Source organism: Micromonospora sp. NPDC050695, from assembly GCF_040654415.1.
Classification (GTDB): Bacteria; Actinomycetota; Actinomycetes; order Mycobacteriales; family Micromonosporaceae; genus Micromonospora.
In genome coordinates this window covers 1-42455 of record NZ_JBFAHZ010000048.1, presented here as the reverse complement: position 1 = coordinate 42455, position 42455 = coordinate 1, and the positions used below count along the sequence as shown (strand labels likewise).

The window sequence follows — 42455 nt, the reverse complement described above, 5'->3', positions numbered from 1 at the left end:
CAAACACATGATCAACGGGCGGCTGCGTCCATGTCGGACGCCGCCCCCACCACATCCCAGCAGGTCAGACTGCTAATGGCGGCTGCCGTACTAGGCTGGTGTTTCCTGAACAGGAACGGGCGATAACTACAACGCAGCTCGGCTCGTCGGGGTTCAGTAACTGATCGGTCTTACGGCGCGGACCGGGTCCACCGGAAGCTGCGCCTTGACGGCATCCGGGTGGGCCGTAAGAGCGACCGGCAATAGGCGTCACGTGAGGGTGGACGGGGTCGACCGGCAGGCGCACTCCCCGTCGGGGGCGTTGCCCGGGCCACGCGATGATGGGCGCGTGCAGGACACCGTCGCCGTCGCGCTGATCACCGCACTGTCCACGTTGGCCGCCGCGGCCCTGACCGGGCTGGTCGGTGCCCTCAGCACCCGCCGGCAACTGGCCCATCAGCTCACCGTCGCCGGCCAGGAGAGCGCCGAGCGGCGGGCGACCCGCCGCGACGAGCTGCGGCGGGAGGCGTACGTCGGGTTCCTGAGCGCCTGCGACCGGGCGTACCGGCAGTTGGACCGGCGCTGGCTGGAGGCTGCCAAGAGCGAGCCGACGTCCGGCTACGACGAGGCGTACACGGCGATGCGCGCCGTCGACGAGGCGTACAACCTGGTGTTGCTGGAGGGTCCGGCGGACGTCGCGGCGGCGGCCCGGTCGGTGCTGGCCAGTCTCACGACTGAGTACGCCGACCAGCGCCGGCTCGGCGACGAGCCGGGCGACGCGGCAGCGCCGCTGCGGGACCGGCATCGCGACCGTTGGCTCGCCGCGATCGAGGTACGGACGAATCGCCGCATTGTGTTCGTCGACGTCGTTCGTCCGGTGTTGGATCGGGACGGGTGACGCCGACGAGCGGGAGGCCGGGTGAGCTACGCCGAGGTCAACGGGCTGCGGCTCTGGCACGAGTCGGACGGCGACGGCCGGCCGTTGGTGTTGCTGCACGGCGGCTACGGGTCGGGGGAGATGTTCGCCCCGATCGTCCCGGCGTTGCGCGGTCGACGTCGGGTGATCACCGTCGACCTGCAGGGCCACGGGCGCACCGCGGACGTCGACCGCCCGCTGCGCTACGAGACGATGGCCGACGATGTCGCCGCGCTCCTCGGCCTCCTCGGGCTGGCCAGGGCCGACGTGCTGGGCTACTCACTGGGCGGCGGTGTCGCGTTGCGAACCGCCATCCAGCATCCGGCGCTGGTGCGGCGGCTGGTGCTGGTGTCCACGCCGTGCCGGCGCGCCGGGTGGTATCCGCAGGCCCTGGCCGCCATGGCCGGCCAGGACGAGCGGGTCGGCGAACAGATGCGCGGCACGCCACCGCACCTGCTCTACGAGCGCGTCGCCCCGCGACTGCAGGACTGGCCGCGACTGTGGGCCAAGAGCGGTGACCTGCTGCGTCGGGACTACGACTGGTCGGGCGAGGTGGCCCGGCTGAGCACGCCGACGTTGCTGGTCTTCGCCGACGCCGACGCGATCCCGATCAGCCACGTGGCCGAGTTCTACGGGCTGCTCGGCGGCGGGCACCGCGACGCCGGAGGGGACGGCACCGACCGTCCCGCCGCCCGACTGGCCGTGCTGCCCGGCCATACGCACGCCGACATCGTCGGCGCGCCAACCCTGCCGGCCGTCGTGCTGCCGTTCCTCACCCACCCGGTCGGCGCCCCCACCTGACCCACCGACCGCCGAGGTCCGAGATCGGCTCAACGGGGCACCGCCCTATGCTCTGGTCGTGGATCTGTCCGGCATCGACGCGGTGCTCTTCGACATGGACGGCACCCTGGTCGACTCCGACGCCGCCGTCGAGCGGGCCTGGGAGCGATGGGCCGCCGAATACGACACCGACCCGGTGGCGGCGCTGGCCATCGCGCACGGCAGTCCCGCCGACCGCACCGTGCGCCGGTTGCTGCCCGGGCTGGACGATTCGGCGGTCGCCGCCGCCTCGGCCCGTCAGTTGGCGTTGCAGTACGACGACCTGTCCGACGTGACGCCCACCCCCGGTGCCCACGAGCTGCTGCGGACGCTGGCCCGGCTGGGGTTGCCCTGGGCGGTGGTGACCAGCGCCGACGCCCGGCTGGCCACGGCCCGGCTCGGTGCCGCCGGCATCGACCCTCCCGTGCTGGTCACGGTCGAGGACGTCCGCGCGGGCAAGCCGGACCCGGAGGGTTACCTGCGGGCCGCCGCGCTGCTCGACGTGTCGCCGGCGCGCTGCCTGGTCGTCGAGGACGCCGAGGTGGGGCTGGAGGCGGGGCGGGCGTCCGGCGCGGTGACCGCCGCGTTGAAGGGCCTCGACGGCGACGTCCGTCTCGACGACCTGACGCAGTTGGCGCACCGGCTGGAGTCGGCACCGGCGTCCTCCTGACACCGGGCCGCGACCGCCGCCGCAGCTGACCGACCGGGCCGGTGCCGGCCCGCGGCAGGCCCAGCGGGTCAGGCCAGGCGCTGGGCCAGCCAGGGGAGCAGGGCGTCGGCCTGGGCCTGCTGGAACGCGCGGACGGTGGGGATGCCCTGCGGCGGCGGGCGCCGGGCGCTGTCGGCGAAGAACCCGGCCAGCCCGGCGTGCACGCCGGTGAGCGCGCAGGCCCTCACCTCCAGGGCGTTGCGCACGCGGTTCAGTTCGTCGGCCCGCCACGGCGTGGCCGGGTGTCGACCCTCCACATCGGAGAAGACCAGGGCCACCCACTCGCCGTCGTCGACGCAGCCCAGCAGCCGGGGCGTCCCGCCCGACCCAACAACCCCATTCCCCAACCCCTCCCTCGGGGTGATCATGAGGTTGGCGGGCATTGTTGAGATCAGATCGTCCGTCAACCTCGTGATCACGAAAGGGAGGGGTCGGTGACACTTCACCTGACACCGATGACCGGGCAGGAGTTGGACCGGTTGTTGGGGCCGCTGGAGCGGGCGTACGCCGAGGATCTGGCCGCGCACCGCGGGTTCACCCCGCAGGCCGCCCTGGAGCACTCCGCGCTCCAGCTTCGGCAGCTGCTGCCGGCGGGCGCGGTCACCGAGGGCGCGCTGCTGCGGGTGGCCCGGGTCGGCGACACCGAGGTCGGCTGGATCTGGGTGACGCTGCCCGGAGCGGCCGGAGCGACCGACAAGCGCCGGGCCTGGATCCACAACATCGAGGTGGATTCCGCGCACCGGGGACGCGGGTACGCACGGCGGATGATCCAGCTCATGGAGGCCGAACTGGCCCAACTCGGCGTACCCGAGCTGGGACTGAACGTCTTCGGCTCGAACACCGTGGCGGTCGGGCTGTACCGCAGCCTGGGCTTCGAGGTCACCGCCCAGCAGATGGCCAAACGGATCGAACCGGTCGACTGAGCCGGCCCCGGGGCGGTCTCCCCGGCAGGACTGTTCACCTGCCCAGCGGGAAACCCGCGCAGACCGCACCTGGGGAGGAGCGACGGATGACGCACGGCGCCGGACTGACCATCGGTGTGCTCGGCTCGTACGGTGGCCGGAACCTCGGCGACGAGGCGATCCTCACCGGTCTGCTGACCGACCTGCGCACGCAGGAACCGAATGCCCGGATCATCGTTTTCTCTCGCAACCCGGAACACACCCGGGCCGCCCATCCGGACGTCGAGGCGGTGCCCTGGGAGGGCGTCAGCCGCACCGACTCCGCTCTCGTGCTGGCCCAGCTCGACCTGCTCATCCTGGGCGGCGGCGGGATCCTCTACGACCGGGAGGCCCGCCGCTACCTGCGGGTCGTCCGGGTCGCCCAGGAGCGCGGCCTGCCCCTGATCACGTACGCGGTGGGGGTCGGGCCGCTCAGTGACGCGGTGGACACCGGCATGGTCCGGGAGACGTTGGCCAGCGCCACCCAGGTGACGGTCCGGGACCAGGAGTCCCGGATGGTGCTGGAGGAGGCCGGACTGCTCAACCCGATCACGGTCACCGCCGACCCGGCGTTCCTCCTGGAACCGGCCGACTTCCCGGCCCACCTGCTGGCCGAGGAGGGTGTGCCGGCCGGCAAATGCCTGGTCGGCATCAGCGTGCGGGAGCCGGGACGGGCCGCCGAGCGCCTCGACGTGGACGGCTACCACCGGTTGCTGGCCCAGATCGGTGACTTCCTGGTGCACCGGATCGACGCGTACGTGCTGTTCGTGCCGATGGAACGCGACGACATCCGACACTCGCACGGGGTGCTGTCCCACATGGTCGCCGCCGAGCGGGGGCGGATCCTGCACGGCACGTACTCGCCGGAGCAGATCCTCGGGCTGATGCGCCACTTCGACCTGGCCGTCGGGATGCGCCTGCACTTCCTGATCTTCGCGGCGATGGTCGGCACACCGTTCCTGCCGCTGCCGTACGCCGGCAAGGTCTTCGACCTGGCCCAACGTCTCGGTGTGCCGGCGCTGCGCGGCGTGGAACGGGAGGTCGAGGGCCCGCTACTGGCCGAGGTGGACCGGCTGTGGGACGAGCGGGAGCAGCGCGCCGACGCCACCGCCCGACGGGTCGCGGAGGTGTGCGAGCAGGCCCGGGGCACCTCCGAGGTCACCCGCGGCGTGCTCGACAGCCTGCGCAACCAGACCCTGACCCGGGTCTGAGCCGGCGGGTCACATCGCCGGGCCGGTCCACCGGTAGCGCCACTCGCGGGACTCCTCACGGGCGTTTTCCAGCTCGTAGATCTGCGCCTGGGCCAGGCCGCCGGACCCGAGGTGGTGGTGGGTCAGCGGCGGGCGGCCATTGGTGTCCAACTCGACGGTGACGGTCTGCCCGTCCGCCGTGCCGCCGACGAGGAGGATCTGCACGGATGAAGCCATGCGCCCATCCTGCCCGTCGTGTCGGCCGCCCGCAGCGGTTAGCGGGGCAGCGCTGGAGCTGTTCCGTCGCTAGGGTCGGTGGATGGATCAGAGGATCGATCCGACGCTCGGCCCGGTCTGGCCCGCCGGCCCCGGTGGGCTGGGGCGGGGGTCCGCGCCGAGGGTGTCCACCACCCGTACCCGCAGGCCAACCGCCGTGGCGGCGAGCGCCACCCCGGCGCCGGTGTTGCCGATCCGCAGCTCGATCGGCTCGACGGTGTGCGAATCAGCGGCCGGTAACGGCAGCGCCGGCACCCGCACCCGCACGTCGACCCCAAGTCCGCCAACAACGACCAGGTCAACCATGCCCCCGACGCTAACCCGTCGTAACCCCCACCTCCACCCCACGCAATCTTGCACTTTTTGTCGCGGCGAAAGGTGCCTTTCACGCACAACGTCGACACAAAGTCCAAGATCGCGTAGGTGGGGTGCGGAAGCTCGTCCACGAGGCCGCCTATCCTGGGCGCGGGCGGCGACGAGGGGGAGCAGGTGCTGGTCATCCACGGGCTGTGGTTGCCCGGCGACGGCTCGGCCGGCGGCCTCGCCGTCTGGGGCGAGGACAGCGGCGCCGCTCCCGCTCCGACCCGCTCCGGCCGGCCGCCCCGGGAACGCCCGCACCCCTTCGCCGCCGGGCACGCCGACCTGGTCGCCGCCCTCGCCGACGCCGCCGAGCCGGCCCGTCCGGACACCGCGCTGGTCACCCTGCCCACCCGGGCGGGCGCGCCGACCGACTCACCCGAGCTGATCCGGACCGCCGTCGCACCCCCGGCCCGCGGCCGGCTCACCCTGGCCGGGTGGCGGGTGCCCATCCTGGTGTACGCCCCGGACGACGCGCTGCCGCTGCTGCGTGCCCTGGACGACGTCCCGGTGGTGCCCGGCGCGACCCTGCGCCACCTCGCCGAGCTGGCCGACTTCGCCACCGACCTGGTGGCCCGGGGCCGCGTCCTCCCGGGCGTCAGCACGACGGGTCCTGACACTGAGGCGACCGCGCGGGTGGCTGGACCGCTGCTGGCCGGGGATGGGGCCGAGGTGACCGCGCGGGCGGCCGGACCGCTGTCGGCCGGGGACGGCGCTGTGGTGACCGCACGGGCGGTGTGGCGTCCACTGCTGACCGGCACCGACGCCGGCTGGGCGCGGTCGCTGGCGTTGGCCCTGCCGCCCGCCGCCCGGGCCACGGCTGGCCCCGACGGCACCGAACTGGCGGCCGAGGCGCTGGTCGCGGACGCGTTGGACGCGTTGACCGACGCCGCCGCGCGGGCCGCCCTCGCGACCACCACGCTGGCCCGCGGGGTGCGCCCGGGCGGCCCGGCACCGGCCTGGCTGGCCGCGCTCGCCGGCCCGCACCGCGAGTTCACCGTCGATCCGGCGGCGCTGGACACGTTGCGCGGCGAGCTGGACACCTGGCAGCGCGACGCCGCAGGCGGCCCGGTGCGGGCCAGCTTCCGCCTGGTGGAACCGGCCCCCGACGAGGTGACCGAACCGATCCTGGCCACCCGCCCGGCCGCCACGGTGCCGACGGCGGCCGACTCCGTGCCGACGGCGGCCGACTCCGTGCCGACGGCGGCCGACTCCGTGCCGACGGCGGTGAACGCCGTGCCGACGGCGGTGGACACCGTGCCGACGGCGGCCGACTCCGTGCCGACGGCGGTGGACACCGTGCCGACGGCGGTGGACACCGTGCCGACGGCGGCCGACTCCGTGCCGACGGCGGCGGACACCGTGCCGACGGCGGTCCACACCGTGCCGTCGCTGGTGGACGCCGCCGGTGCCGGGCGGTGGCGGCTGGAGTTCGGGTTGCAGCCGGCCGACGAGCCGGGCCTGCACGTCGACGCCGGGCAGGTCTGGCGGGCACCGCAGACCCTCGCCGGCCTCGCCGGCCGTACGGCGAGCCCGCAGGAGACGCTGCTCGCCGAGCTGGGCCGGGCCAGCCGGCTCTGGCCGGACCTGGACTCCGCGCTGCGCACCGCCGCCCCCGAGGCGATGGAGCTGGACGTCGAGGGCGCCCACCGCTTCCTCAGCGAGGGTGCCCCGGTGCTGCACGCCGCCGGGTTCGGGGTGCTGCTGCCGTCCTGGTGGCAGCGCCGGTCGGCACGACTCGGGGCCCGACTGCGCGCCCGCAGCCGCACCGCGCCCGGCACGGTGGCCAGTGTGGACGCCGGCGTCGGACTGGACGCCCTGGTCGACTACCGCTGGGAGGTGGCGCTCGGCGACCAGCCGCTGACCGCCGACGAGTTGGCGGCGCTGGCTGAGCTGAAGACCCCGCTGGTGCGGCTGCGCGGCCGGTGGGTGGAGCTGGACCCGAGCCGGCTCGCCGCGGGCCTGCGCCTGCTCCGCTCGGCGGGGGAGCTGACCGTCGCCGACCTGCTCCGCCTCGGGCTGACCGACGGCGACGACACCGGGGCGCTGCCGGTGCTGGAGGTGACCGCCGACGGGGCGCTGGGCGATCTGCTCGCCGGTGCCGTCGAACGGCGGCTCACCCCACTGGACCCGCCGCCCGGCTTCCGGGGCACGCTGCGGCCGTACCAGCAGCGGGGGTTGGCGTGGCTGGCCTTCCTGCGGTCGCTCGGCCTGGGCGGTGTGCTCGCCGACGACATGGGACTGGGCAAGACCGTGCAACTGCTCGCGCTGCTGGCCGGGGATCCACCGGACGCCGGGCCGACACTGCTGGTCTGTCCGATGTCACTGGTCGGCAACTGGCAGCGGGAGGCGGGCCGATTCACCCCGGAGCTGCGTGTGCACGTACACCATGGTGCGGAGCGGGCGCGGGGGGCGGAGTTCACCGCGGCCGCACACGGCGCGGACCTGGTCCTCACCACCTACTCGGTGGCCGCCCGCGACGCCGCCGACCTGGCCGGCATCGACTGGCACCGGGTGGTGGTGGACGAGGCGCAGGCGATCAAGAACGCGTCCACCCGGCAGGCCGAGGCGGTCCGCGCGCTGCCCGCCCGGCAGCGGGTGGCGGTGACCGGCACACCGGTGGAGAACCGGCTCGCCGACCTCTGGTCGATCATGCAGTTCGCCAACCCGGGCCTGCTCGGGCCGGCCGCGACGTTCCGCAAGCGGTTCGCCGAGCCGATCGAGCGGCACGGCGACGCCGAGGCGGCCGAGCGGCTGCGCCGGATCACCGGCCCATTCGTGCTGCGCCGGCTCAAGACCGACTCGTCGATCATCTCCGATCTGCCGGAAAAGCTGGAGATGGAGGTGCTCTGCAACCTCACCGCCGAGCAGGCCGCCCTGTACCGGGTGGTGGTCGACGACATGCTCGCCCGGATCGAGACCAGCGACGGCATCGAACGACGCGGGCTGGTGCTGGCCACCATGACCCGCCTCAAGCAGGTCTGCAACCATCCCGCCCAGCTGCTGCGCGACGGCTCACCGTTGGAGGGCCGCTCCGGCAAGCTGGCCCGGCTGACCGAGATCCTGGAGGAGGTCCTGGCGGCGGGGGAGCGGGCGCTGCTGTTCACCCAGTACGCCGAGTTCGGCGCGATGCTGCGCGGCCACCTGTCGGCGCGCTTCGGCCGGGAGGTGCTGTTCCTGCACGGCGGCCTCGGCAAGGCCGAACGGGACGCCATGGTCGAGCGTTTCCAGTCGGCGGACGGCCCGCCGCTGTTCGTCCTCTCCCTCAAGGCCGGCGGCACCGGGCTCACCCTGACCGCCGCGAACCACGTGGTGCACGTGGACCGCTGGTGGAACCCAGCGGTGGAGGACCAGGCCACCGACCGGGCGTTCCGGATCGGGCAGCGTCGGCGGGTGCAGGTCCGCAAGTTCGTCTGCGCCGGCACGGTGGAGGAGAAGGTGGCCGCGCTGATCGCCGACAAGCGCAACCTCGCCGAGCGGGTGGTCGGCACCGGCGAGCAGTGGATCACCGAGCTGTCCACCGGGCAGCTGCGTGACCTGTTCAGCCTGGAGGCCGGAGCGGTGGTGGAGTGATGAGCACCGACCGCTTCGCCGACTACGGCCGTCCCCGCCGGGTCGACGGTGGACTGCGGGCGCGCAGCGCCCGAGGGGCGATCGGCCGGTCCTGGTGGTCGCGGCGCTTCCTGGAGGTGCTCGAGTCGTTCGCGCTCGGCACCCGGCTGACGCGGGGCCGGTCGTACGCGCGGGCCGGTCAGGTGCTCCGCCTCGACATCGCGCCGGGGCGGGTCAGCGCCGAGGTGCAGGGCTCCCGACCGCGGCCGTACGAGGTCTCCATCGCGCTGTCACCGTTCCCGGCCGCGCTCTGGACCCGGATCGAGGAGGAGTTGGCCGGACAGGCGTTCTTCAGCGCCCGGTTGCTCGCCGGGGACCTGCCCGACGAGCTGGAGGAGCTGTTCGTCGCCGCCGGCGCGCCGCTGTTCCCGGCCGGGGTGGACGAGTTGACCCAGCGGTGCAACTGCCCCGACTTCGCCGTGCCGTGCAAGCACCTCGCGGCCACGTTCTATCTCCTGGCCGAGGCGTTCGACGCCGATCCGTTCGAGCTGCTGCACTGGCGCGGCCGATCCCGGGCCCAGCTGCTCGACGCGCTCCGCGCCCGCCGCGCCGAGGCCACCGGCACGCCGGCGCCACCCGGACCATCCACCCTGGACATCGAACCGTCCCTGGTGGACACGACACCGGCCGGTACGGCCCGCGCCCTCACCGGCCTCTCGGCGACCCCGATGACACAGGCCCTGGACCGGTTCTGGTCACCGCCCGTGCCGCTGCCCGACCGGCCGCCCCGACTGGCGACCGGCCCCGACCTGCTGCTGCGTCAGCTCGGCCCACCGGCGCCGAGCATCGGCGGGCCGGGGCTGCTCGAACGGCTGCGCCGCGCGTACCGGGCGTTCGGCCCGGCCGACCGCTGAGCCGTCACGTGCACCGGCTGAGCCGTCACGTCCACCGGCGACGGAATCGCCACATGATCGCGGCGTTCGCCACCAGCACCACCGCGCAGATCGCCCCGGCGAGCCGGCCGGCGAACACGGTCATCGCCGGCAGCGACGCCCACAGCACGATCGTCAACAACATCAGATAACGGCCCCGTCGGGCCCGGACCCGATGGTCCAGCCGGGCGAAGAAGGCCGGGTCACTCTCGCGGAGCTGACGGGTGATCTGGTCGAACCTGCGCTGATCCTCTTTGCTGAGCATGGCGCTGCCTTCCCCTCACGCGTTCAGCGGTCCGGCGGCATACCCGCTGCGGTGGCCGCTCACGCTCACCCGCTGCTGGTACTTTTCCCTCGCGCGAGAGCACTTCACGTCTGGCTTATCCGAACCTTAAGTTTGCCTGTGGTGCCGAACCGCGCGGAAAGTGCCGCGTACGACCGCGCGGTCCGATCCGTGCCCGGCTGCCGCACGTACGCCCTGCTGAGAAGGTGCGCGGCCCGCCTCGGCGCGCGGCCCGGCGCGGATGTCGTACTGAGGGCTGTCTTAAGTGCCCGCACGAGGGCGTTCGGGCTGCCTTGAAGGCACCTGAGCGCTTGGTTACCTTGCCGTAGCAACCCCCTCAGGCAACAGTCGCCGCACCTGCCGCACCTGCCCGGTCGCAGCTTCCGGCGCTCATCAGAAATCGGGATTGGTACATGGCCGACCAGAATGTGCCACCACGCCGACCGCGGGACGACCGCGGTTGGGACGGACGCCAGCACCACACCGCGGACGGGTACGCCGAGCACCACCCGTCCGCGTCGTACGGGTACGACACGCCCCACCCCTATCAGGGCGGCTACCCGGCGCAGGCCGACCCGCGCGAGCAGTACGGCGACGGCTACGCACAGCCCGCCCCCGCCCCGCGTGGGCCGCAGTGGGTCGGCCCGGAGGGCCTCGGCCGCCCGGCCCCCGCCCGCACCGCCGGCACCGGACTGCCCACCCTGGACGATGACGATGAGCCGGGCCGCAAGGTCGGCCGGCGCAGGGCCATGGTCGCGATCGGTGGCACCGCCGCCGTCGTGGCCGGTGGCGCGGCCCTCGCCATGACCCCGCAGATCCGCAGCCTCTTCGGTGACGAGGCGGCCGGTGACGCGACCGGCAGCACGGTGACCGACGGCACCGCGGCGCGGCCCAGCGGCCAGCAGCCCAGCACGGTGCGCACCTACACCGAGCAGAACGAGAGCTACATGGGCTCCCGCGCCGGCGAGGCGCTGAAGAAGAACGCGCCCACCGGCGGCCGGACCTTCTCCGGCCCCGCCGCCGCGGCGGCGGAGACCCAGGTGACCGTCAAGACGGTGCTGGCCAAGGACCCGATCCTGCACCTGGCCCGCCGGACCACCTTCGGCGCGACGCCGGCCGTGGTCGCCGACATCAAGAAGCTGGGCATCGACGGCTGGATCCGCGCCCAGATGGAACCGGACAAGCTGGAGCCGAGCAAGGCCGAGTTGAAGCTCGCCGAGCTGCCCACCCAGAAGCTCGACGTGCAGCAGTTGCGCGCCCAGCGGGACCAGCTCAACGAGCAGGGCGCCCAGCCGGAGCGGGAAATGGTCGACGCCACCATCGCCCGGCAGATCTGGTCCAAGCGCCAGCTGTTCGAGGTCATGGTCGACTTCTGGAACGACTTCCTGCACGTGGCCGCCGACTTCGACGGCGGCGAGGTGTACCGCAACTCGTTCGACAAGGACGTCGTGCGCAAGCACGCCCTGGGCAGCTACCCGGAGATGCTGGTCGCCGCGAACAAGCACCCCGCGCTGCTGATCTACCTGAACCAGAAGGACTCCCGCAAGGACGCCATCAACGAGAACCTCGCCCGGGAGAACCTGGAGCTGTACTCGGTCGGCGTCGACGGCGGCTACAAGGAGCCGGACGTCCGGCAGGCGGCCATGCTGCAGACCGGCCGCGGTGTCGACGACAAGGGCAAGTACGTCTTCCGGCCCGAGCAGCACTATGTCGGCAAGGTGAAGATCCTCGGCTTCACCCACGCCAACAACTCGTCGGACCCGAAGAAGGCCGAAGCGGCCATCGACGCGTACATCACCTACATCGCGATGCACCCGTCGACCGCGAAGTACGTGGCGCAGAGCCTGGCCACCCGGTTCGTGTCGGACACCCCGCCGAAGTCCCTGGTGGACCGGCTGGCGAAGACGTACACCACCAACAAGGGCATGATCAAGCCCGTGCTGATGACGCTGTTCAGCTCCTCGGAGTTCTGGGCCGCCGTCGGTCAGAAGGTGCGCCGGCCGATGGAGTACCTGGTCGCCACGTACCGCACCCTGGGTGTGTCGCCGGACGCGTCGCCGAAGCACAACAACGGTGACAACAAGCGCACCCCGTACGCCCGGGGCCTGCGGCAGATCCACGACAAGATGCGCGAGCTGGGCCACTTCCCGATGGGCCAGCCCACCCCCGACGGGTACCCGGACGTCTACGTCGCGTGGACGTCGGCCGGCACCATGCTCAACGGCTGGAACGAGGCCGGTGAGATCGTCGCCGGTTACCGGACCACCTTCACGTTCACGGCGCCGGAGAAGTTGGTCGCCAAGCCGCCGGCGACGGCCGGCGCGTACGTGGACGCGCTCGCCCAGCGCCTGGTGAACCAGAAGCTGAGCACCCGGGAGAAGAACCTGATCCTGGGCGTGGCCGGTGTTTCGGCGACCGCCAAGGTCGACGCCACGTTCAACGGGGCCATCACCGCCGTCGCGCGGGCGATCCTCGCTTCCCCCCAGCACCACCTCCGGTGAGGCACCCGATGGAGACGACTGTGTACAACTCATTCCCCCTGCACCCCGAATGCCCCGACCTGCGGCGGCTGGCGGACAACCCGACCGAGGCCCTGCTGCGCGCCGAGGCCGACCTGGTCGCCGCCGAGAACGCGGCCGAGGCCGATCGTTACCGCACCCTGGAGGACCTGGAGGAGGCCCAGCAGGACGGTCGCGGCGTCACCCGGCGTACCTTCGTCGCCGGTGCGGCGGCCACCGCCACCGCGCTGGCCACCGCCCAGTTCGTCACCACCTCGGCGTCGTTCGCGGCGACCAAGACCGGCACCCTGATCCACGTCTTCCTCTACGGCGGGCTGGACGGGCTGAGCCTGATCGCGCCGGACAACGACCCGGTGCTCGCCAAGGCCCGCCCCGACCTGCTGCTCGGCAACGACTCGCTGGCCCTGGGCCGCGGCTTCAAGCTGACCAGCGCGTTCAAGCCGCTGGAGAAGTGGCTCACGGCCGGCCAGTTGGGCTTCATCCCGGCCGTGTCCGACGAGCGGCTGTCGCGCAGCCACTTCCAGGCCGCGGACGCCTGCAACCTGGGCGGGCTGCCCAACGAGACCGGCGGCCGGGGTTGGCTCGACGGACTGGTCGACAACCTCGGCAAGGGCACCGCGTTCCGCAGCGTCGGCATCGGCAGCACGCTGCCCCGCTCGCTGGTCGGCAACAACGGCGCGATCTCGCTGAACAACGTCGGCTCCCTGCGGCTCAACGGTGACGATCGGTTCCGGGCCGCCACCGAGAAGGCCATCAAGGGGCTCTTCACCGGGATCAACCACCCGGTCGAGGAGGCCGTGCAGGAGGGCATGGGGGCGCTGGCCACCGCGCAGAAGCTCGCCGCCAAGCCGTACCAGCCCGTCGAGGGCGTCAAGTACGAGGGCGTCGGCAACGCGTTCCAGCAGCTCGCGCAGCTCATCAAGGGTGGCGCCAACGTGCGGGTCGCCACGGTCGGGATGGGTGGCTACGACACCCACGAGAACCAGGGCACCCGTGAGGGTGGTCAACTGCACCGCCGGTTGAACGAGCTGGCCAGCGCGATGGCCGCGTTCTTCACCGACCTCGGCCCGCAGGCCGCCGACGTGACGATCATGGTGTCCAGCGAGTTCGGCCGCCGGGTCGGCTCCAACGGCGGCGGCACCGACCACGGGCACGGCGGCGTGGTCACCATCCTGTCCGGCAAGAAGCTGGCCGGCTCGCTGCTGGGCACCTGGAACGGTCTGGACAAGCTGGACTCCGGTGACGTGCCGGAGTACAACAACATGTTCAACGTCTACGGCGCGGTCGCGCAGGGCCGGTTCGGGCTCACCAACGCGGAGGTCGACAAGGTCTTCCCCCGCCAGAAGTACGCCCCGATGAAGCTGTACGCGTGACGCATTCGCACACCCACGCCGCCGGCCGCCGCACCGGGACCTCGTCCCGGCACGGCGGCCGGTCGGCGGTACCCGTACCCCCGCAGATCCCGGCCCGGCGCGGACCCGGCGGCCGGCGGCTGCTGGCCGCGCTGCTCCTGGTCGGGTTGCTCGCCAGCGTGCTGCCCTGGTGGCTGGGCACCCCCGCCGGTTCGCTGAAGTCCACCGCGGCCACCCTCAGCGCGGCAGGTCGGATCACCGGCCTGGTCGCCGGCTACCTGCTGCTCGTGCAGGTGCTGATGATGAGCCGGCTGTCGGTGCTGGAGCGCTGGATCGGCGGCGAACACCTGAGCCGCTGGCACCGCGATGTCGGTGCCACCCTGCTGGTCGCGGTGCTGGCGCACCTGTCGCTGATCCTCGCCGGGTACTCCGAACTGCGTAAGCAGTCGATCCTCGCCGAGGTGGGCACGCTCCTCGGCGAATACGAGGACATGGTCTCGGCGTTCGTCGCCGCCGGCATCATGATGCTGATCGGGTTCAGCAGCATCCGGGTGATCCGGCGCGCGCTGCCCTACGAGATGTGGCACCTGCTGCACCGGTCCAGCTATCTGGTGCTGCTGCTCGGGTTCGGGCACCAGTTCACCCACGGCGCGCAGCTCTACCGGCCCGGTCCGGTACGCACCGGCTGGATCGCGATGTACGTGCTGGTGGTCGCCGCCCTGCTCTGGGGTCGGGTGATCGCGCCGCTGGCGTTCAACCTGCGTCACCAGCTGCGGGTCGCCGACGTGGTCGCGGAGAGCCCGGACACCGTCTCCATCTACCTCACCGGCGAGCGACTCGACCGGCTGGCGATGCTCGGCGGTCAGCACTTCCGCTGGCGGTTCCTCACCCGCGGCTGCTGGTGGCAGTCGCACCCGTTCTCCGTCTCCGCCGCGGCCAACGGCCGTTGGCTGCGGCTCACCGTCAAGGTGGTCGGCACGCACACGGCGGACCTGCGCGACCTGGACCAGGGCACCCGGGTCTGGGCGCAGGGCCCCTCGGGCACCTTCACCGCCGCGCACCGGGTCCGCGAACGGGCGCTGCTGATCGCCGGCGGCAGCGGCATCACGCCGATCCGGGCCATGCTGGAGGAGCTGCCGCCGGGCGCCGCGCTCATCTACCGGGCCCGCACACCGGCCGACGTGCTGCTCAGCCGGGAGCTGGACTGGCTGGCCCAGGAACGCGACACCTCCCTCTGGTACGTCATCGGCTCCCGCGACGACCCCGGCCCCCGCCAGCTGATGAGCCCCGACGGGTTGCGTCAACTGGTGCCCGACGTGGCCCGACGCGACGTCTACCTTTGCGGGCCGCCCGGGCTGGTGGAACAGTCGGTGCGCGCCCTGCGCCGGGCCGGCGTCCCCCGCCGGCAGATCCACCTGGCCACCTTCGAGTTGTAGGAGGGCATCGCATGCGTCGCGCGTTCCTCGCGATCACCGGCCTGGCCGCCAGCACCACCGCGCTGGTGGTGCTCAAGGGTTCACCGGAGGCCACCCAGGTCGCCCAGAACCTGCCGAGCGGGCAACCGGTCAACCCCGCCGGACCGGGCGCCGACCCGAGCGCCGAACCCGCCGCCGATCCGGCGGCGGCCGCCTCGACGCCGTCGGCGGCCCCCGGCGCGCCCTCGTCGCCCACACCCACCAAGACCACCACCGCCCGCCCGTCCGGCACCAAGACGACCACGAAGGCCCCCAGCGCCCCACGGACCACCACCAAGGCGCCGCAGTCGACCACCCGCCGGGTCACCGGAGCCGGCTTCGACGCCAAGGACGGCAGCGAGACGTACGGGTACGTCCAGGTCCAGATCGTCGTCTCCGGCAACCGGATCGTCGACGCCGTGGCGCTGTCCCTGCCCAGCGGGGGTGAGTCCGACATCCACAGCGGCGACGTCCGCAGCAGCTACGACGGCAGCGGCGGCGAGGTGGTGCGGAAGCAGAACGCCAACCTCAACACCGTCTCCGGTGCCACCGCGACCAGCAACGCCTACAAGCAGTCCCTGCGGGCCGCCATCGAGCAGGCGTTCTGACGTGCCGGCGGCGCTGATCCGTCCGGGGTTGTGCCGGGTCGAGCAGATCATGGGTACGACGATCACGCTCGACCTCGCCGACGACCTGCCACCGGCGACCCTGCGCGAGCTGGCGGACGACGTCTTCGCCTGGATGCGGGAGGTGGACGGCCGGTTCAGCACGTACAAGCCGGACAGCGAGGTGTGCCGCTTCGACCGGGGTGAGGTGCTGCTCTCTGAAGCGTCGGCGGACCTGCGGTTCGTGCTGGAGGCGTGCGCCGACCTGTGGGGCGCCACCGACGGGTTCTTCGACGCCTACGCCACCGGCCGGCTCGACCCGTCCGGGTTCGTGAAGGGTTGGGCCGCGCAGGTCGCCTCCGACCGGCTGCTCGCCGCCGGGGCCGGCAACCACTGCCTGAACGCCGGCGGCGACGTGCGGGTGCGGGGCCTGTCCCCGTCGGGGGAGCCGTGGCGAATCGGCATCCGGCACCCGTGGGAGGCCATGGCGACCTGCCTGGTGCTCACCGGGACGGACCTGGCCGTGGCCACCTCCGGCGTGTACGAGCGGGGACGGCACGTGCTGGATCCGCGCCGGGGCGTGCCGGCCGGTGGGCTACGGTCGGTGACGGTGGTCGGCACCGACCTGGGCGTGGCCGACGCGTACGCCACCGCCGCCCTGGCCATGGGCGTCACCGGGATCGGCTGGCTGGACCGCCTCGACGACCACACCCACGCCGTCGTCACCGACGACGCCCGGCAGTACCACTCGGTCAGCCTCCCGCTGACCGACTAGCGGAGCGGGCGGTGCGTGCCGGCGGGACGGGAACCGGTGGGGCGGGGGCGACCGGGGCGCGAGCCGGACGGCCGGGTGCCGGCCCAGCGGTGTCCTGGGTGGCTGCGCCGGGGCGGCTCGGTGCCGCCGGGATGAGGCGCTCTGTCGTCGGTGGACATCGTTCCCCCGTTCGTGGCGCTCGTCCGCGCCGTCCCCCTGTCAACGAGGACCGGCGCCCCGGCGACGCTGTCGGGCACCGGATGGATCGGCCGCCGGTCGTGGTGTCACATGCCCCGCCGGGGCAGTGGCAGGTGACCGGGGAGCAGGTCGGGTGCGAGCGTCACACCGTTGGCACGCAGCGCCTCGATCAGCGTGTTCTGCACGAGGTACGAGTCGGGGAGTTGCCAGCGGGCCTGCTCCGGGGCGACCGCCCAGCGGACCGGCCCCTCCGGCAGGCGGGTGGGTGGGGCGGGAATCCACGAACCCGGCCCGTGCCGGACCACGTGGAAGCAGTGCTCCAACTCGGGGCGCAGCGGATCACCGGGGCGGACCAGGAACATCCACCGTCCGGTGGGGGTGACCAGCACCGGCCCGCGTACGCCGGTGCCGGCCGGGTGGATCTGCACCGCGTCGAGCACGGGCCGGCCGAGGTTGGCGTGCACCTCCAGCACGTCGAAGGCGCGACCGGTGGGCAGCAGCACGCCGTGCGGGCGGGTGCGCCACCAGGTGGCGACCCGGGCCGGGTCGGCGCTGGCCGCCAGCTCCCAGTTCTCCAGGGCGGGGTGGCAGCCCACGGTGGGGCAGCCGGCCCGGCCGCAGACGAAGCGGCTGCGGGCCAGACACGCCCCGGGCGTGACCTCCCACCCGTGTGTGGCGTAGCGCATGGCGACCCGGCGCAGCCGGACGCGTTCCAATGGCGACAGTTCGGCGACGCGCGGTGCGACGTTCCCCCACATGTGTGCCATCTCCCCTCGTCGGGCCCGGCGGATGCCAGGTCGCGTGTCGAGCACCGTCACTGCCGTAACCCACGATCGTTGAGGTTGACGAACGGCTCGTGCAACTTGCACGAAAAGTACGAGGACTGGCTGTACGGCTGACGCACACTCTGTGCGACCAGCGAAAACTTCAAGACGGACGACGGATCGCCGCACCCGCGGACATCGTCGCGGCCCGATGGGCCGGCCGCGCCAGGGGAGGGATGGGGAGATGGACGAGCTACCCATAGGGCGGCGAGTGGCCTACTGGCGGGGGCGGCGCAAAATGTCGCAGCAGGTCTTCGCGGACCGGCTGGGCAAGTCGAAGAGCTGGGTGGACAAGGTCGAGCGGGGCGTCCGCCGGCTGGACAAGTTCTCCGTCCTCTACGAGATCGCCGACATCCTCCAGATGGACGTCCAGCTGCTCCTGGGCAAGGACCCGGAGCGGCGCGCCGACGCGCTGAACTGCATCGACCAGGTCGAGGTGCAGGAGATCCGGGCGGCGCTGGAGCGGTACGACTCGATGAGCGCGTACTTCGACGCGGCGCCGTCCCCGCCGCCGTTGGACGACATGCGCAAGGCCGTCAACCACGCCTGGCTCACCTACCAGTACGGCCGCTACGGCATGCTCACCCGGGCGCTGCCCAAGCTGCTGCGCGACGCGCAGGCGGCCGACGCCGCCTACGGCGGGGACCGCGCCGCGGAGGCGGCCCACCTGCTCGGGCAGGTCTACCAGATCGCGTCCTCGGTGCTGCGCAAGCTCGGCGAGTGCGAGCTGGCCTGGCTGGCCGCCGACCGGTCGATGGCGGTGGCCCAGCGGGCCGACGATCCGCTGCTGGCCGGCATCGCCACCACCCGCGTCTGCAACGCGCTCGTCGCGATGGGCCGGGCCCGCCCCGCGCTGGAACTGAACGTCCAGATCGCCAACCGGCTGGCACCCGCCAGCGGCACCGAGGTGTCCCCGGCCCAGCTCTCCGTCTACGGGATGCTGCTGCTGCAGGGCGCGATGGCGGCCTCCCGCATCGGTGACTCGGCCAGCGTCGACGATTTGATCAACGGTGCCGCGGAGGCCGCCGCCCGGCTCGGCGGCGACCACAACCACTACTGGACCTCGTTCGGCCCGACGAACGTTGAGCTGCACCGGGCCGCCGCCGCGGTGGAACTGGGCGACGGGGGCCGGGCGGTGGAGGTGCACCAGTTGCACATCGTGGAGCCCGCGTTCAACGCGTTGCTGCCCGAACGCCGCGCGCACCACCTGCTCGACATCGCCCGCGGCTACGCCCAGATCGGCGACGTGGCGAACGCGGGTGAGGCGCTGCTGCGCGGTGACCGGCTCGCCGCGTCGGAGATCCGCTGCCGGCCGATCGCGCACGAGGTGATGTCGGACATCCTGCGTCGCACACGTGGTGCGCCGCCTTCTCCGATAGCGGAGTTGGCTGAGCACATGGGAGTAGGGGTATGAGCGCGGAGCCGGTTTGATGGCCGGTTCACCGCGCACCAGCACGCACCGTGAGGTGCTCTATGTCATCGCCTGCGGTTCGCCGCTGGCCCGCGAGGTCGGACATCTGGTCGGCCTGGCCCAGCAGGACGGTTGGGACGTCTGTGTGGTCGTCACGCCGGACGGGGCCAAGTTCGTCGACCAGGCCGCCCTGGTCCGGCAGACCGGCCACCCGGTGCGGACGCACTACAAGAACCCGGGTGACCCGGACGTCCTGCCGCCCGCCGACGCCATGATCGTCTGCCCGGCCACCGTCAACACGGTCAACAAGTGGGCGGCGGGAATCGCCGACACGCTCGCGCTCGGGCTGCTGGTCGAGGCGCAGGGCAAGGGCATCCCCATCGTGGCGGTGCCGTACACCAATGCCGCGATGGCCGCCCACCCGGCGTTCCGGGCCGGCGTGGCCCGGCTGGCCGACTGGGGTGTCACGATGCTCTTCGGCGACCACGTGGTCGCCCTGCACCCGCCCGGGACCGGCGAGCAGCACCTGCACGCGTTCCCGTGGCAGGTGCCGTTGGCGGCGCTGCGCAGCGTCTCCTGCCGCGCCGCCTGACCACCCGGCGGGCGTGCCGGCACGTCGCCCGCCCGGCGCGGTCGGGCCGGGCGTCGCCGCCCGACGGCCCGTACGCCGGTAAGCTGGCCCGCCGTGAGCACAATCGGATCCACCCCCACGGTGACCGACGTGGTGGCCGAGTTGGAACGGCGCTACCCGCCGGTCTGGGCGGAGGAGTGGGACCGGGTGGGCCTGGTGCTCGGCGAGCCGGCCGCCCCGGTCCGCCGGGTGCTCTGCGTCGTCGACGTGGTGCCCGAGACGGTCGCCGAAGCCCTGGCCGTCGGTGCCGACATGATCGTCGCGCACCATCCGCTGCTGCTGCGCGGGGTCTCCTCGGTCGCCCCGACGACGTTCAAGGGGCGGATCGTCCATCAGCTGATCCGCGCCGGGGTGGCCCTGTACGTGGCGCACACCAACGCCGACGTGGCGTCCCCGGGTGTCTCCGATGCCCTCGCCGCCCGGTTCGGCCTCACCGGGCTGCGCCCGCTGCAGCGACCCGCGCCCTCCTCGCCCGCCGCCGGCGACGACCGGGGGTTCGGCCGGATCGGTGAGCTGCCCCGCCCGATGACCCTCGCCGAGCTGACCCGGCATGCCGCCGCCGTGCTCCCCGTCACGTCCTGGGGAGTTCGCGCGGCGGGGGATCCCGGGCGTATGGTTCGTACCCTCGCCGTCAGCGGCGGGTCGGGGGACAGCTTCCTCGGCGCCGCGACCGCCGCCGGGGTGGACGCGTTCCTCACCGCCGACCTGCGGCACCATCCGGCCGGCGAGCACCTCGCCGGCGATGGACCCGCCCTGATCGACGCCGCCCACTGGGCGACCGAACGACCGTGGCTGGACGACCTGGCCGCCTCCCTGCGGGAGGCGCCGGGCGTCGAGACGCTGGTGTCCGACCTGGACACCGACCCGTGGACCGTGCACGCCGCCGCACCCGTTGTGGACGACAAGGAGCCCGACCGTGAAGGCTGACCCTCAGGTGCAGCGCCGCCTGCTCGACCTCCAGGCGATCGACACCAACCTCGCCCAGCTCGCCCACCGCCGGCGTTCGCTGCCGGAGCGGGCCGAGCTGGAGGCGCAGGCCCGGGAGCTGTCGTCGCTGGAGGACGAGCGGGTCCGCGCCCAGGTGGCGGTCGACGACCTGGACCGGGACATCGCCCGGCTGGAGAAGGACGTCGAGCAGGTCCGTGCCCGCAAGGAGAAGGACCAGAACCGGCTGGCCGCCGGCACCGGCCCGGCCCGGGAGCTGGAGGCGCTCCAGCACGAGCTGGTCTCGCTGAACCGGCGTCAGGGCGACCTGGAGGACGCCGAGTTGGAGCTGATGGAGCAGCGGGAAACCGCCCAGGGCGTGCTGGACGGCGTGGAACAGCGACTGGCCGACACCCGGGACAAGCGGGCCGCGACCGAGCAGCGTCGGGACGACACGCTGGCCGAGATCGCCAAGGAGGAGGAGTTCAAACGGGGCGCCCGTCAGCCGCTCGCCGCCGACCTCCCGTCCGACCTGGTCACCCTCTACGACAAGATCCGCGAGGACACCGGGCTGGGCGCCGCCCTGCTCACCGCCGGCCGCTGCGGCGGCTGCCGGTTGGAGCTGTCCGGCGCCGACCTGGCCCGGATCCGCAAGGCCGCCCCGGACGACGTGGTCCGCTGCGAGGACTGCCGCCGGATCATGGTCCGTACCAACGAGTCGGGTCTGTAGGTCGTGGCGCCGCGCGTGGTCGTCGTCGAGGCCGACGGCGGGTCCCGGGGCAATCCGGGGCCGGCCGGCTACGGCGCGGTGGTGCGTGACCCGGAGACCGGCGAGGTGCTCGCCGAGCGTTTCGAGTCGCTCGGCACGGCGACCAACAACGTCGCCGAGTACCAGGGCCTGATCGCCGGGTTGACGGCCGCCGCCGAGCTGGGCGCCGCCGAGGTGGACGTCCGGATGGACTCCAAGCTGGTGGTCGAGCAGATGTGCGGCCGGTGGCAGATCAAGCATCCCGGCCTGCGTCCGCTCGCCGCCCAGGCGGCCGGGCTGGTGGGCCGGTTCACGGCGGTGCGGTTCGGGTGGATCCCCCGCGGCCAGAACCGGCACGCCGACGCGCTGGCCAACGCCGCGATGGACGCCGCCGCGGGTCGCCCCCCGGCGGCGACGCCCGCCGCCGCACCGACTGTCGGCAGCGACCCGGCGACCGCGCCGGCGTCCTGGGAGCCGCGGCCGAGCTTCACCGCGACCCGGCTGATCCTGGTCCGGCACGGCGAGACCGAGTACACCGAGCAGCGGCGGTACTCCGGCCGCGGCGACGTGCCGCTGTCCGAGCGCGGCCGGGCCCAGGCCGTGGCCACCGGCGCCCGGGTGGCCGCGCTGGCCCCGTCGGTCGCGGCCGTGCTCAGCTCACCGCTGTCCCGGTGTACGGCCACCGCGGCGGCGATCGCCGGGGCGCTCGGTGACGTGCCGGTGCGCACGGAGGACGATTTGATCGAGTGCGACTTCGGTCAGTGGGAGGGGCGCACCTTCGCCGAGGTCCGCGAGCGGTGGCCGGGGGAGATGGACGCCTGGCTCGCCTCGCCCCGCGTCGCCCCGCCCGGCGGCGAGTCGTTCACGCACGTCGCCGAACGCGCGCACCGCGTGATCGCCGGGCTGCTCACGGCGTACCCCGGGGAGACCGTGGTGGTCGTCTCGCACGTGTCGCCGATCAAGCTGGTGCTGCGCGACGCCCTCGCGGCCGGCGACGGCTTCCTGCACCGGCTCTTCCTGGACGCGGCCGGCATCTCGGTGCTCGACAGGTGGCCCGACGGTGGCGTCGCGGTGCGCACGGTCAACGACACCGCCCACCTCGCGGCCGGCTGAGCCGGCCCACCGTCCGTTCGCCCGGCTGGTCGGCCGCGCCGTTTGGCGCAGCCGGTCGGCCGTTCGGCGCAGCACCTCCCGAGTGATCCACGTGACGGCGGTCACAGAGTCGTAGCCTCCGGCCGTTACATCGAGAGCCTCGACTCCCCGGAGGTGTGTCAGATGGCTGCACCGGAACCGGAGGCGCCCACCACGGCGCCGACCAGGGCGAAGGACCACAGCCCCTGGAACTGGTTGCTCTTCGTTCCCATCGTGGTGCCGCTGATCCCGGTCTTCTTCAATGGCGACTCGCCCCGGGTCTTCGGCTTCCCGCGCTTCTACTGGCTGCAACTGGCCTTCATCCTGCTCGGCGTCGGCACCACCACCCTGGTCTACCAGATGACCAAGAAGCGGGGTGACTCCTGATGTGGCGCGACCATCTCACCGAGATCATCGTCTTCTCCCTGCTGTTCCTCCTGGTCAGCGCGATGGGCTTCGTGGCCGCCCGGTGGCGGGCGCCGAAGGACATGGCGCACCTCGACGAGTGGGGGCTGGGTGGGCGCAGCTTCGGCGGTTGGATCACCTGGTTCCTGGTCGGCGGTGACCTCTACACGGCGTACACCTTCGTGGCGGTGCCGGCGCTGATGTTCGGCGCGGGTGCGGCCGGGTTCTTCGCCGTGCCGTACACCATCGTCATCTACCCGCTGGTCTTCCTGGTGCTGGTCCGGCTCTGGTCGGTGTCGCACCGGCACGGGTTCGTCACGCCGGCCGACTTCGTCCGTAACCGGTTCGACTCGCCGGTGCTGGCGCTGCTGATCGCGATCACCGGGATCGTCGCCACCATGCCGTACATCGCGTTGCAGCTGGTCGGCATCGAGTCGGTGCTCAAGACGATGGGCGTCACCGGCGACAACGCGCTGGCCCGGCACCTGCCGATCATCATCGCGTTCGCCATCCTCGCCGCGTACACCTACCAGTCGGGGCTGCGCGCGCCGGCGTTGATCGCGTTCGTCAAGGACAGCCTGATCTACATCGTCATCCTGGTGGCGATCGTCTACCTGCCGTACAAGCTGGGCGGCTGGGGGGACATCTTCGCCGCCGCGGACGCGAAGTTCGACGCGTCGCCCAACCCGAACGACGGCATCCTGCTCAACGGCAACAACCAGCTTCAGTACGTGACGTTGGCGCTCGGCTCGGCGTTGGCGCTCTTCCTCTACCCGCACAGCATCACCGGCGTGTTGGCCAGCAGGAACCGCGACGTGATCAAGCGGAACATGTCGGCGCTGCCCGCGTACAGTCTGCTGCTCGGGTTGATCGCGCTGCTCGGCTACATGGCCATCGCGGCCGGGGTGAAGCCGCTGCCCGGCGCATCGGCTGGCAGCGTGGACAACAACACCATCGTGCCGCTGCTGTTCGATCAGCAGTTCCCGGACTGGTTCGCCGGTGTGGCGTACGCGGCGATCGGTATCGGCGCGCTGGTCCCGGCGGCGATCATGTCGATCGCGGCGGCGAACCTGTTCACCCGCAACATCTACAAGGAGTACCTGAAGCGCGACGCCTCCCCGGCCCAGGAGGCGAACGTCTCCAAGGTCGCCTCGCTGGTGGTGAAGGTCGGCGCGGTCGCCTGCATCGTCTTCCTCGACCCGCAGTTCTCCATCGACCTCCAGCTCATCGGCGGCGTCATCATCCTGCAGACGCTGCCGGCCGTGGCGCTGGGCCTCTACACCCGCTGGTTCCACCGCGGCGCGCTGATCGCCGGCTGGGCGGTCGGCATGGGCCTGGGCATGTGGATGCTCTACCAGGTCGCCAGCCCGACCCGGAAGCACTTCGGTGGCTCGGCGTTCCCGCTGTCGGAGTTCGGCTTCGACACCGCCAGGACGATCTACGTCGGCATCGTGGCGGTGCTGGTGAACCTGGCCGTCGCGGCGCTGCTGACGCTGGCGTTGCGGGCGGCGAAGGTGGCCGAGGGGGTCGACGGCACCACTGCGGACGACTACTTCGCCGACGAGGGCGACCCTCGGGTCACCCCGGGCACCGAGAGGAACGCCGACTCGGCCCGCGAACCGGTCGCCTGACCTCGGGTACGCCCGGGTGCCGACGTGCTCGGCGCCCGGGCGTACCCGTTCCGCCCCGACCGTGCGGGCCTCGCGCGCTGCTCGCGCGCTACGGGTGTCGCCCGGGCGCTGCGGGTGCTGCGGGTGTTGCTCGGACGCTTTGGAGTTGATGTCGCAAACGAATCAGGGGTGTTCCGGCTCGGCGGATTAATCACGGGCGGCTCGGCGCGGCCGGCAGCGCTTCAGTGAAGTCAGGCGCGCTTTGGCGCGATCCGGCGCGCGTTGCCGCACGGTCGGTCAGCGGCGGCGGTTGCGGGTCACCAGGGCCTGGTTGAGGCGGCCCAGGAGGGTGGCCAGGCTGGCCCGGTCCTCGGTGCTCCAGTCGGCCAGCATGTCGCCGTAGAGCCGGGTGCGGGCGGCCTGCACGGCGGCCATCCGTTGCAGGCCGGCCGGGGTGGGGGAGATGACCGTGCCGCGTCCGTCCGTCGGGTCGGGGGCGCGGACGATGAGGCCGTCGCGTTGCAGGGCGGAGACCTGCCGGGTCACCGTCGAGCCGTCCAGGTTGAGTCGGGCGGCGAGCGCCGAGACGTTCTGCGGGCCGGCGTCGGCCAGGTGGCGCAGGATGACGTACGCCGCGCGGTCGAGCACCCGGTGCTCGGCGGTGCCGGTGGCCCGCCGGGTGGCCTCGCCGAAGCGCATCAGCAGGGCCACCTCGGTCTCGATCTGGCCGAGGGTGCTCTCGTCATCGTGGTCGCTCATAGTTGTATGATACAGACTAAATGACTGTACGATACAGCTAATTGAGGAGTTGGAGTGGATCGGCGTTCCGAACCGAACCGCAGTGCCATCTACGCCACCACACTGGTGGCCTTCCTCGCCATCGCCGGCATCGCCGTCGTCGACCCGATCCTGCCGGCCATCGGCGACGCGATCGGAGTCACCGCCTGGCAGGTCGAGCTGCTGTTCACCGCGTACATCGCGGTGATGGCCCTCGGCATGATCCCGGCGACGCTGGCCAGCGGCCGGTTCGGCTTCAAACCGGTGCTGATCACCGGCGTCTCCGTCGTCGGCCTGGCCGCGATCCTCGCCTCGTTCAGCGACAACATCGTCCAGCTGTCGGTGCTGCGCGGCGTCTGGGGGCTGGGCAACGCGATGTTCTTCGCCACCGCCATGGTGGTGCTGGTCAACCTCGCCGTCGACCGGGAATGGGTGGTGGGCCTCTTCGAGACGGCCCTCGGGCTCGGCTTCGCCGTCGGCCCGCTGATCGGCGGCCTGCTCGGCGAGGTCAGCTGGCGGCTGCCGTTCTTCGTCTGCGGCGTGTTCATGGTCGTCGCCCTCGGCGTGGCCGCCCGCAAACTCCGCGAGCCCACCAACCGGCAGGCCCCGGTACGCCTCGGTCAGATCTTCGCCACCTACCGCCGCCCGGCGTTCGTGGCGCTCTGCGTGGTCACCGCCGCGTACAACTTCGTGTTCTTCGTGGTCCTCGGCTACACGCCGCTCTTCCTCGGCCTCGACGTCATCCCGCTGGGGCTCGCGTTCACCGGCTGGGGGCTCGGCCTGGCCGCCGGCATCCTGGTCATCGGCCACCGGCTGGCCCACCGGATCGGCGCGGTGCAGACCGTCGGCGTCGCCATCGCCGGGCTACTGGTCTGCATGATCCTGTTCGCCACCTCGCACTCCACCGCCGAGGCGCTCGTGGTGCTCGTGCTCGCCGGCCTCTGCATGGGGCTCGCCAACGCCAACCTCACCGACCTGGCGCTCGGCCTCGGCTCCAGCGACCGCAGGCTCGCCACCGGCGCGTTCAACCTGGTCCGCTGGGGTGCCGCCGCACCGGCGCCGATCATCTCCGGCAAGCTCGCCGAGCACTCGCTGTCGCTGCCGTACTGGGTCGGTTTCGGGGTGCTCGTCGCTGGCGTGCTGGTCTACCTGGCCTTCGCGCACCTGATGGCGGCCGGCTACGGCGAGCGGGTGCTCTGGTCCCGCTGGAACCGCGCCGCCGCCGACACCGAGCACGAGCCCGTCGGCGAGACATGCTGACCAGATCGCGCCGTCCGGCTCAAGATCCGCGCACTTTCGGGGATACTGCTGCCTCAACGCCGACCGAGGCAGCAGTATCCCTGAAGTTGCGTGGACCTTGAGGAGCGTCGGGGTGTCGGGGTGTCGGGGTGCCGGGGGCGTGGGGGGTGCGGGGGTGTGGGCGGGCGGCCTCAGGTCAGGGCCCGCCAGAGCAGGTACAGGCCGATGATCGTGCCGAACACCACGATGATCGTCTTGAGCAGCACCGGCGGCAGCCGGCGAACCAGCCGGGCGCCCGCGTACCCCCCGATCAGCGTCGCCGGCGCGACCACCGCGACGGCCGCCCAGTTCACCGGGCCGAACAGGGCGAACACCACCAGCGTGGTCAACCCCACCACCGCGGAGAGCAGATTCTTGATCGCGCTCACCCGGGCCAGGGTCGCGTCCAACACCAGGGCCAGCCCGGCCACCAGCATCACCCCGAGCGCGGCGCCGAAGTACCCGCCGTACACCGCACCGAGCGCGACCATCGTCTGCACCGCGACCGTTCGCTGGCGTGGCGACAGGTCCCGGGGGTGGCCGACCAGCCGGCGCAGCGGATCCTGGAAGGCCAGCACCGCGGTCGCGCCGAGGACCAGAAACGGTACGACCAGCTCGAACGCACGGGCCGGAGTCGCGAGCAGCAGCAACGCCCCGAGGATCGTGCCAACGATGGTGGTGGGCACCAGCGTGGCCAGTGCGCGGGGGCGCGGCAGGTCCGCCCGGCTGCCCGCCACGCTGGCGAGGTAACCGGGGAAGACGGCGACGGAGTTGCTGACGTTCGCCGGCACCGGGGGCAACCCGATCGCGATCATCGCCGGGAACGTGATCAACGATCCGCCACCGGCCACCGCGTTGACCGTGCCAGCGGCGAGACCGGCGGCGAGCAGCAGCGCGGCGTGGGAGAGATCCATAGCCCCACGAGGCTAGTACGCGCGCCGAACCCGTCGTGAGCTGGCCGGCGAGGCGGAACAGGGCAGCGGTATACCGGTCGTATACTCCGGTCGTGGATACCACGATCAAAGTCGACACCGAGGTACGCGACCGCTTGGCGCTCCTGGCGAACGAACGTGGAACGACGATGCGGGACCTCGTCGCCCAGCTCACCCAGGCGGCACTCACCGCCGACGAACTGCGCGACCGCGCGGCGCGCGCGGAGCAGTACGTCCGACTCAAGATCGCTGCCGACCTCAGCGCCGACGACCTCACCCGGGGCGAGGACGTCTGGGCGGCCGTCGAGGCTGGCAATGTCCCGGAATCTCTAGCCGAAGATGGCCGGCGGGCGGCGTGACCGAGGCCGCGGTCATCCTCGACCACACGGCGCTGCTCGCGCTCGGTGCCGGCAACCCGGCGCTCTCCGGGCTCGTGGTCACCGCACACAGGGATGCGGGGCGGCACGTCCAGGTGCCGGCACTCTGCCTTGCCGCAGCCACCTCCGCCCGCCCGGCCCTGGGCGAGCACATCGGTGCACTACCAGCGCTGGAGGTCGTCGAGCTGGGCTACGCGACCGCTCTGCTGGTGGGGCGTCTGCTACGTCAAGGTGTGGATTGGCAGCTAGCCCATGCCGCCGCGCTGGGACGTCCCGACGCCGAGTGGCCCACCGGGCGTCCGGTCCTCACCGAGTTGCCGAAGGCGTACGCCGGAACCGGTGTCGTGACGATCAGCGTGAACTGACCGGTCTCCACGCGCGCTGCCGTGCGGGCCGGGTCTGTCGAAGGCCCGCCTGCGGGGCAGGTCTGCGCGGGCACCCGCCTGCGGGGCGGCAATAGGCGTGCCGCCGGCGTCGTTAGGATGAGAGCGCGACGGACGAGTCGACCGGGCGGTCGCGTCGGCGGGCTACGGCCCGCCGCCGAGGAACGTCCGGACTCCACAGGGCAGGGTGGTTGTTAACGGCAACCCGGGGCGACCCGCGGGAAAGTGCCACAGAAAACAGACCGCCGACCCCAACGGGGACGGTAAGGGTGAAACGGTGGGGTAAGAGCCCACCAGCACCCCGGGTGACCGGGGTGGCTCGGTAAACCCCACCCGGAGCAAGGCCAAGCAAGGGCCGTCACCGCAAGATGACGTCCCGGCGCAGACGCTTGAGGGCTGCCCGCCCGATGTCTGCGGGTAGGCCGCTGGAGCCTGCCGGCAACGGCAGGCCGAGATGGATGGCCGCCGCCGGCGCAAGCCCCTCGGGGTACGCGCCGCGCACAGAATCCGGCGTACAGGTCGACTCGTCCGTCGCCCACCAGCTCAGAGACCTGACCAAGGCTCTGAGCTGCTCGCCGACGGACCGCTGGCCACCCAGATTCATGGCGCCGCCGGTCCCGGCCCAGACACTTGTTGACGAGGAGGGGATGTGAGGGCGCGCGGGCATGTCTCATCCCTGGAAGGCCTCGACGACTTCGGGGCTGGGGTGTGACGATCGCCGCACTTGGCAACGGCCGTCCAACGTGCGGCGTCTTGAAAACCGTGAGAAGTGATCTGAGCTTCGACGCCGCTGGTGGCCCGTACTCGTGACGAGTTGCAGGTCGAGTCGCCCGGCGGTATGGATAACGGGACGGCCGAGCGTGCCCTGGGACTATGACAGACTCGCCGTCCACTACCACGCCACGGTTGGGGCGCACCCCCGTACAACGCCCTCATCCTGCGCGCCGTGAATGAACGCTCCGGAAAGGCCCCTCAACTCATGGTTCTGCAAGCACACACGGCATGGGAGAACAAGCTTCCCGACGACTCCTGGGACCAGGAGTTGTTCATGCGGGGCGGACATTTCCTGCAGAGCACTCACTGGGGTGCTGTTCAACTGAGTCTCGGCAGCCGGGTGTTCTTCGGCCAGGGCGACGGCTGGCAGTGCCTGGCGATCCTGGAACGCTCGAACCGGGTCACCCGCCTCTACTGCCCGCACGGCCCCACGGCCCGGGACGAGCAGAGCTACCTCGCCGCGCTCCAGTGGCTACAGACCCTCGGGCACCGCGAGGGTGCCGCCTTCATCCGGTTGGAACCGCTGGTTCCCCTGGAGAAGGCTGACCTCGTCAGGCTCGGGCACAAGCCCGCGCTCACCGAGATCGAACCGTCTCTCGTGCTCGAACAGGACCTGCGCAAGTCCAAGGAGCAGCTGCTCAGCGAGTTTTCCCCCAACAACCGACAACGATTCCGCAACGCCCACAAAAAGGGCCTACAGATCGAGGCGAGCAAGAACAGCGCCGACGTCCGGTACCTGCTTCAGATGGTGCACGAGGTGGCCGTCCACAACCAGATCGTGCCGCACCCCGACGAGCACTACCAGCACCTCGCGGATGTCCTGCTGGAACGGGACGCCGCCACCCTCTACGTCGTACGGCATGAGGGCGAGGCGGTGTCCGCCGCGATCGTCTTCGACAGTCCGACCACGCGGCACGTCGGCCATTCGGGCAGCCTGCACAGCGCCCGCCGGCTCAACCCCGGCGTCCTGATGCGCGCCACGATGATCTTCGATGCCAAGGAGCGCGGGCAGCAGACATTCGACTCGCTCGGTGTCGCGCCACCGGACGAACCCGACCACCCCTGGGCGGGCGTGAGTCAGTTCAAGATGTCGTTCGGCGGCACGCTCCGGTACTACCTGGGCACCTGGGAGGTGCCGTGCAGCGGCTGGTACTCGGTGTACCGGTCCGCCTACTCCGCGTACATAAAGGTGAACCGAATGCGGTGAGGCGGTGCGACAGGCGTGGCGGACCTCAGGCCCACGGCGAGGGCCGTTGCGTCGGGAACATCAACGACCTCTAGGGTTGTCGCGGCGCGGAAGCGGCAGCCGTCAGCGCCGAATCCGAATGCGATCGCCTGGCAATCTCGACAGGAGGCCCGATGATCTCCGGCCAGCAAGAGGGTGTAACCACCGCCCGGATCGGTCCACCGGCGGCCGAGGCGGACGCCACACCGGTAGCCACCGCTGAGGCGGACGCCACACCGGCGCCGCCCGCCGCCACCGCGTCGAGCGGTGTGATCATGGCGGTGGGCAGCCTTGTCAGCAGGCTCACCGGCTTTCTGCGCACGGTGCTCATCGGTGCCGCGCTCGGTGCGACCGTCGGCGGTGTCGGGGACGCGTACACGACCGCCCAGATGCTGCCGAGTCAGATCTACGAGCTGGTGCTCGGCGCGGTCGGGGCGAGCGTGCTGGTGCCGGTGCTGGTGCGGCGCCGTCGACTGGACGCGGACGGCGGTCAGGCGTACACCCAGGCCTTGTTGACGCTGGCGGTGCTGGCGCTGGGGGTCGCCACCGCGCTGGCGGTCGTCGCGGCCCCGTTGTTCGCGTCGATCTACGCGGGTTCTCGGGCGGCTGACTACCGCGACCTGGTCACCGTGCTGTCGTACCTCCTGCTGCCGATGATCTTCTTCATCGGCCTGTCGGTCGTCATCGGCGCGGTGCTCAACGTCCGCGGCCACTTCGCCGCACCGATGTGGGTACCGATCCTGAACAACGTCGTGATGATCGCGGTGTGCGGTGGCTACATCGCCCTGTTCACCGCCCGGGAAATCACCCCCGCCCAGATGACGCCGGGCAAGATCGCGTTGATCGGCGGCGGCACGCTGCTGGGCATGGCCTCGCAGACGCTCGCGCTGCTACCCGCACTGCGCAAGGTGGGTTTCCGGTGGCGGTTTCGGTGGAATCCGCGATCGTTGGAGCTGGCCGAGCTGGCTCGCCTCGCCGGCTGGATGCTCTGCTTCGTGGCGACCAACCAGGTCGGCGTCTTCGTGGTGGTGCAGCTGGTCAGCCAGGCGGACGCGGGCGCGGGCCTGCTGATCTACAACAACGTCTACCTGTTGGTGATGATGGCGCACGGCGTCGTCGGTGTGTCGGTGATGACGGCGCTGTTGCCGCGGATGAGTGACGCGGCCGCGCGGAACCGGCTCAGTGAGGTGTCCGACGACCTGTCCCGCGGGATGCGTACGGTCGTGGCCGCGCTCGCGCCGGTCGTGGCGTTGTACGCGGTGCTGGCCGGCCCGATCTCCGTGGTGCTGTTCCGCTGGGGCGCGTTCGGCGCGGACGAGGCCGAGGCCACCGCCACGGTGTTGGTGGTGGGCGCGTGCGCGGTGATACCGATGTCGGTCAGTTACCTGTGCAACTTCACGTTCTACTCGATGCGGGGCAACAAGACGGTCGCCCTGATCAATATCGTCGGGGTGTTGCTGCGGGTGGTCGTGCAGATCCTGCTGACGGTCCTGTTGGCGGAGTCGTTGACGGTGGCGGGGTTGATGCTGGGCAACGCGGTCTCGTACGTCGGGGCGGCGGCGATCTCGCTGACGGTGCTGCGCCGCCGGATCGGCCGGCTCGGGTTGCCGGCCATCGCGGCCAGCGGCGCGAAGGTGGCGGTCGCGGTGACGGGCGCCGCCGCGCTGGGTTGGCTCGTGCTGCGGCTGTTGCCAGGTGCCGCGGCGCCATCGTTCGGGCAGGCGGTGGCGCAGCTGGCCGTCGGCGGCGTGGTGATCGTCGGCGGATACTTGGTGCTGGCCTGGGCGCTGCGGGTGCATGAGGTAACGGCGGTGGTGGGAATGGTTCGGCGCAAACTGGGCCGCTGATTCGGCAGCGGCTGCGGCGTGGCCGGCGCCAGGAACGAATCACCCGGGTTGGCCACCGCGAGGCTGTCCTGCCTGGATTCACGGAAGACGAGTGGATCAACGGCCAGCCAGGCCCAACGTTGAGGGTCAGCAGTGGGAGGTGTTGAGCGGGGCGGCGCCGGCGAGGGCTTCGACTGTCGTCGTCGGCGCGACCGACTCCGCCGGGGTCGGCGAGGGCGCGGTGGTGGGGGACGGCGGGGCCGAGGGTGAGCTGCTGGGCGCGGCGACGCTGGCAAGGGTGGCCATGCTGCGTTGGACCTGCTTCGTGACCATCCGGATGTCGGTCGCGGTCGTCTGGTGGCCGTACACGTCGGTGACCCTGATGGTGTAGGGCCCCGGGCCGATCCCGTCCTCGACGGTCCAGTAGTTGTCGGTCTGGCGGGCTGCCTTGTGGAAGCCGCCGCCCGGCCCCTTCGCCTCGACCGAGCGCAGCGGGTTGCCGTGGTTGCCGACCTGCACCGCGAACCAGTACCGCGAGGCGCCATCCTTTATCCGGAAGGTGAGGCCGCCGTCGAGCGGTGGGTTCACCACCGCACGGTACGTCACGGTCGCGATGCCCTGCGCACGGTCGGCGATCTTCGCGAACGCCTCGTCGGAGAGGTCTATCTTGCCGGGGCCGCAGCCGCCGCACTGGTCGATGACCATGACCCGGACCGTGCCCCTCGGGCCGCTCACGTCCAGGTAACTGCCGCAGGCTGCCGCGCGGGAGTACTCGGACGAGCCGAGGGCCACGTAGAGCCGGTCGGCCGGAGGGGCTGGGAAGGAGCAGGTGCCTCCCGAGCGGCCCGCGTCGTAGAAGCTGGCCTTTCCCCTGTGGACGGTGTCACCCGTCGGCGGTGCGGCACAGGCCGGGGTGGGGCCGGAGCGTACGGCGAGGGTGATGCCGAGTACGGCGGCCAGGGCGGTGATCCCGGCGCCGGCCAACCAGTGTCGGACCCGCCGATTCGTCCGGAGCGTGCCGGTGTCGCCGGCCGGGATGTCGTTGTCGGGGGCCGTGCCTGGTGCCGTCACGGCGCCTGATGTTGCCGCACCGTCTCGCGGCAGCGCAACAACACCCACCCGGACCGTCCCGGCCGCGTCATGGCTGCGGCGCCCCACCCGGACCGACGGTGAGTCGTGCGCCGGCTCCTGATCGCCGGTGCCGTGGCCACCAGGCCACCGCCGGCGGCGCCGGAGCCGGTGAACCGATGAGAGTGTCGAGCGTCGTCATCCCGTAGCACCGCACGCTCCAGGCAGCGTCGCGACACCGACCGGGCCGTTCGATCGTCGTCCGACCATGCCTAGGTGGGGAGCCGCAGCGCCTTGGCCGGTCGTCCGTGCGGCACGGGGATGCTGGCGGCGCATCGCGGCGACCCGCTGGCCGGACAAGGAAACGGTCGACGACCAGTCACAGGGCGTGCCACTCGCGACGATTCAGGCCGTCGCCCGCTATTGGGAGCAGGAGTACGACTGGCGCAAGGTCGAGGCACGGCTGAACGCCGTACCGCAGTTCATGACCACCATCGACGGGGTGGACATCCACTTCATCCACGTGCGCTCCCCGCACGAGGACGCGCTGCCGCTCATCGTCACGCACGGATGGCCCGGATCGGTGATCGAGCAGATGAAGATCATCGAGCCGCTGACCGATCCCACGGCGCACGGCGGGAGCGCGTCGGACGCCTTCCACCTGGTTATCCCGTCGCTGCCCGGGCACGGCTTCTCGGGCAAGCCGACCTCGTCGGGCTGGAATCCGCAGAAGATCGCGACCGCCTGGACGGAGCTGATGAAGCGCCTCGGCTACTCGCGGTTCGTGGCACAGGGCGGCGACTGGGGTGCGGTCATCGTGGACCAGATGGGCATCCAGGCGCCGGCGGAACTGCTCGGCATCCACACCAACATGCCCGGTGCCATCCCACCCGAGATCGACCTGTTGTTCCAGGGCGACACCACCGGCGCGAACAACGCCATGGGCTCGCTGCCGTCCGGTCTCTCCGCCGACGAGATGCGTGCCGCCGAGGAGGCCAACTACGTCTGGAAGCACGTCGCGTACGCCCTCATGATGGCGACGCGTCCGCAGACGCTGACCGGGCTGGCGGATTCTCCCGTCGGCCTGGCGTCCTTCCTGCTCGACCACGACGCGAAGAGCCTGGCCCTGATCGCGCAGGTCTTCGACGGGGCCACGGCGGGCCTCACCCGCGACGACATCCTGGACAACATCTCGCTGTACTGGCTGACGAACACGGCGATCTCCGCGGCCCGTCTGTACGCGGAGAACAAGCTCTCCTTCTTCGCCGCGAAGGGCGTCAACGTCCCGGTGGCCGTGAGCGTCTTTCCCGACGAGCTGTACGAGGCGCCGCAGAGTTGGGCCGAGCAGGCGTACCCCAATCTCATCTACTACAACAAGCTCGACGTGGGCGGGCACTTCGCGGCCTGGGAACAGCCGAAGATCTTCACCGAAGAGCTTCGCACCGCCTTCCGGTCGCTGCGCTAGATGGCCGTGCACATGCCCCCGCTGAACGGGGCGGCCGAGTGGCTCAACGCCGAGCCACGCGGCCCCGCCGACCTGGGTGGGCGCGTCGTCCTGGTGAACTTCTGGACGCTGACCTGCATCAACTGGCTGCGCCAGGAGCCGTACGTCCGGGCCTGGTCGCAGGCGTACCGGGACGACGGGCTGATCGTCGTCGGGGTGCACACCCCGGAGTTCGGGTTCGAGCACGACGTCGACTGGGTGCGGCGGGCGGTCGCGGCCCGATCGATCGACTACCCGGTGGCGGTCGACAACGACTACGTGATCTGGCGCGCCTTCGACAACCACTACTGGCCGGCGCTCTACTTCGTCGACACCGACGGCGTGATCCGCGACGACCACTTCGGCGAGGGACGCTACGAGCAGTCCGAGCGGGTGCTCCAGCAGCTGCTCGGCATCGAGCGCGAACCCGTACCCGTGCAGGGGGTCGGCCCGGAGGCGGAGGCCGACTGGAACAACCTGCGGACCCCCGAGACGTACCTCGGTTTCAGTCGCGGCGACCTGTTCGCGTCGCCGAACGGCCCCGCGCTCGACGAACGCCGCGCCTACGACCTGCCGGCGAGCCTGGGCCTCAACCAGTGGGCCCTGGCGGGGGAGTGGACGATCGGGTCGGAGCGTGTCGTGCTCGACCGGGCCGGCGGCGGCATCGCCTTCCGGTTCCACGCCCGCGACGCGCATCTCGTGCTGGCCCCCGGGGCGGGACAGCCGATCCCGTTCCGCGTGCTGCTCGACGGCGCGGCTCCCGGCCCGTCACACGGCGTCGACGTCGACGAGAACGGCGACGGCGTACTCCAGGACGGCCGCCTCTACCAGCTCGTCCGCCAGGACGGCACGGTCGGTGAGCGGACCCTGGAGATCACGTTCGGCGAGCCCGGCGCCGAGGCCTACGCCTTCACCTTCGGCTAGCGGGGCCGCCGCCCGCGCGCGGGCCGGGATAGTGTCGAGTGCTGTGACAGCGCCCGAGATCACCATCGCCACCCCAGCGGACCGTCACGCGGTGGTCGGCACGCTGGTCGCCGCGTTCGCCGAGGATCCCATCCTGCGGTACCTGTTCCCGGACGAGGAGACCTATCCGCGCCACGCCGCGGTCTTCTTCGGGCACCTCTTCGACAAGCGGGTGCACCGGTCGTCGATCTGGACGATCGGCGGCGGTGCGGCGGTCGCCGTCTGGGAGCCGCCGGCCAGCGGCGACGCCGCCCCGGACGATGGCTTCGACGGTCGATTCCCCGCCGACGTGCTGGCCCGCGTCCAGGGCTACGACGAGGCCGTGCACGCCGCCCTGCCGGCGTACCCGTTCTGGTATCTCGGCGTCCTGGGCACCCACCCCGACAGCGCCGGACGCGGTTGGGGCCGTGCCGTCATGCGGGCCGGGCTGGAACGCGCTGCCGCCGACGGTCTCCCGGCGATTCTGGAGACCAGCGAACCGGGCAACGTCGAGCTGTACCGCCGGGCCGGTTGGGAGGTGCTGGGCTCGCTGTCGGAGCCCAAGCCCACCTGGATCATGCAGCAGCCACCGCGTCAGCAGTCGGTCGCCACGTCGCAGGCGGCGAAGATGCGCGCGTAGATCTCGTCGATGACGTCGTTCTTCGCCAGGCTGTAGTCGCGCGGTCGGTGCGCGGTCTCCCGCGCGAGACGCCGCTTGGTCGCGGCATACCGCTCCCGGACTGCCGGATGCGAGCGCAACCAGTCGCGAAAGAGCCGGTGCCGGACGGGTTCGGGCGCACCCTGCGGCCAGACGTGCCGCCCTCCTTGAGCAGCAAAGTCCGCCAGGCTACGACACGACGATCGGTGCGGCCGCACCCGACCGTTACGGGCACCGGATGTCGGGTGGGCCACCGGCCCCGCCGCATAGCGTCACTGCTCGTAAAGGGAAGGAGGCCCGGGTGCTGGAGCGGCTCAACGAGGCCATGGCGCACATCGAGCGGCACCTCGACCAGCAGATCGAGGTGGCGGAGCTGGCGCGGATCGCGCTGACGTCGGAGTACCACTTCCGGCGGCTGTTCTCGGCGCTGGCCGGCATACCGCTGTCGGAGTACATCCGTCGTCGCCGGCTGACCGTCGCCAGCGCGGATGTGCTCGCGGGGGAGCGGACGCTGCTCGACATCGCGGTGCGCTACGGCTACGGATCCGCCGAGGCGTTCGCCCGGGCGTTCCACGCCGTGCACGGCGTGGGGCCCGGAGAGGCCCGGCGTACGGGGGCGACGCTGCGCGCCCAACCCCGGATGTCCTTCCGACTCACCGTCGAAGGGAGCGGCAGCATGGAGTATCGAATCGTCGGCAAGGAGGCGTTCACCCTGGTGGGGCGCAAGGCCCGGGTGCCGCTGGTGCACGAGGGGATGAACCCGGCGATCGTCGCGTTCATCCGGAGCATCGACCGGGACACGGTCGAGCGGATCGAGGCGCTCTCCGATCAGGAGCCGTCCGGGATCGTCAACGTCAGCGCCAACCTGGCCGACGGCCGGGAGGAGGGCAGCGAGCTGGACTACTGGCACGGGGTGGTCACCGGCGGTACGCCGCCGCAGGACCTGGACGCGCTGCCCGTGCCGGCCGGGACGTGGGCGGTCTTCACCACCTCTGGTGCGTTCCCGCAGGCCGTGCAGTACCTGTGGCGCGACGTGTTCACCCAGTGGTTCCCGTCCAACCCGTACCGCAGCCGACCCGGACCGGAGATCTCCCGGGTCCGGGTGTCCGCGGACGGCACGGAGGCGGACGCCGAACTGTGGATCCCGGTGGAGCGGGTCACGTCGTGACCAGCCCAGGTCTCAGGCGGGCACGTCATCCCAGGTGGTGCCCGGCGGCAGGTACCCTGCCGCCGGGTTCTCCCGCAGCGCGTAGGCGATGACCAGCAGGGCGTGCTTGTCCAACTCGGGCAGCCGATCCAACGAGAACCACCGCACGGCCAGCGACTCGTCGTCGTTGACCCGCGCGGTGCCGGCCACCACCCGGCACAGGAAGCCCAGGTTGAGGTACTCGCAGCGGTCCCCGTTGGGGTACGTGTGCGGGTGCGAGACGGCGCTGGTCATCCGGACCGGGGCCACGTCCACGCCGGTCTCCTCCTGGACCTCACGGACCAGCGCGGTGGCCGGCTGCTCACCCGGCTCGACGAACCCGCTGATCACCGACCAGCGGCCGTCGTCGGCACGCTGGCCCAGCAGCAGCTCGTCCGCGTCGTTGCGGACCACCGCGCTGACGCTGGGCAGCCACAGCAGATCCTGGCCGACGTGCTTGCGCATCCCCACGATGTAGTCCGGTATCGCCATCGGGCGATCATAGGCCGCGACCCCACGGCCACCGCCGCCGCGCGACGCCGCCGCGCGGGTGTGCGGACCTCCAGGTCCGGGTCGCTCCGGACCCGCACCTTGACCGGCTGGTCGTCTTGGACCTATTTCGGCGTTTTGCTCCCGGGGGCGGGAAGCAACTCTACTGTGGAGAGGGTCGGCGACTTGCGTGATCCGGTGGCGGCCGGCCGGTACGCGGTGCACAGTGATTCCCATGACCAACAGTGAGCGTGGTGGGAAGTACTACTGGTGCACCCGGCACCACCGGGTCGAGACGGACGCCGACGTGTGCCCGGCGAAGCACGTCCTCGGCCCGTACGACTCGGCGGCCGACGCGGAGAACGCCCTGCAGCGCGTGCAGGAGCGGAACGAGGCGTGGGACGCAGAGGACGCCCGTTGGGCCGGGGAGGACAGGTAGGCGGCGCGGGACGGTCCGCGCCGAGGCATTTCGTGCTCCGCGAGGACGCACGCGAGAGCACGTCCCCAAGGAGGGAACCACGATGGCCGTGACACAGCAGGCCACCACCCGCCCGGCCGCCCGACGCACCACCGCGAAGAAGACCGCCGCGGCGGAGCGGAACACCGCGGCGAGCCGGACCACCCCCGTGCGCAAGTCCACCACGGCCGCCGCGAAGGCCCCGGCCCGCAAGGCCGCCGGCGCCGCGGGGCGTGCCCCGGCGAAGAAGACCACCACGGCGGCCAAGAAGGCGCCGGCGAAGAAGACCACCACCACGACCACCGCGGCGGCCAAGAAGGCCCCCGCGAAGAAGACCACCACCCGCACGACCACCGCGGCGAAGCGGACCCCGGCGTCCACGACGCGCAAGACCACCGCCGCCGCGACGAAGACCACGGGTACGGCGAGAAAGACCACGGGTACGGCGAAGAAGACCACCAGCGCCGCGAAGAAGACCGTGAGCGCCGCGAAGAAGACCACCTCGTCGGCGGCGAAGAAGACCACCTCGTCGGCCGCGAAGAAGACCACCGCCGCGGCGAAGGCGCCGGCGCGTAAGGCCGCGACCAAGGCGTCCACGGTGAAGAAGACGGCCGCGAAGAAGGCACCCGCCAAGAAGGCGCCGGCGAAGAAGACGACGGCGAAGAAGACCGCCTCCACCCGCCCGAGCGGCGGCGCCCGCAAGGCACCGGCGAAGAAGGCACCGGCCGCGAAGGCGACCGGCACCTCCTCGACGGCCGCCCGCAAGGCGGCGGCGAAGAAGGCGCCAGCGAAGAAGACCGTCGCGGCCAAGGCCCCGGCCCGCAAGGTGACCGCCCGCAAGTCGCCGGCCCGTCCGGCCGCAGCCCGGGCCACCACCCCCCGGGGTACGCGCAGCACCGCCCGGAAGGCGACCAGCTGAGCGCACGACTCCCGGGCCGGTCGAAAGATCTCGGCCGGTCACCGGAAGCGGATCACCGGTGGCGCTGTCAGGATTGACCTCGTGGTCATCCGACGCGTACTCGCTCCCCGCATCGACTTCGCCGCGCTCCGCCGCGAACTCGGCCTGCCCGAGGGTTTCCCGGCCGATGCCCAGCGGGAGGCCGACGAGGCGGCCGCGGCACCACCGCGGCCGCCCGTCGACCGTACCGACGTTCCGTTCGTCACGGTCGACCCCGCCACCTCCCGCGACCTGGACCAGGCGATGCACCTCGCCCGCCGCCCGGGCGGCGGCTATCGGGTGCGGTACGCCATCGCGGACGTCGCCGCGCACGTCGGCCCGGGTGGCGCCCTGGAGGCGGAGACGTGGCGGCGCGGGCAGACCGTCTACCTGCCCGACGGGCACGTGCCGCTGCACCCGCTGACGCTCAGCGAGGGCGCGGCCAGCCTGCTGCCCGACGACGACCGCGCCGCCGTGGTCTGGACCATCGACCTGGACGCCGACGGCGGCACGGTGGCCGTCGAGCTGGAACGCGCCCTGGTGCGCAGCCGGGCGAAACTCGACTACACCGGTGTGCAGGCCGCGGCCGACGCCGGACGGCTGCCCGAGCCGATCGCGTTGCTGCCCGAGATCGGTGACCGGCTGACCGCCCGCGGGCTGCGTCGCGGCGCCATCAACCTCCCGCTACCCGAGCAGGACGTGGAACCCGACGGCGACGGCTGGCGGCTGGTGCTGCGCGGCCCCGTACCCATGGAGGAGCACAACGCGCAGATCTCCCTGCTGACCGGGATGGCCGCCGCCGACATCATGCTGGCCGGCGGCGTGGGCCTGCTGCGCACCATGCCGTCCCCGAAACCGGAGGCCGTGCAGCGCCTGCGGGCCGCCGCCGCACCGCTGGGCGTGCGCTGGCCGGACGGCGCCGGGCCGGGCGAGGTCATCGCCGGACTGGACCCCGGCCAGCCACGTGCCGCCGCGTTCATCGATCAGGCGGCCGAGCTGATGCGCGGCGCCGCGTACACCGCTTTCGACGGCGCGCCGCCGGAGCAGCCGCTGCACGGCGGGGTGGCCGCCGCGTACGCCCATGTCACGGCGCCGCTGCGGCGCCTCGCCGACCGGTACGCCACCGAGGTCTGCCTGGCTCTGCACGCGGGCCGACCGGTGCCCGACTGGACGCGCGCCGCGCTGCCCCGGCTGCCGGAGGTGATGGCCAGCACCGACCGGACCGCCTCGGCGGCCAGCCGGGGAGCCGTCGAGCTGGCCGAGGCGGTGCTGCTGGCGGACCGGGTCGGGGAGACCTTCGACGCGGCCGTCCTGGATGTCGACGCCCCGCCCAACGGCCGGTCCCGCCCCCGCCCGCCCGGCGGCACGGTCGCCCTGGACACCCCACCGGTACGCGGCCGCTGCCTCGGTGACCTGCCGCTGGGTGAACGGGTCCGGGTCCGCCTGGTCACCGCCGACCCGGCGGCCCGCACGGTCCTGTTCGAGCTGGCCTGACCCGCCCCGCCGCCGGGCCTTCCGGGCCAGCGGGCTTTCAGGTCGGTGGGTCTTTCGGGTCGGCGGGCCTTCCGGGTCAGCGGGCCTTTCGGGTCGGCGGGCCTTCCGGGTCAGCGGGCCTTTCGGGTCGGCGGGGACTGTCACAACGCCTGCCGCTGCTGCCGGCCCGAGCGGTTTGCGAGGATGAGCCCATGGCATACGACGCGAGCACGCTGCCCGACGTGTCCGGGCTGACGGTCGGCATCATCGGTGGCACGGGCGACCAGGGGCGGGGCCTCGCCTACCGGTTCGTCCGGGCCGGGCAGACGGTGCTGATCGGTTCCCGGTCCGCCGAGCGTGCCGCCGAGTCCGCCGCCGAGATCGCCGCCCTGCCCGGGTTGCCGGCGGACGCCAGCATCACCGGTGCGGCCAACGACGAGGTGGCTCGGCGCAGCGACGTGGTGATCATCGCGGTGCCGTGGGACGGGCACGCCGCCACCGTCGCCGCCCTCGCCGAGCCGCTCGCCGGCCGGATCGTCGTCGACTGCGTCAACCCGCTCGGCTTCGACAAGCAGGGCCCGTACGCGCTGACCGTCGCCGAGGGCAGCGCCGTGCAGCAGGCCGCCGCGCTCCTGCCCGACTCCCGGGTCTGCGCGGCGTTCAACCACGTCAGCGCCCCGCTGCTCGCCGACCCCGAGATCGACCGGATCGACCTCGACGTACTGATCTGCACCGAGGACCGCGAACTGGTCGACGTGGTCGGTGCGCTCGCCGCCCGGATCCCCGGCATGCGCGGCATCTACGCCGGCCGGCTGCGCAACGCCCACCAGATCGAGGCGTTCACCGCCAACCTGATCGCCATCAACAAGCGCTACAAGGCACACGCCGGCATCCGCGTCACGGACGTCTGACCTGCCTCGCCGACGTCCGGGTCGCCTCGCTGGCGTCGGGGTCGCCTCGCTGGCGTCCGGGTCGCCTCGCTGGGGCCCGGATCCGCTGAACGGCGCTCGGAGCCGCCCCCCGACGTCCGGACCCGCTGACGGATGCCCGGAGGTGCTGACCGGCGCTCGGTCGTGCCGACTTCCCGGACGCCCGCGGCCCTTACGGTGCGCTGACCTGCGGCGGCTTGCTGGCTGCGTCCGCCTGCTGGCTCGCGTCGGTGTCTGGCTGCGTCGGCGTGCTGCTTGCGGGTTCGCAATGGCGCGCCCGGCTTCCGGTTCCCGGCATGACTGCTCCTCCTCCTGTTGAACGCATGGCCGTTGGGTCCGCCAGCCCGGAGGCATCGACGGACCGCTGGGCGCATGACACCGGCTTCTCCGCAGGCCGGGGAGCCTCTTCGTCATGTGGGTGTGGCGATCGGTCCCGGAGACCGCCGCACTCGCTTGCCGTTCACCGCTCGATGGGTCGGGTGGCGACGGGCTCGGCTCGTTGCCTGATTGGGCCACAGGCGGTGGTCTATGTCCGTCGGTGGTAGTGGTTGCGGCGGGGGATGTGCTTCGGGTCGAGCCAGGCGGGTGGGACGAATTCGGGGTGGCCGTCGCCGGCGATGTGGACGGTCCAGTCGCTGTGGTGCAGGTGTCGGTGGTGGTGGCCGCAGAGGAGGACGGCGTTGTTGAGGGTGGTGTGGCCGCCGTCGGTCCAGTGGTGGATGTGGTGGGCGTGGCACCAGC

At 72.1% G+C, this 42455-nt stretch carries 41 protein-coding genes, 1 other RNA gene and 2 pseudogenes; 33 read left to right on the top strand and 11 right to left on the bottom strand.

Translation table 11 applies throughout. From position 1 onward, the window contains the following. Positions 1 to 328 precede the first annotated feature (328 nt). Genes AB0H52_RS25945 through AB0H52_RS25935 form a run of 3 tightly spaced genes read left to right on the top strand, consistent with a single transcriptional unit; the run spans position 329 to position 2384 of the window. Positions 329 to 877 (top strand): hypothetical protein, encoded by a 549-nt coding sequence (locus AB0H52_RS25945; protein WP_151489704.1) that lies wholly within the window; start codon positions 329 to 331, stop codon positions 875 to 877. Positions 878 to 898: 21 nt separating this feature from the next. Further along, entirely contained in the window at positions 899 to 1696 is a 798-nt protein-coding gene (locus tag AB0H52_RS25940) for an alpha/beta hydrolase (RefSeq protein ID WP_151489703.1), read from the top strand. Between the two features lie 58 nt (positions 1697 to 1754). Then, positions 1755 to 2384, top strand: a complete 630-nt coding sequence (locus AB0H52_RS25935) for an HAD-IA family hydrolase (RefSeq protein ID WP_278121624.1) — start codon at positions 1755 to 1757, stop codon at positions 2382 to 2384. 68 nt (positions 2385 to 2452) lie between these two features. On the opposite strand, the pseudogene AB0H52_RS25930 reads toward AB0H52_RS25935, so the two are convergent. Further along, positions 2453 to 2737, bottom strand: a pseudogene (locus tag AB0H52_RS25930) (hypothetical protein); the annotation flags it as partial. A gap of 120 nt (positions 2738 to 2857) precedes the next feature. Between AB0H52_RS25930 and AB0H52_RS25925 the strand changes: the two are divergent. Both AB0H52_RS25925 and AB0H52_RS25920 read left to right on the top strand, forming a co-directional pair. Beyond that, on the top strand, positions 2858 to 3346 hold the full coding sequence (locus tag AB0H52_RS25925) for a GNAT family N-acetyltransferase (protein WP_357950625.1): 489 nt from the start codon (positions 2858 to 2860) through the stop codon (positions 3344 to 3346). Positions 3347 to 3432: 86 nt separating this feature from the next. After that, on the top strand, positions 3433 to 4575 hold the full coding sequence (locus AB0H52_RS25920; protein ID WP_357950622.1) for a polysaccharide pyruvyl transferase family protein: 1143 nt from the start codon (positions 3433 to 3435) through the stop codon (positions 4573 to 4575). Positions 4576 to 4584: 9 nt separating this feature from the next. Here AB0H52_RS25920 and AB0H52_RS25915 read toward each other — a convergent pair whose 3' ends face one another. Continuing rightward, positions 4585 to 4791, bottom strand: a complete 207-nt coding sequence (locus AB0H52_RS25915) for a hypothetical protein (protein ID WP_151489699.1) — start codon at positions 4789 to 4791, stop codon at positions 4585 to 4587. A gap of 87 nt (positions 4792 to 4878) precedes the next feature. Next, positions 4879 to 5136 (bottom strand): hypothetical protein, encoded by a 258-nt coding sequence (locus AB0H52_RS25910; protein ID WP_357950619.1) that lies wholly within the window; start codon positions 5134 to 5136, stop codon positions 4879 to 4881. 183 nt (positions 5137 to 5319) lie between these two features. Between AB0H52_RS25910 and AB0H52_RS25905 the strand changes: the two genes are divergently transcribed. Together AB0H52_RS25905 and AB0H52_RS25900 are read left to right on the top strand one after the other, a co-directional pair. After that, on the top strand, positions 5320 to 8760 hold the full coding sequence (locus tag AB0H52_RS25905) for an SNF2-related protein (protein WP_357950616.1): 3441 nt from the start codon (positions 5320 to 5322) through the stop codon (positions 8758 to 8760). Then, on the top strand, positions 8760 to 9653 hold the full coding sequence (locus tag AB0H52_RS25900) for an SWIM zinc finger family protein (RefSeq protein WP_357950614.1): 894 nt from the start codon (positions 8760 to 8762) through the stop codon (positions 9651 to 9653). Before AB0H52_RS25905 ends, AB0H52_RS25900 begins: the two co-directional genes overlap by 1 nt. A 25-nt stretch (positions 9654 to 9678) precedes the next feature. Here AB0H52_RS25900 and AB0H52_RS25895 read toward each other — a convergent pair whose 3' ends face one another. Further along, positions 9679 to 9936: a DUF3040 domain-containing protein gene (locus AB0H52_RS25895; RefSeq protein WP_139586530.1), complete on the bottom strand. Its 258-nt coding sequence runs from the start codon at positions 9934 to 9936 to the stop codon at positions 9679 to 9681. 431 nt (positions 9937 to 10367) lie between these two features. Between AB0H52_RS25895 and AB0H52_RS25890 the strand changes: the two genes are divergently transcribed. The 5 genes from AB0H52_RS25890 to AB0H52_RS25870 are packed head-to-tail and all read left to right on the top strand — an operon-like array spanning position 10368 to position 16659. Next, positions 10368 to 12455 carry a DUF1800 domain-containing protein gene (locus AB0H52_RS25890; RefSeq protein WP_357950611.1) on the top strand — a complete coding sequence of 696 codons (2088 nt, stop codon included), beginning with the start codon at positions 10368 to 10370 and terminating at the stop codon, positions 12453 to 12455. A gap of 8 nt (positions 12456 to 12463) precedes the next feature. Next, the gene (locus tag AB0H52_RS25885) at positions 12464 to 13846 is read left to right on the top strand and encodes a DUF1501 domain-containing protein (protein WP_151489695.1); all 1383 of its coding nucleotides are present in this window, start codon (positions 12464 to 12466) and stop codon (positions 13844 to 13846) included. Next, positions 13843 to 15261 (top strand): ferredoxin reductase family protein, encoded by a 1419-nt coding sequence (locus tag AB0H52_RS25880; RefSeq protein ID WP_151489694.1) that lies wholly within the window; start codon positions 13843 to 13845, stop codon positions 15259 to 15261. The genes AB0H52_RS25885 and AB0H52_RS25880 overlap by 4 nt, the downstream gene beginning before the upstream one ends. A gap of 11 nt (positions 15262 to 15272) precedes the next feature. Next, a complete protein-coding gene (locus AB0H52_RS25875; protein ID WP_151489693.1) occupies positions 15273 to 15887 on the top strand; it encodes an FMN-binding protein in 615 nt (204 codons plus the stop codon). A 49-nt stretch (positions 15888 to 15936) separates the two neighbouring features. After that, complete coding sequence (locus AB0H52_RS25870; protein ID WP_357950632.1) at positions 15937 to 16659, top strand: FAD:protein FMN transferase; 723 nt, start codon at positions 15937 to 15939, stop codon at positions 16657 to 16659. A 263-nt stretch (positions 16660 to 16922) separates the two neighbouring features. On the opposite strand, the gene AB0H52_RS25865 is transcribed toward AB0H52_RS25870, so the two are convergent. Next, on the bottom strand, positions 16923 to 17594 hold the full coding sequence (locus AB0H52_RS25865) for a bifunctional DNA primase/polymerase (RefSeq protein ID WP_151489708.1): 672 nt from the start codon (positions 17592 to 17594) through the stop codon (positions 16923 to 16925). A gap of 250 nt (positions 17595 to 17844) precedes the next feature. Here AB0H52_RS25865 and AB0H52_RS25860 point away from each other — a divergent pair, with 250 nt between their 5' ends. From AB0H52_RS25860 to mctP, 7 genes are all read left to right on the top strand, one after another. Next, the gene (locus tag AB0H52_RS25860) at positions 17845 to 19074 is read left to right on the top strand and encodes a helix-turn-helix domain-containing protein (protein WP_151489692.1); all 1230 of its coding nucleotides are present in this window, start codon (positions 17845 to 17847) and stop codon (positions 19072 to 19074) included. 16 nt (positions 19075 to 19090) lie between these two features. Next, positions 19091 to 19663: a flavoprotein gene (locus AB0H52_RS25855; RefSeq protein WP_151489691.1), complete on the top strand. Its 573-nt coding sequence runs from the start codon at positions 19091 to 19093 to the stop codon at positions 19661 to 19663. Positions 19664 to 19792: 129 nt separating this feature from the next. Then, positions 19793 to 20629 (top strand): Nif3-like dinuclear metal center hexameric protein, encoded by an 837-nt coding sequence (locus tag AB0H52_RS25850; RefSeq protein ID WP_357950629.1) that lies wholly within the window; start codon positions 19793 to 19795, stop codon positions 20627 to 20629. Further along, positions 20619 to 21356: a C4-type zinc ribbon domain-containing protein gene (locus tag AB0H52_RS25845; RefSeq protein ID WP_151489689.1), complete on the top strand. Its 738-nt coding sequence runs from the start codon at positions 20619 to 20621 to the stop codon at positions 21354 to 21356. Before AB0H52_RS25850 ends, AB0H52_RS25845 begins: the two co-directional genes overlap by 11 nt. A gap of 3 nt (positions 21357 to 21359) precedes the next feature. Further along, on the top strand, positions 21360 to 22487 hold the full coding sequence (locus AB0H52_RS25840; protein WP_151489688.1) for a bifunctional RNase H/acid phosphatase: 1128 nt from the start codon (positions 21360 to 21362) through the stop codon (positions 22485 to 22487). A gap of 162 nt (positions 22488 to 22649) precedes the next feature. Further along, positions 22650 to 22892: a DUF3311 domain-containing protein gene (locus AB0H52_RS25835; protein ID WP_151489687.1), complete on the top strand. Its 243-nt coding sequence runs from the start codon at positions 22650 to 22652 to the stop codon at positions 22890 to 22892. Further along, on the top strand, positions 22892 to 24541 hold the full coding sequence (mctP, locus tag AB0H52_RS25830) for a monocarboxylate uptake permease MctP (protein ID WP_357950603.1): 1650 nt from the start codon (positions 22892 to 22894) through the stop codon (positions 24539 to 24541). The genes AB0H52_RS25835 and mctP overlap by 1 nt, the downstream gene beginning before the upstream one ends. 276 nt (positions 24542 to 24817) lie before the next feature. On the opposite strand, the gene AB0H52_RS25825 is transcribed toward mctP, so the two are convergent. After that, a complete protein-coding gene (locus AB0H52_RS25825; RefSeq protein WP_151489685.1) occupies positions 24818 to 25279 on the bottom strand; it encodes a MarR family transcriptional regulator in 462 nt (153 codons plus the stop codon). Between the two features lie 54 nt (positions 25280 to 25333). On the opposite strand from AB0H52_RS25825, the gene AB0H52_RS25820 reads away from it, so the two are divergent. Then, entirely contained in the window at positions 25334 to 26557 is a 1224-nt protein-coding gene (locus AB0H52_RS25820) for an MFS transporter (RefSeq protein WP_151489684.1), read from the top strand. Positions 26558 to 26727: 170 nt separating this feature from the next. On the opposite strand, the gene AB0H52_RS25815 is transcribed toward AB0H52_RS25820, so the two are convergent. Continuing rightward, the gene (locus AB0H52_RS25815) at positions 26728 to 27489 is read right to left on the bottom strand and encodes a sulfite exporter TauE/SafE family protein (protein ID WP_151489953.1); all 762 of its coding nucleotides are present in this window, start codon (positions 27487 to 27489) and stop codon (positions 26728 to 26730) included. 92 nt (positions 27490 to 27581) lie between these two features. Here AB0H52_RS25815 and AB0H52_RS25810 point away from each other — a divergent pair, with 92 nt between their 5' ends. From AB0H52_RS25810 to murJ, 5 genes are all read left to right on the top strand, one after another. After that, positions 27582 to 27866, top strand: coding sequence for a hypothetical protein (locus tag AB0H52_RS25810; RefSeq protein ID WP_151489952.1), 285 nt, complete (start codon positions 27582 to 27584; stop codon positions 27864 to 27866). Then, positions 27863 to 28249: a hypothetical protein gene (locus AB0H52_RS25805; RefSeq protein ID WP_210821001.1), complete on the top strand. Its 387-nt coding sequence runs from the start codon at positions 27863 to 27865 to the stop codon at positions 28247 to 28249. The genes AB0H52_RS25810 and AB0H52_RS25805 overlap by 4 nt, the downstream gene beginning before the upstream one ends. 133 nt (positions 28250 to 28382) lie before the next feature. Then, positions 28383 to 28798: RNase P RNA component class A (gene rnpB, locus AB0H52_RS25800), an RNA gene on the top strand. Between the two features lie 448 nt (positions 28799 to 29246). Continuing rightward, positions 29247 to 30248, top strand: a complete 1002-nt coding sequence (locus AB0H52_RS25795) for a peptidoglycan bridge formation glycyltransferase FemA/FemB family protein (RefSeq protein WP_151489938.1) — start codon at positions 29247 to 29249, stop codon at positions 30246 to 30248. 152 nt (positions 30249 to 30400) lie between these two features. Then, positions 30401 to 32113, top strand: coding sequence for a murein biosynthesis integral membrane protein MurJ (murJ, locus tag AB0H52_RS25790; RefSeq protein ID WP_151489937.1), 1713 nt, complete (start codon positions 30401 to 30403; stop codon positions 32111 to 32113). A 126-nt stretch (positions 32114 to 32239) separates the two neighbouring features. Here murJ and AB0H52_RS25785 read toward each other — a convergent pair whose 3' ends face one another. After that, positions 32240 to 33163, bottom strand: coding sequence for an expansin EXLX1 family cellulose-binding protein (locus AB0H52_RS25785; protein WP_357950597.1), 924 nt, complete (start codon positions 33161 to 33163; stop codon positions 32240 to 32242). Between the two features lie 265 nt (positions 33164 to 33428). On the opposite strand from AB0H52_RS25785, the gene AB0H52_RS25780 reads away from it, so the two are divergent. From AB0H52_RS25780 to AB0H52_RS25770, 3 genes are read left to right on the top strand one after another with little or no spacing between them, the layout of a single operon-like run. Continuing rightward, entirely contained in the window at positions 33429 to 34625 is a 1197-nt protein-coding gene (locus AB0H52_RS25780; protein WP_225854489.1) for an epoxide hydrolase family protein, read from the top strand. Further along, the gene (locus AB0H52_RS25775; RefSeq protein WP_357950594.1) at positions 34626 to 35567 is read left to right on the top strand and encodes a redoxin domain-containing protein; all 942 of its coding nucleotides are present in this window, start codon (positions 34626 to 34628) and stop codon (positions 35565 to 35567) included. Between the two features lie 43 nt (positions 35568 to 35610). Then, a complete protein-coding gene (locus AB0H52_RS25770) occupies positions 35611 to 36225 on the top strand; it encodes a GNAT family N-acetyltransferase (protein ID WP_357950591.1) in 615 nt (204 codons plus the stop codon). On the opposite strand, the gene AB0H52_RS25765 is transcribed toward AB0H52_RS25770, so the two are convergent. Further along, positions 36180 to 36497, bottom strand: coding sequence for a GrpB family protein (locus AB0H52_RS25765; RefSeq protein ID WP_357950588.1), 318 nt, complete (start codon positions 36495 to 36497; stop codon positions 36180 to 36182). The genes AB0H52_RS25770 and AB0H52_RS25765 overlap by 46 nt on opposite strands. A gap of 47 nt (positions 36498 to 36544) precedes the next feature. Here AB0H52_RS25765 and AB0H52_RS25760 point away from each other — a divergent pair, with 47 nt between their 5' ends. Next, on the top strand, positions 36545 to 37411 hold the full coding sequence (locus AB0H52_RS25760; RefSeq protein WP_357950585.1) for an AraC family transcriptional regulator: 867 nt from the start codon (positions 36545 to 36547) through the stop codon (positions 37409 to 37411). Between the two features lie 12 nt (positions 37412 to 37423). On the opposite strand, the gene AB0H52_RS25755 is transcribed toward AB0H52_RS25760, so the two are convergent. Further along, entirely contained in the window at positions 37424 to 37921 is a 498-nt protein-coding gene (locus tag AB0H52_RS25755; RefSeq protein WP_151489931.1) for an NUDIX domain-containing protein, read from the bottom strand. Between the two features lie 232 nt (positions 37922 to 38153). Between AB0H52_RS25755 and AB0H52_RS25750 the strand changes: the two genes are divergently transcribed. From AB0H52_RS25750 to npdG, 4 genes are all read left to right on the top strand, one after another. Continuing rightward, entirely contained in the window at positions 38154 to 38357 is a 204-nt protein-coding gene (locus AB0H52_RS25750) for a hypothetical protein (RefSeq protein WP_151489930.1), read from the top strand. A gap of 82 nt (positions 38358 to 38439) precedes the next feature. Beyond that, positions 38440 to 39294, top strand: a complete 855-nt coding sequence (locus AB0H52_RS25745) for a histone (protein ID WP_357950581.1) — start codon at positions 38440 to 38442, stop codon at positions 39292 to 39294. Positions 39295 to 39375: 81 nt separating this feature from the next. After that, the gene (locus AB0H52_RS25740) at positions 39376 to 40806 is read left to right on the top strand and encodes an RNB domain-containing ribonuclease (protein ID WP_357950578.1); all 1431 of its coding nucleotides are present in this window, start codon (positions 39376 to 39378) and stop codon (positions 40804 to 40806) included. Between the two features lie 191 nt (positions 40807 to 40997). Next, positions 40998 to 41696, top strand: a complete 699-nt coding sequence (gene npdG, locus AB0H52_RS25735; RefSeq protein ID WP_151493356.1) for an NADPH-dependent F420 reductase — start codon at positions 40998 to 41000, stop codon at positions 41694 to 41696. A gap of 544 nt (positions 41697 to 42240) precedes the next feature. On the opposite strand, the pseudogene AB0H52_RS25730 reads toward npdG, so the two are convergent. Then, positions 42241 to 42455, bottom strand: a pseudogene (locus tag AB0H52_RS25730) (HNH endonuclease); the annotation flags it as partial.

Bases quoted from the DNA above. Each gene is read 5' to 3' on its own strand.
- AB0H52_RS25745 (WP_357950581.1), top strand. From the start codon at position 38,440: ATGGCCGTGACACAGCAGGCCACCACCCGCCCGGCCGCCCGACGCACC.
- AB0H52_RS25895 (WP_139586530.1), bottom strand. From the start codon at position 9,936: ATGCTCAGCAAAGAGGATCAGCGCAGGTTCGACCAGATCACCCGTCAG.
- AB0H52_RS25920 (WP_357950622.1), top strand. From the start codon at position 3,433: ATGACGCACGGCGCCGGACTGACCATCGGTGTGCTCGGCTCGTACGGT.
- npdG (WP_151493356.1), top strand. From the start codon at position 40,998: ATGGCATACGACGCGAGCACGCTGCCCGACGTGTCCGGGCTGACGGTC.
- AB0H52_RS25915 (WP_151489699.1), bottom strand. From the start codon at position 4,791: ATGGCTTCATCCGTGCAGATCCTCCTCGTCGGCGGCACGGCGGACGGG.
- murJ (WP_151489937.1), top strand. From the start codon at position 30,401: ATGATCTCCGGCCAGCAAGAGGGTGTAACCACCGCCCGGATCGGTCCA.
- AB0H52_RS25825 (WP_151489685.1), bottom strand. From the start codon at position 25,279: ATGAGCGACCACGATGACGAGAGCACCCTCGGCCAGATCGAGACCGAG.
- AB0H52_RS25835 (WP_151489687.1), top strand. From the start codon at position 22,650: ATGGCTGCACCGGAACCGGAGGCGCCCACCACGGCGCCGACCAGGGCG.
- AB0H52_RS25860 (WP_151489692.1), top strand. From the start codon at position 17,845: ATGGACGAGCTACCCATAGGGCGGCGAGTGGCCTACTGGCGGGGGCGG.
- AB0H52_RS25775 (WP_357950594.1), top strand. From the start codon at position 34,626: ATGGCCGTGCACATGCCCCCGCTGAACGGGGCGGCCGAGTGGCTCAAC.
- AB0H52_RS25750 (WP_151489930.1), top strand. From the start codon at position 38,154: ATGACCAACAGTGAGCGTGGTGGGAAGTACTACTGGTGCACCCGGCAC.
- AB0H52_RS25900 (WP_357950614.1), top strand. From the start codon at position 8,760: ATGAGCACCGACCGCTTCGCCGACTACGGCCGTCCCCGCCGGGTCGAC.
- AB0H52_RS25885 (WP_151489695.1), top strand. From the start codon at position 12,464: ATGGAGACGACTGTGTACAACTCATTCCCCCTGCACCCCGAATGCCCC.
- AB0H52_RS25875 (WP_151489693.1), top strand. From the start codon at position 15,273: ATGCGTCGCGCGTTCCTCGCGATCACCGGCCTGGCCGCCAGCACCACC.
- mctP (WP_357950603.1), top strand. From the start codon at position 22,892: ATGTGGCGCGACCATCTCACCGAGATCATCGTCTTCTCCCTGCTGTTC.
- AB0H52_RS25890 (WP_357950611.1), top strand. From the start codon at position 10,368: ATGGCCGACCAGAATGTGCCACCACGCCGACCGCGGGACGACCGCGGT.
- AB0H52_RS25755 (WP_151489931.1), bottom strand. From the start codon at position 37,921: ATGGCGATACCGGACTACATCGTGGGGATGCGCAAGCACGTCGGCCAG.
- AB0H52_RS25910 (WP_357950619.1), bottom strand. From the start codon at position 5,136: ATGGTTGACCTGGTCGTTGTTGGCGGACTTGGGGTCGACGTGCGGGTG.
- AB0H52_RS25870 (WP_357950632.1), top strand. From the start codon at position 15,937: ATGGGTACGACGATCACGCTCGACCTCGCCGACGACCTGCCACCGGCG.
- AB0H52_RS25795 (WP_151489938.1), top strand. From the start codon at position 29,247: ATGGTTCTGCAAGCACACACGGCATGGGAGAACAAGCTTCCCGACGAC.
- AB0H52_RS25780 (WP_225854489.1), top strand. From the start codon at position 33,429: ATGCCTAGGTGGGGAGCCGCAGCGCCTTGGCCGGTCGTCCGTGCGGCA.
- AB0H52_RS25815 (WP_151489953.1), bottom strand. From the start codon at position 27,489: ATGGATCTCTCCCACGCCGCGCTGCTGCTCGCCGCCGGTCTCGCCGCT.
- AB0H52_RS25865 (WP_151489708.1), bottom strand. From the start codon at position 17,594: ATGTGGGGGAACGTCGCACCGCGCGTCGCCGAACTGTCGCCATTGGAA.
- AB0H52_RS25855 (WP_151489691.1), top strand. From the start codon at position 19,091: ATGGCCGGTTCACCGCGCACCAGCACGCACCGTGAGGTGCTCTATGTC.